This window comes from Microbacterium sp. USTB-Y (assembly GCF_023703415.1).
In the GTDB taxonomy this organism is placed as follows: domain Bacteria; phylum Actinomycetota; class Actinomycetes; order Actinomycetales; family Microbacteriaceae; genus Microbacterium.
Window position 1 is genome coordinate 619,234 of record NZ_JAGMTU010000002.1, and the last position, 56,153, is coordinate 675,386.

The 56,153-nt window shown below is 69.9% G+C and carries 55 protein-coding genes (2 of these 55 only partly in view); 13 read left to right on the forward strand and 42 right to left on the reverse strand.

Annotated features, from left to right (window positions below; genetic code table 11):
* A protein-coding gene (locus J8G10_RS06620; RefSeq protein ID WP_251441882.1) for a 5'-3' exonuclease crosses the window boundary here: on the forward strand, window positions 1–799 show its 3' portion. Its footprint begins 137 nt before the window's first position; only the last 799 of its 936 coding nucleotides appear in the window; its start codon lies off the left edge, out of view; its stop codon occupies window positions 797–799.
* A gap of 9 nt (window positions 800–808) precedes the next feature.
* Here the strand turns inward: J8G10_RS06620 and J8G10_RS06625 are convergent, their stop codons facing one another.
* Together J8G10_RS06625 and trpD are read right to left on the reverse strand one after the other, a co-directional pair.
* The gene (locus J8G10_RS06625; RefSeq protein WP_251441885.1) at window positions 809–1,795 is read right to left on the reverse strand and encodes a PHP domain-containing protein; all 987 of its coding nucleotides are present in this window, start codon (window positions 1,793–1,795) and stop codon (window positions 809–811) included.
* 15 nt (window positions 1,796–1,810) lie between these two features.
* Window positions 1,811–2,875: an anthranilate phosphoribosyltransferase gene (gene trpD / locus J8G10_RS06630; RefSeq protein ID WP_251441888.1), complete on the reverse strand. Its 1,065-nt coding sequence runs from the start codon at window positions 2,873–2,875 to the stop codon at window positions 1,811–1,813.
* A 180-nt stretch (window positions 2,876–3,055) separates the two neighbouring features.
* Between trpD and J8G10_RS06635 the strand changes: the two genes are divergently transcribed.
* The 5 genes from J8G10_RS06635 (at window position 3,056) to J8G10_RS06655 (ending at window position 7,923) form a co-directional block, all read left to right on the forward strand.
* Window positions 3,056–3,688 (forward strand): heme-copper oxidase subunit III, encoded by a 633-nt coding sequence (locus tag J8G10_RS06635; RefSeq protein ID WP_374208762.1) that lies wholly within the window; start codon window positions 3,056–3,058, stop codon window positions 3,686–3,688.
* Between the two features lie 21 nt (window positions 3,689–3,709).
* Entirely contained in the window at window positions 3,710–4,507 is a 798-nt protein-coding gene (locus J8G10_RS06640) for a cytochrome c (protein WP_251441891.1), read from the forward strand.
* Window positions 4,508–4,540: 33 nt separating this feature from the next.
* Window positions 4,541–5,614: a ubiquinol-cytochrome c reductase iron-sulfur subunit gene (locus J8G10_RS06645; protein WP_251441894.1), complete on the forward strand. Its 1,074-nt coding sequence runs from the start codon at window positions 4,541–4,543 to the stop codon at window positions 5,612–5,614.
* Window positions 5,611–7,422, forward strand: a complete 1,812-nt coding sequence (locus J8G10_RS06650; protein WP_251441904.1) for a cytochrome bc complex cytochrome b subunit — start codon at window positions 5,611–5,613, stop codon at window positions 7,420–7,422. Before J8G10_RS06645 ends, J8G10_RS06650 begins: the two co-directional genes overlap by 4 nt.
* A gap of 81 nt (window positions 7,423–7,503) precedes the next feature.
* Window positions 7,504–7,923 carry a rhodanese-like domain-containing protein gene (locus J8G10_RS06655; protein ID WP_251441906.1) on the forward strand — a complete coding sequence of 140 codons (420 nt, stop codon included), beginning with the start codon at window positions 7,504–7,506 and terminating at the stop codon, window positions 7,921–7,923.
* A gap of 67 nt (window positions 7,924–7,990) precedes the next feature.
* On the opposite strand, the gene J8G10_RS06660 is transcribed toward J8G10_RS06655, so the two are convergent.
* From J8G10_RS06660 to J8G10_RS06685, 6 genes are all read right to left on the reverse strand, one after another.
* Window positions 7,991–8,395, reverse strand: coding sequence for a VOC family protein (locus J8G10_RS06660; protein ID WP_251441909.1), 405 nt, complete (start codon window positions 8,393–8,395; stop codon window positions 7,991–7,993).
* A gap of 148 nt (window positions 8,396–8,543) precedes the next feature.
* On the reverse strand, window positions 8,544–8,978 hold the full coding sequence (locus J8G10_RS06665) for a cytochrome c oxidase subunit 4 (protein ID WP_251441911.1): 435 nt from the start codon (window positions 8,976–8,978) through the stop codon (window positions 8,544–8,546).
* A 3-nt stretch (window positions 8,979–8,981) separates the two neighbouring features.
* The gene (gene ctaD, locus J8G10_RS06670) at window positions 8,982–10,709 is read right to left on the reverse strand and encodes a cytochrome c oxidase subunit I (RefSeq protein ID WP_251441914.1); all 1,728 of its coding nucleotides are present in this window, start codon (window positions 10,707–10,709) and stop codon (window positions 8,982–8,984) included.
* A gap of 5 nt (window positions 10,710–10,714) precedes the next feature.
* Window positions 10,715–11,629 (reverse strand): cytochrome c oxidase subunit II, encoded by a 915-nt coding sequence (gene coxB, locus J8G10_RS06675; RefSeq protein ID WP_251441917.1) that lies wholly within the window; start codon window positions 11,627–11,629, stop codon window positions 10,715–10,717.
* 121 nt (window positions 11,630–11,750) lie between these two features.
* Window positions 11,751–12,113, reverse strand: a complete 363-nt coding sequence (gene erpA, locus J8G10_RS06680; RefSeq protein ID WP_045252341.1) for an iron-sulfur cluster insertion protein ErpA — start codon at window positions 12,111–12,113, stop codon at window positions 11,751–11,753.
* 117 nt (window positions 12,114–12,230) lie between these two features.
* Window positions 12,231–13,646 (reverse strand): dipeptidase, encoded by a 1,416-nt coding sequence (locus J8G10_RS06685; protein WP_251441919.1) that lies wholly within the window; start codon window positions 13,644–13,646, stop codon window positions 12,231–12,233.
* 55 nt (window positions 13,647–13,701) lie between these two features.
* Between J8G10_RS06685 and J8G10_RS06690 the strand changes: the two genes are divergently transcribed.
* Window positions 13,702–14,265 carry a DUF3043 domain-containing protein gene (locus J8G10_RS06690; protein ID WP_251441922.1) on the forward strand — a complete coding sequence of 188 codons (564 nt, stop codon included), beginning with the start codon at window positions 13,702–13,704 and terminating at the stop codon, window positions 14,263–14,265.
* Window positions 14,266–14,337: 72 nt separating this feature from the next.
* On the opposite strand, the gene J8G10_RS06695 is transcribed toward J8G10_RS06690, so the two are convergent.
* The 5 genes from J8G10_RS06695 to dnaE form a co-directional block, all read right to left on the reverse strand.
* Window positions 14,338–15,360, reverse strand: coding sequence for a quinone-dependent dihydroorotate dehydrogenase (locus tag J8G10_RS06695; protein ID WP_251441925.1), 1,023 nt, complete (start codon window positions 15,358–15,360; stop codon window positions 14,338–14,340).
* A gap of 54 nt (window positions 15,361–15,414) precedes the next feature.
* A complete protein-coding gene (gene nrdR, locus J8G10_RS06700; protein WP_251441930.1) occupies window positions 15,415–15,888 on the reverse strand; it encodes a transcriptional regulator NrdR in 474 nt (157 codons plus the stop codon).
* Window positions 15,889–15,898: 10 nt separating this feature from the next.
* Entirely contained in the window at window positions 15,899–17,221 is a 1,323-nt protein-coding gene (gene hisD, locus J8G10_RS06705; protein WP_251441933.1) for a histidinol dehydrogenase, read from the reverse strand.
* Window positions 17,222–17,227: 6 nt separating this feature from the next.
* Complete coding sequence (locus J8G10_RS06710) at window positions 17,228–18,709, reverse strand: hypothetical protein (protein ID WP_251441936.1); 1,482 nt, start codon at window positions 18,707–18,709, stop codon at window positions 17,228–17,230.
* A gap of 135 nt (window positions 18,710–18,844) precedes the next feature.
* On the reverse strand, window positions 18,845–22,363 hold the full coding sequence (gene dnaE / locus J8G10_RS06715) for a DNA polymerase III subunit alpha (RefSeq protein ID WP_251441939.1): 3,519 nt from the start codon (window positions 22,361–22,363) through the stop codon (window positions 18,845–18,847).
* A gap of 66 nt (window positions 22,364–22,429) precedes the next feature.
* Here dnaE and J8G10_RS06720 point away from each other — a divergent pair, with 66 nt between their 5' ends.
* Window positions 22,430–22,951 (forward strand): NUDIX domain-containing protein, encoded by a 522-nt coding sequence (locus J8G10_RS06720; protein ID WP_251441945.1) that lies wholly within the window; start codon window positions 22,430–22,432, stop codon window positions 22,949–22,951.
* On the opposite strand, the gene J8G10_RS06725 is transcribed toward J8G10_RS06720, so the two are convergent.
* From J8G10_RS06725 to J8G10_RS06750, 6 genes are all read right to left on the reverse strand, one after another.
* Window positions 22,915–23,979 carry a hypothetical protein gene (locus J8G10_RS06725; RefSeq protein ID WP_251441949.1) on the reverse strand — a complete coding sequence of 355 codons (1,065 nt, stop codon included), beginning with the start codon at window positions 23,977–23,979 and terminating at the stop codon, window positions 22,915–22,917. The genes J8G10_RS06720 and J8G10_RS06725 overlap by 37 nt on opposite strands.
* A gap of 70 nt (window positions 23,980–24,049) precedes the next feature.
* Window positions 24,050–24,640 (reverse strand): sigma-70 family RNA polymerase sigma factor, encoded by a 591-nt coding sequence (locus tag J8G10_RS06730; protein WP_251441952.1) that lies wholly within the window; start codon window positions 24,638–24,640, stop codon window positions 24,050–24,052.
* A gap of 52 nt (window positions 24,641–24,692) precedes the next feature.
* Window positions 24,693–25,265 carry a GNAT family N-acetyltransferase gene (locus J8G10_RS06735; RefSeq protein WP_251441958.1) on the reverse strand — a complete coding sequence of 191 codons (573 nt, stop codon included), beginning with the start codon at window positions 25,263–25,265 and terminating at the stop codon, window positions 24,693–24,695.
* A 28-nt stretch (window positions 25,266–25,293) separates the two neighbouring features.
* Window positions 25,294–26,022 carry a hypothetical protein gene (locus J8G10_RS06740; RefSeq protein WP_251441965.1) on the reverse strand — a complete coding sequence of 243 codons (729 nt, stop codon included), beginning with the start codon at window positions 26,020–26,022 and terminating at the stop codon, window positions 25,294–25,296.
* A complete protein-coding gene (locus tag J8G10_RS06745; RefSeq protein WP_251441971.1) occupies window positions 26,019–26,549 on the reverse strand; it encodes a DUF6114 domain-containing protein in 531 nt (176 codons plus the stop codon). The genes J8G10_RS06740 and J8G10_RS06745 overlap by 4 nt, the downstream gene beginning before the upstream one ends.
* Window positions 26,550–26,563: 14 nt before the next feature.
* Window positions 26,564–27,178, reverse strand: coding sequence for a DUF6230 family protein (locus tag J8G10_RS06750; protein ID WP_251441978.1), 615 nt, complete (start codon window positions 27,176–27,178; stop codon window positions 26,564–26,566).
* A gap of 118 nt (window positions 27,179–27,296) precedes the next feature.
* On the opposite strand from J8G10_RS06750, the gene J8G10_RS06755 reads away from it, so the two are divergent.
* The gene (locus J8G10_RS06755) at window positions 27,297–27,896 is read left to right on the forward strand and encodes a TetR/AcrR family transcriptional regulator (protein ID WP_251441980.1); all 600 of its coding nucleotides are present in this window, start codon (window positions 27,297–27,299) and stop codon (window positions 27,894–27,896) included.
* Window positions 27,897–27,923: 27 nt separating this feature from the next.
* On the opposite strand, the gene J8G10_RS06760 is transcribed toward J8G10_RS06755, so the two are convergent.
* From J8G10_RS06760 to J8G10_RS06850, 19 genes are all read right to left on the reverse strand, one after another.
* A complete protein-coding gene (locus tag J8G10_RS06760; RefSeq protein WP_251441982.1) occupies window positions 27,924–28,847 on the reverse strand; it encodes an RluA family pseudouridine synthase in 924 nt (307 codons plus the stop codon).
* 2 nt (window positions 28,848–28,849) lie between these two features.
* Entirely contained in the window at window positions 28,850–29,467 is a 618-nt protein-coding gene (gene lspA, locus J8G10_RS06765; RefSeq protein ID WP_251441984.1) for a signal peptidase II, read from the reverse strand.
* Between the two features lie 16 nt (window positions 29,468–29,483).
* Window positions 29,484–30,059 carry a DivIVA domain-containing protein gene (locus J8G10_RS06770; RefSeq protein ID WP_251441986.1) on the reverse strand — a complete coding sequence of 192 codons (576 nt, stop codon included), beginning with the start codon at window positions 30,057–30,059 and terminating at the stop codon, window positions 29,484–29,486.
* A gap of 142 nt (window positions 30,060–30,201) precedes the next feature.
* Window positions 30,202–30,483 carry a YggT family protein gene (locus tag J8G10_RS06775; protein WP_251442400.1) on the reverse strand — a complete coding sequence of 94 codons (282 nt, stop codon included), beginning with the start codon at window positions 30,481–30,483 and terminating at the stop codon, window positions 30,202–30,204.
* A gap of 27 nt (window positions 30,484–30,510) precedes the next feature.
* Entirely contained in the window at window positions 30,511–30,999 is a 489-nt protein-coding gene (locus tag J8G10_RS06780; protein ID WP_251441988.1) for a cell division protein SepF, read from the reverse strand.
* A gap of 39 nt (window positions 31,000–31,038) precedes the next feature.
* Window positions 31,039–31,722 (reverse strand): YggS family pyridoxal phosphate-dependent enzyme, encoded by a 684-nt coding sequence (locus J8G10_RS06785; RefSeq protein ID WP_251441990.1) that lies wholly within the window; start codon window positions 31,720–31,722, stop codon window positions 31,039–31,041.
* Entirely contained in the window at window positions 31,719–32,882 is a 1,164-nt protein-coding gene (ftsZ, locus tag J8G10_RS06790) for a cell division protein FtsZ (protein ID WP_251441994.1), read from the reverse strand. Before ftsZ ends, J8G10_RS06785 begins: the two co-directional genes overlap by 4 nt.
* Before the next feature lie 168 nt (window positions 32,883–33,050).
* Window positions 33,051–34,070, reverse strand: a complete 1,020-nt coding sequence (locus tag J8G10_RS19540; protein ID WP_251441996.1) for an FtsQ-type POTRA domain-containing protein — start codon at window positions 34,068–34,070, stop codon at window positions 33,051–33,053.
* A gap of 2 nt (window positions 34,071–34,072) precedes the next feature.
* On the reverse strand, window positions 34,073–35,473 hold the full coding sequence (murC, locus tag J8G10_RS06800) for a UDP-N-acetylmuramate--L-alanine ligase (protein WP_251442000.1): 1,401 nt from the start codon (window positions 35,471–35,473) through the stop codon (window positions 34,073–34,075).
* Window positions 35,474–35,575: 102 nt separating this feature from the next.
* Entirely contained in the window at window positions 35,576–36,649 is a 1,074-nt protein-coding gene (locus J8G10_RS06805) for a UDP-N-acetylglucosamine--N-acetylmuramyl-(pentapeptide) pyrophosphoryl-undecaprenol N-acetylglucosamine transferase (protein WP_251442003.1), read from the reverse strand.
* A 1-nt stretch (window position 36,650) separates the two neighbouring features.
* A complete protein-coding gene (locus tag J8G10_RS06810; RefSeq protein WP_251442005.1) occupies window positions 36,651–37,865 on the reverse strand; it encodes a putative peptidoglycan glycosyltransferase FtsW in 1,215 nt (404 codons plus the stop codon).
* On the reverse strand, window positions 37,828–39,366 hold the full coding sequence (gene murD / locus J8G10_RS06815) for a UDP-N-acetylmuramoyl-L-alanine--D-glutamate ligase (RefSeq protein ID WP_251442402.1): 1,539 nt from the start codon (window positions 39,364–39,366) through the stop codon (window positions 37,828–37,830). Before murD ends, J8G10_RS06810 begins: the two co-directional genes overlap by 38 nt.
* Window positions 39,363–40,478 carry a phospho-N-acetylmuramoyl-pentapeptide-transferase gene (gene mraY / locus J8G10_RS06820; RefSeq protein WP_251442007.1) on the reverse strand — a complete coding sequence of 372 codons (1,116 nt, stop codon included), beginning with the start codon at window positions 40,476–40,478 and terminating at the stop codon, window positions 39,363–39,365. The genes murD and mraY overlap by 4 nt, the downstream gene beginning before the upstream one ends.
* Window positions 40,475–41,905 (reverse strand): UDP-N-acetylmuramoyl-tripeptide--D-alanyl-D-alanine ligase, encoded by a 1,431-nt coding sequence (murF, locus tag J8G10_RS06825; protein WP_251442009.1) that lies wholly within the window; start codon window positions 41,903–41,905, stop codon window positions 40,475–40,477. The genes mraY and murF overlap by 4 nt, the downstream gene beginning before the upstream one ends.
* A gap of 49 nt (window positions 41,906–41,954) precedes the next feature.
* Complete coding sequence (locus J8G10_RS06830) at window positions 41,955–43,739, reverse strand: penicillin-binding protein 2 (protein ID WP_251442011.1); 1,785 nt, start codon at window positions 43,737–43,739, stop codon at window positions 41,955–41,957.
* A gap of 61 nt (window positions 43,740–43,800) precedes the next feature.
* Complete coding sequence (locus J8G10_RS06835; protein WP_251442013.1) at window positions 43,801–44,373, reverse strand: hypothetical protein; 573 nt, start codon at window positions 44,371–44,373, stop codon at window positions 43,801–43,803.
* On the reverse strand, window positions 44,370–45,323 hold the full coding sequence (rsmH, locus tag J8G10_RS06840) for a 16S rRNA (cytosine(1402)-N(4))-methyltransferase RsmH (RefSeq protein ID WP_251442015.1): 954 nt from the start codon (window positions 45,321–45,323) through the stop codon (window positions 44,370–44,372). The genes J8G10_RS06835 and rsmH overlap by 4 nt, the downstream gene beginning before the upstream one ends.
* Window positions 45,324–45,432: 109 nt before the next feature.
* Complete coding sequence (gene mraZ, locus J8G10_RS06845; protein WP_251442017.1) at window positions 45,433–45,864, reverse strand: division/cell wall cluster transcriptional repressor MraZ; 432 nt, start codon at window positions 45,862–45,864, stop codon at window positions 45,433–45,435.
* Window positions 45,865–46,126: 262 nt separating this feature from the next.
* Complete coding sequence (locus tag J8G10_RS06850; RefSeq protein WP_251442020.1) at window positions 46,127–46,498, reverse strand: DUF3040 domain-containing protein; 372 nt, start codon at window positions 46,496–46,498, stop codon at window positions 46,127–46,129.
* A gap of 198 nt (window positions 46,499–46,696) precedes the next feature.
* Here J8G10_RS06850 and J8G10_RS06855 point away from each other — a divergent pair, with 198 nt between their 5' ends.
* Window positions 46,697–47,719 (forward strand): polyprenyl synthetase family protein, encoded by a 1,023-nt coding sequence (locus J8G10_RS06855; protein ID WP_251442404.1) that lies wholly within the window; start codon window positions 46,697–46,699, stop codon window positions 47,717–47,719.
* 38 nt (window positions 47,720–47,757) lie between these two features.
* On the opposite strand, the gene J8G10_RS06860 is transcribed toward J8G10_RS06855, so the two are convergent.
* Entirely contained in the window at window positions 47,758–48,108 is a 351-nt protein-coding gene (locus J8G10_RS06860; RefSeq protein WP_251442022.1) for an Rv2175c family DNA-binding protein, read from the reverse strand.
* A 172-nt stretch (window positions 48,109–48,280) separates the two neighbouring features.
* On the opposite strand from J8G10_RS06860, the gene J8G10_RS06865 reads away from it, so the two are divergent.
* Together J8G10_RS06865 and pknB are read left to right on the forward strand one after the other, a co-directional pair.
* Entirely contained in the window at window positions 48,281–49,306 is a 1,026-nt protein-coding gene (locus J8G10_RS06865; RefSeq protein ID WP_251442025.1) for a LysM domain-containing protein, read from the forward strand.
* Between the two features lie 187 nt (window positions 49,307–49,493).
* A complete protein-coding gene (gene pknB, locus J8G10_RS06870; RefSeq protein WP_251442027.1) occupies window positions 49,494–51,428 on the forward strand; it encodes a Stk1 family PASTA domain-containing Ser/Thr kinase in 1,935 nt (644 codons plus the stop codon).
* 151 nt (window positions 51,429–51,579) lie between these two features.
* Here the strand turns inward: pknB and J8G10_RS06875 are convergent, their stop codons facing one another.
* Together J8G10_RS06875 and J8G10_RS06880 are read right to left on the reverse strand one after the other, a co-directional pair.
* On the reverse strand, window positions 51,580–52,914 hold the full coding sequence (locus tag J8G10_RS06875; protein ID WP_251442030.1) for a class II 3-deoxy-7-phosphoheptulonate synthase: 1,335 nt from the start codon (window positions 52,912–52,914) through the stop codon (window positions 51,580–51,582).
* A 38-nt stretch (window positions 52,915–52,952) separates the two neighbouring features.
* Window positions 52,953–53,642, reverse strand: a complete 690-nt coding sequence (locus tag J8G10_RS06880; protein WP_251442033.1) for a 1-acyl-sn-glycerol-3-phosphate acyltransferase — start codon at window positions 53,640–53,642, stop codon at window positions 52,953–52,955.
* Between the two features lie 169 nt (window positions 53,643–53,811).
* On the opposite strand from J8G10_RS06880, the gene J8G10_RS06885 reads away from it, so the two are divergent.
* Window positions 53,812–55,638, forward strand: a complete 1,827-nt coding sequence (locus J8G10_RS06885) for an AMP-dependent synthetase/ligase (protein ID WP_251442036.1) — start codon at window positions 53,812–53,814, stop codon at window positions 55,636–55,638.
* A 70-nt stretch (window positions 55,639–55,708) separates the two neighbouring features.
* Here J8G10_RS06885 and J8G10_RS06890 read toward each other — a convergent pair whose 3' ends face one another.
* Window positions 55,709–56,153, reverse strand: the 3' portion of a protein-coding gene (locus J8G10_RS06890) for an isocitrate lyase/phosphoenolpyruvate mutase family protein (RefSeq protein ID WP_251442039.1). It continues 371 nt past the right edge of the window; 445 of the gene's 816 nt are visible here — the last part of the coding sequence; the start codon falls outside the window, past its right edge — the gene reads right to left on this strand; it ends in the stop codon at window positions 55,709–55,711.

Consider the following 56,153-nt stretch of genomic DNA (forward strand, 5'->3'; position numbering starts at 1 on the left):
CGCCAAGCTCGTGTCGTCCTATCGGCCCACGCACCTCGTCGCCTGCTGGGACGACGACTGGCGTCCGCAGTGGCGGGTCGACCTCATCCCGAGCTACAAGGCGCACCGCGTGGTCGAGGTCGTGCCTGGCGGCGCGGACCTCGAAGAGGTGCCCGACCCGCTCGAAGCGCAGATCCCGATCATCCGCGAAGCGCTCGCGGCGCTGCGGATCCCGGTCGTCGGAGTGGCGGAGCACGAGGCCGACGACGTGATCGGGACCCTCGCGACCGTCGCGGACATGCCCGTCGACATCATCACGGGCGACCGGGACCTGTTCCAGCTCGTGGACGACGCCCGCGGAGTCAGGGTGGTCTACACCGGCCGCGGCATGAGCAACCTCGAGGACCTCACCGAGGAGGCGGTGGTGCGCAAGTACGGAGTGCTCCCGAGCCAGTACGCCGACTTCGCGACGATGCGCGGCGACGCGTCCGACGGGCTCCCCGGCGTGGCCGGGGTCGGCGAGAAGACGGCCGCGAACCTGCTCGCCGTGCACGGCGACCTCCCGGCGATCCGTGCCGCGGCCGAGGCTGCGGAGGGCATGTCGGCCGGCGTCGCGAAGAAGATCCTCGCCGCCTCCGACTACCTCGACGTCGCCCCGACCGTGGTGCGCGTCGCGACCGCGCTTCCCATCGCCGTCCCCGACGAGCCCCTGCGACCGCTCGACCCCGCGGAGACCGCGGCCGCGGTCGGCGTCGCGGAGCGCTGGAACCTGGGCACGTCGATGGCCCGCGCGCTGGAGGCGCTCAGCCGCACGGCCTGACCCGGCCCCTCAGCCGGCCCAGCGCAGCAGGCGCTCGAGCCCCCACGTCGTCACGATCCGCTCCGCGGGCACCCCGGCGCGCTCGGCGCGCTCGGCGCCGTGGTCCAGCAGCGACAGCTGGCCGGGGGCGTGCGCGTCGGAGTCGATCGAGAACAGGCAGCCGATCTCGAGCGCGAGCGCGAGCAGCGCGTCGGGCGGGTCGTGCCGCTCGGGACGGGAGTTGATCTCCACGGCGACGCCGTGCTCGGCGCACGCCTCGAAGACGGCACGGCCGTCGAATCGCGAGGGCGGCCGCGTGCCCCGATCCCCCTGCACGAGCTGGCCGGTGACGTGTCCGAGCACGCTGACGCGCGGGTTCGAGACCGCGGCGACCATGCGCCGGGTCATCGGCGCGGGTTCCATGGCCAGCTTGGAGTGCACCGAGGCGACCACGATGTCGAGCTCGCCGAGCAGCCGATCCCCCTGGTCCAGGCGCCCGTCGTCGAGGATGTCGACCTCGATGCCGGTGAGCATCGTGAGCCCGTCCCCGCTGAGCGCCCGCACCTGCGGCAGCTGGGTCCGCAGGCGCTCCGCGGTCAGGCCGCGCGCCACGCGCAGCCGCGGCGAGTGATCGGTGATCGCGAGGTACTCGTGCCCCAGCGCGCGCGCCGCGTCGGCCATCGCCGCGATCGGCGTCGTCCCGTCCGACCACTCGGTGTGCGCGTGCAGGTCGCCGCGCAGGCGCGTGCGCAGCTCCGAGACGATCTCCGGCTCGACCTCGCCGCGCAGCTCGACGAGATAGGACGGCGTCTCGCCCGCGAGCGCCTGGCGGATCACCTCGAACGTGGAGGATCCGATCCCCTTCGCCTGCTGGATCCGGCCCGGATCCCGTCGCGCGTCCTCCGGAAGGCCCGCGTAGGTCTCGGCCGCGGCGCGGAACGCCTTGGCGCGATACCGCGACGCCCGCTCCCGCTCGAGCAGCCGGGCGATCTCGAGCATCGCCTCCTGGGGATCCATGCCTGCCTCCTGCGCTCAGTCCGCCGCGAGCTCCCGCGACGCCGCGACCCAGGCGTCCAGCTTCGCGACGGCGCGGCCGTCGTCGACGGCCGCCTCGGCCCGGCCGTACGCGTCGCGCAGCCGCTGCACGATCGGCACCTGCGCCTGCGCCGCGTCGTGCGACAGCTCGTAGGCGACGATCCCGGCCGCGGCGTTCAGCAGCACGATGTCGCGCACCGCCCCCTTCTCTCCCTCGAGCGTGCGCCGCAGCACTCCGGCGTTGTGCTCCGGGGATCCCCCGATGAGGTCCGCGAGGTCGGCGAGCGGGATGCCCAGGTCCCGGGGATCCAGGTCGTGCTCGTGGATGTCGCCGCGGGTGACCTCCCAGATCCTGCTGTGACCGGTGGTCGTCAGCTCGTCCAGTCCGTCGTCGCCGCGGAACACGAGCGCCGTGGCGCCGCGCGTGCGGAACACGCCCGTGATGAGGGGCACGCGGTCCAGCTGGGCCACGCCGACGGCGTTCGCCTCGGCGCGTGCGGGGTTGCAGAGCGGGCCGAGCATGTTGAAGACCGTCGGCACCCCGAGCTCGGCGCGGACGGCGCCGGCGTTCTTGAAGCCGGGGTGGAACGCCCCCGCCCAGGCGAACGTGATGCCGGTGCGGTCCAGGATCTCGGCGACGGCCCGCGGGTCGAGGGTGAGCTGCAGACCCAGCGCGCCGAGGACGTCGGACGAACCCGACGACGAGCTCGCCGCGCGGTTGCCGTGCTTGACGACCGGCACCCCGGTGGCACCGATGATGATCGCGGCCGTCGTCGACACGTTCACGGTGCCGACGCGGTCGCCGCCCGTGCCGACGATGTCGAGGACGTCCGAGGAGACCGGGAGCGGCACGGCCGCCTCGAGGATCGCGTCGCGGAAGCCGACGACCTCGTCGATCGTCTCCCCCTTCGCGCGCAGGCCGACGAGGAACCCCGCGAGCTGCGCCTCGGTCGCCTGGCCGCGCATCACCTGGCGCATGGCCCAGGTGGACTCGTAGACGCTGAGATCGCGTCCGGCGAGGAGGGTGGAGAGGACATCGGGCCAGGTCAGAGCTTCCGCCATGCCAGCGATCCTATCGATGTGATGCAGTCGTGATCGCCGTCGCGGATCCGCGCCCTCCCGCGCAACGCCGCGGCTCTCAGGGGATTCGCGGCGGGTTCCGAGGTCGCACCGAGCCTGCGACGGGCTGAACCGCCGCGGCCGGTGCGACAATCGGCCTCCCGGATCGGCCATAATGGACAGGTGACGACCTCAGCGACGTATGCCCCGGCGGCGAGAACGATCAAGCGCCCCAACCCGGTGGCTGTGGGAACCATTGTCTGGCTCGGCAGTGAAGTGATGTTCTTCGCGGGACTCTTCGCGATCTACTTCACCCTGCGCAGCACCTCTCCGGAGCTCTGGGCCTCGCGCACCGAGCACCTGAACGTGCCGTTCGCCGCGATCAACACCCTGGTCCTGGTGGCGTCCTCGTTCACCTGCCAGATGGGCGTGTTCGCCGCGGAGCGCATGCAGCCGTACACGGCGATGAACGACAAGGGCCGCAAGCGCTGGGGCATGGTCCCCTGGTTCTGGGTGACCTTCATCATGGGCGCGTTCTTCGTGTCCGGCCAGGTGTGGGAGTACTCGCAGCTCGTCGCCGAGGGTATGCCGATCTCGGCCGACTCGTACGCGTCCGCGTTCTACATCACCACCGGCTTCCACGCCCTGCACGTCACGGGCGGTCTGGTCGCGTTCCTGCTGACCCTCGGCCGCGCCTTCGCCGTCAAGAACTTCACGCACAAGGAGGCGACGACCGCGATCGTGGTGTCCTACTACTGGCACTTCGTCGACGTCGTCTGGATCGTGCTGTTCTTCGTCATCTATTTCCTCAAGTAAGAAGCGGAGCGGATCCCCGACATGGCACGTGAGAAGAAGCGCCGTTCCGGCCGTCGCAGCCCCCTGGCAGCAGCGGCGCTGATCGGTGCAGGCCTGATGATCACCGGCGGCGTCTACGCCGGTGCGAGCGCGGCGTTCGCCGCCACCGAGCCGGCGTCCGTCACCGCCGCGGTGTCGACTGAGGACGGCCAGAAACTGTTCCAGGCGAACTGCGCGACCTGCCACGGCATGAACCTGCAGGGCACCGCGACCGGCCCGAGCCTCTACGGCGTCGGCGAGCTGGCCGTCGAGTTCCAGATGTCCACGGGCCGCATGCCGCTGCAGATGCAGGGACCGCAGGCCCCGCAGAAGCACCCGCAGTTCACCGAGGAGCAGATCAAGAACGTCGCGGCCTGGGTCCAGTCGGTCGCTCCCGGCCCGACCTACCCGGACGAGAAGATCATCGACGGCAAGGGCGACGTCGCCCACGGCGCCGAGCTGTTCCGGATCAACTGCGCGATGTGCCACAACGTCGCCGGCGCCGGTGGAGCCCTCACGGAGGGCAAGTACGCTCCCGGCCTCATGAAGACCAGCGCGCTGCACATGTACGCGGCGATGGTCACCGGCCCGCAGAACATGCCGGTCTTCGGCGACATGAACCTGACGCCCGAGGACAAGCGCGACATCATCTCCGCGCTGCTCTTCCAGCAGAAGGCGACCCAGGTCGGCGGCATGGATCTCGGATCCCTCGGCCCCGTCTCGGAGGGCCTGTTCATCTGGATCTTCGGAATCGGCGCACTCGTCGCCATCACCGTGTGGATCACGGCGAAGTCCAACTGACGCCGGCATATCGAAGAACGTACGAGGAGAACCATGGCACACGACGACCCGCACGCTCTTGACCGGACCTATCAGGCACCGGCCGGGCTGAGCGTCGACGTCAGCGATCCCGCGCAGAACCCGGGACTGCCCCCGCACCGCGAGCGCATCACCGACCAGGATCCGAAGGCGATGAAGACCGCCGTCCGCACGGTCTACACGCTCTTCTACCTCTCCCTCGCGGGCAGCATCTGGGCGGTCGCCGCCTACATGCTGTTCCCGATCGAGAGCGGCTCGCTCATCGACGTGCGCTACAACAACCTGTTCATCGGCCTCGGCATCGCCCTCGCCCTGCTGGCCCTCGGCATCGGCGCGATCCACTGGTCGAAGGCGATCATGGCCGACAAGGAGCACGTCGAGTACCGCCACCCGACGCGCGGTCGCGACTCGACCCGCGAGGCGGCCATCCAGGCGTTCGCCGACGCGAACGAGGAGTCCGGCTTCGGGCGTCGCGTCATGATCCGCAACTCCCTCATCGCCGCCGTCGTGGCGTCCGTCGTTCCCGGCCTGGCCCTGTTCCGCGGTCTCGCGCCCCAGGACACCCCGGAGAACCCGATCGCGGGCCAGCCGGTCAAGCTCCTGCAGCACACGATGTGGGAGAAGGGCATGCGCCTGGCGCACGACCCCGACGGCACCCCGATCCGCGCCGCGGACATCACGATCGGCTCGGCCGTGCACGTGATCCCCGAGCCGCTCGGGAAGATCGGCCACGAGGACGGCTACCTCGAGGAGAAGGCCAAGGCGATCGTGCTGCTCATGCGCCTGCTCCCCGAGCAGCTCATCGAGTCCGAGGAGCGCAAGAGCTGGTCGTACAACGGCATCGTCGCGTACTCCAAGGTCTGCACCCACGTCGGCTGCCCGGTCGCGCTCTACGAGCAGCAGACCCACCACCTGCTCTGCCCGTGCCACCAGTCGCAGTTCGACGTCACGGAGCACGCCAAGGTCATCTTCGGCCCGGCCGCGCGTCCGCTGCCGCAGCTGCCGATCACGGTCGATGACGAGGGCTACCTCGTCGCGCAGAGCGATTTCCACGAACCCGTCGGTCCGAGCTTCTGGGAGCGCCATTGAGCACCGCAACTGTTACCGAGCCGAAGTCCTCGGAGAAGCCCTCGGAGGCGCCTCTGGGCGGCCGATTCGTCGGCGGCCTCTCGAACTACATCGATGAGCGGACGAGCCTCTCCGGCTTCGTCAAGGAGCTCGGCCGCAAGATCTTCCCGGATCACTGGTCGTTCATGCTCGGCGAGATCGCGCTGTGGAGCTTCGTCGTCGTGCTGCTGTCCGGCACGTTCCTGACGTTCTTCTTCCAGGCCTCGATGGTGCCCACGCACTACTCCGGCGCCTACCCCCCGATGCGGGGCGTGGAGATGTCGGCCGCGCTCGACTCCACCCTGCGCATCTCGTTCGACATCCGCGGCGGCCTGCTGGTCCGTCAGATCCACCACTGGGCGGCGCTGACGTTCGTGGCCGGCATCGGCGTGCACATGCTCCGTGTCTTCTTCACCGGTGCGTTCCGCAAGCCGCGCGAGCTGAACTGGGTGATCGGCTTCGTGCTGTTCGTCCTCGCGATGGCCGAGGGCTTCACCGGCTACTCGCTCCCCGACGACCTGCTCTCGGGCAACGGTCTGCGCATCATCGACGGCATGATCAAGGGTCTCCCCCTGATCGGCACCTGGACCTCGTTCATGCTCTTCGGCGGCGAGTTCCCGGGCGATCAGATCGTCGGACGCCTGTACACGCTCCACATCCTGATCCTGCCGCTGCTGGTCATCGGCCTGGTCGTGCTGCACCTGATGCTCATGGTCATCAACAAGCACACCCAGTTCGCGGGCCCCGGTCGCTCCGAGGACAACGTCGTGGGCTACCCGATGATGCCGATCTACATGTCCAAGATGGGCGGCTTCCTGTTCATCACGTTCGGTGTGATCGTGCTGATCGCCTCGCTCTTCCAGATCAACCCGATCTGGAACTACGGCCCCTACGACCCCTCCCCGGTCTCGGCGGGTACGCAGCCCGACTGGTACATCGGCTTCGCCGACGGGGCGCTCCGCCTGGCGCCGTCGAACCTCGACGTGGTGTTCCTCGACCACACCTGGTCGTTCGGGATCATCATCCCCGTGCTCGTGCTCGGCCTGTTCATCGTGCTCGTCGCCGTCTACCCCTTCATCGAGGCGTGGCTCACCGGCGACAAGCGCGAGCACCACATCGCACAGCGTCCCCGTACCGCGGCGACCCGCACCGCGATCGGCGTCGCCGGCGTGGTCTTCTACGCCACCCTGTGGGCGGCGGCATCCTCCGACCTGATCGCGACGCACTTCTCGCTGACGATGGAGGGCGTGATCCACACGCTCCAGGCGCTGCTGTTCATCGGCCCGGTGCTCAGCTACTTCGTCACGAAGCGGATCTGCATCGCCCTGCAGAAGAAGGATCGTGAGATCGTCCTGCACGGCTACGAGTCCGGACGCATCGTCCGCCTCCCGGGTGGCGAGTTCATCGAGGTGCACAAGCCGGTCGACGTGTACGACCGCTGGAAGCTCATCGACACCGAGGTGTACGAGCCGCTCGTCGTCCGCCCCAACGCGAAGGGCCGCATCCCCTGGACGCAGAACCTGCGCTCGTCGATGTCGCGCTGGTTCTTCGAGGACCGCCTCTCCCCGCTCACGCAGGCCGAGGTCGCTGCGGCGGACGCCCACCAGCGCCACGCGCTGCATGACGTCAACGAGGGCGCGCACGACGAGATCGTGGCCTCCCACGCCCGCGCGGGTGTGAGCGAGGACCAGATCGCGCCGGTCGACACCACGCACGTCAGCGAGACGCCGAACACGCCGAGCTCCGCGCTCGCGCCGGAGTCGCTGCCCAAGAAGGAGCAGGGCGAGTAACCCTCCCCCGCACGACGAAGGCCCCGTCATCTGACGGGGCCTTCGTCGTTGCCATCGCGCCCCCCGCGGTAGCCTGGCGTCATGACTTCTGCCGCCGAACACTTCGCCGCCAAGCTCGCCTTCGAGACCGATGCGAGCGACCTGCACGCCGCCCGCACGTCCGGTGAGCGCATCGCCGTGGTGGACGTGCGCAGCGACGAGGCGTGGGCTCAGGGGCGTGTCGTCGACGCGATCCATATGCACTACAGCGAGATCGCCGCCCGGGCGCCCCAGGAGATCCCTCAGGGCACCCCCGTGGTGGTCTACTGCTGGAGCCCCGGGTGCAACGCCGGCGACAAGGGCGCGCTGGAGTTCGCCAAGCTCGGCTACGACGTGAAGCTCATGATCGGCGGCTTCGAGTACTGGGTGCGCGAGGGATACCCCGTCGAGAATGCGGACGGGATCCATCGTCGACCGGTGGACCCGCTCACCGGGATCCCGCGCGTCCGCACAACGGCCTGAGCGCCCGCGCTCCCCCGCGCCTCGGAGAGAGGTCACGTGGAGCGCCATCGCAGCGGCGTGCAGCGGCTCAGGACGCCGGCGCTGAGGAATCCACGGGTGCTGTCTGCGCCATCACCGCGAGGGTGCGCCCGTCGGGGTCGGCGAAGAACGCCATCCATTCCTCGACACCCGAGTCATGACGATGGATCAGGTGCGGAGCGTCGAGGAAGACCACCCCTTTCGCCGTCAGGGCCTCGTGGGCGGCGTGGATGTCCTCGACGCGGAAGTACAGCACCGACTCGCCGCTCTCGCCCGCACCGTCGTCCGCCGCGCTCAGGAACAGCCGCGTGCCGTTCAGGTCGAAGAATGCGAGGTCGCCGTAGGTGTACAGGTGCGGCAGGCCGAGGACATCGCGGTACCAGCTGACGGCGACATCGATGTCACGGACGCGGCGCGACACCTGTCCGAGCGACGCCAGATCGCCTCCGTCCATCGGTGGCCTCCCTCGATGCCTCACGGCGTCCGATCATGCCGTCCATCGGGATGATAGCCGTCTCCCACTGTGACCGTCACGCGATCCGCAGGCACAAGACGACGAGGCCCCCGGAGCCAGGAGCTCCAGGGGCCTCGTGCGGAAGGACTCAGCGGGCGAAGTGGCCGCGGTAGTACTCGTAGACCCAGCCGACGATCGCGACGACGAAGATCGCCAGCGCCACCGGGAAGAGGAACACCCCGACGGCCAGGGCGATCATGCCCACCGCAGCTGCGCCGGCGAGCACGATCGGCCACCAGGACCACGGGCTGAACTCGCCGAGCTCCGGGTCACCGTCATCGATGTCGCTGGTGAGGATGTCCTCGGGGAGCGTCCCGCCCTGCGCCTTGTGCGTGCGGTCCAGGTAGAAGGCGACCATCGCGCCCATGAAGGCCGCGAAGAACAGGGCGACGGTGCCGACCCACTCGATCGCCCGGACGGGCGGCTCGCCCGCGTGGGCGACGAGGTTCCAGACCGTGTAGGTCACGCCCATCAGGGCGAAGAACGCGGTGAGGATCCACCAGAGGACGATGTTGTCGCGCATGGGTCAGTGGCCCTTTCCGTCGGCGGCAGCAGCGACCGGGTGCTCGGCCGCCTCCGGGTGGTTCAGGTCGAACGCGGGACGCTCACTGCGGATGCGCGGGATCGAGGTGAAGTTGTGCCGCGGCGGCGGGCACGACGTCGCCCACTCGAGCGAAGCGCCATAGCCCCAGGGGTCGTTGACCGTGACCTTCGGAGCCTTGCGCGACGTGAGCCAGACGTTCAGGAAGAACGGCAGCATCGAGGCGCCCAGGATGATGGCGCCGATCGTCGAGACCTGGTTCTCCCACGTCCAGTTGTCGTAGGCCGAGTAGTCGGCGTAACGACGCGGCATGCCGTCGACGCCCAGCCAGTGCTGGATGAGGAAGGTCATGTGGAAGCCGATGAAGAGCATCCAGAAGTGCACGTAACCGAGGCGCTCGTTGAGCATGCGGCCCGTCCACTTCGGCCACCAGAAGTAGAACCCGGCGAACATCGCGAACACGACCGTGCCGAACACCACGTAGTGGAAGTGCGCCACCACGAAGTAGGAGTCCGAGAGGAAGAAGTCCAGCGGCGGGGAGGCCAGGATCACGCCGGTCAGCCCACCGAAGACGAAAGAGACCAGGAAGCCGAGCGAGAACACCATCGGCGTCTCGAAGGTCACGGATCCTCGCCACAGCGTGCCGATCCAGTTGAAGATCTTGACGCCGGTCGGGACCGCGATGAGCATCGTCATGAGCGCGAAGAACGGCAGCAGCACACCGCCGGTGACGTACATGTGGTGCGCCCACACCGCGACGGAGAGGGCCGCGATCGCGATCGTCGCGTAGACGAGGGTCTTGTATCCGAAGATCGGCTTCCGGCTGAACACCGGGAAGATCTCCGAGACGATGCCGAAGAACGGCAGCGCGATGATGTACACCTCGGGGTGGCCGAAGAACCAGAACAGGTGCTGCCAGAGCAGGACGCCGCCGTTGGCCGGGTCGTAGATGTGGGCGCCGAGGACGCGGTCCGCCGCGGCGGCCAGCATCGCGGCGGCCAGCACCGGGAACGCCATCAGGATCAGCAGGCTGGTGATCAGCGTGTTCCACGAGAAGATCGGCATGCGCCACATCGTCATGCCGGGGGCCCGCATCGTGATGATCGTGGTGATGAAGTTCACCGCACCCAGGATGGTACCGAAACCGGACATGCCGAGGCCGAGCATCCAGAGGTTGCCGCCCGCACCGGGCGTGAACGAGGCGCTCGCGAGGGGCTGGTAGGCGAACCAGCCGAACGAGGCCGCACCCTGCGGGGTGAGGAAGCCGGCGACCGCGATGGTCGAGCCGAAGAGGAACAGCCAGAAGGCGAAGGCGTTCAGACGCGGGAACGCGACATCCGGCGCACCGATCTGCAGCGGCAGGATCGCGTTCGCGAAACCGGCGAACAGCGGCGTCGCGAACATCAGCAGCATGATCGTGCCGTGCATCGTGAACAGCTGGTTGTACTGCTCCTTCGTCGGGATGATCTGCATGCCCGGCGAGAACAGCTCGGCGCGGATGATCAGGGCCATCACGCCGCCGAGGAGGAAGAACAGCACCGAGGCGATCAGATACATGTACCCGATCGTCTTGTGGTCCGTGGAGGTGATCCACTTGACGACGATGTTGCCCTTCTGCTCGACGCGGGTCGAGCTGAGCAGCGCCGCCTGGCGCGGCGGGATCGTCGTCGGACGCGCGCCGACCTCGGACGTGTCGGGAAGAGTGCTCGTCATTCTGCTTACTTCGCTTCCGAGTCGGTCGTGGGCTTCCCGGTGCCGGGGAAGTTGGTGAGGCGGTCGTAGGCGTCGGTGATGTCGCCCGTGTTGCCCTCGTTCTTCAGCTTGGTCAGGTAGGCCTGGTAATCGGCGTCGCTGACGACCTTCACGTTGAAGAGCATCATCGAGTGGTACTCGCCGCAGAGCTCCGCGCACTTGCCCTGATAGGTGCCCTCGCGCGTCGGCGTGAAGGACCAGGAGTTGTCCTTGCCGATGTACATGTCCTTCTTGTACAGGAAGTCGATGATCCAGAAGGAGTGGATCACGTCACGCGACTGCAGCGTGATGTGGACCTTCTTGTTCACCGGCAGGTACAGCGTCGGGAGGGCGGCCTGGTCGATGTTCCCGGCCTTGTCGGGCTGGGCCTGGACGCCCATGGTCCAGACTGCGTCGGAGTTGTCCTTCTCCTTGCCGTCGTACTGGAAGTCCCAGGCCCACTGCTTGCCGATCGCGGTGATCGACACGTCGGGCGCGGGCTGGCCCGGTGCGCCGTACTGGGTCTCGATGATCGTCTGGTCGCGAGCCGTGAAGGCGAACATGCCGAAGATCAGAATCAGCGGGACGATCGTGTAGAAGATCTCGATCGGCATGTTGTAGCGCAGCTGCACCGGCAGGCCGGTCTGGCCCTTGCGCCGGCGGTACGCGATGGCCGCCCAGCCCATGAGGCCCCAGGTGATGAGACCCACGACGAGCAGGACGATCCACGAATTGACCCAGAGCGCGGCGACGCGATCGGTCTGATTGGTGGCGGGTGTGCCGTCGGCGACGAAGCCCGGAAGGAATCCGTGGAGCTCTGTGGGAGAGCATCCCGCGAGGGCCACGGCTGCCGCTACTCCCAGGGGGAGTGCGGCCCAACGAAGGCGGCGTTTCGAGGGCACGATGCACCTTTCAGATCACGGACGTGGGCTACCTCAGTCTAGGGCAACCTCACACCCGATTCACGCCATCCACGCAGGTAGGGCGTGGATGGCGCAGGGTGGGGAGAGGGGATTCCGCGGGTCAGTGGAAGCTGTCGCCGCAGGCGCAGGAGCCCTGCGCGTTGGGGTTGTCGATCGTGAACCCCTGCTCCGAGATGGTGTCCTTGAAGTCGATCGACGCACCGTCCAGATACGGCACGCTCATGTTGTCGACGATGACCTCGACGCCGTCGAAGTCGACGGTCTCGTCGCCCTCGAGATAGCGCTCGTCGAAGTAGAGCTGGTAGATCAGGCCGGAGCAGCCGCCGGGCTGCACGGCGACGCGCAGGCGGAGGTCGTCGCGCCCCTCCTGCTCCAGCAGGCTCTTCACCTTCGCCGCGGCGGCGTCGGTGAGCTTCACGCCGTGCGCGGTGGTGGTCTCGGGGGTGAGGGTGATGTCGCTCATGTCGCTCCTTGGATCGGCCGTGCACCGGCACGGTTCCCGTCCTCCGAGTCTACCGCCGCAGGGACGGGCGGCAGCGAGCCGGCCCTCACGACCGGGTCTCGATGCCGCCCTGGCGCGTCAGAGCGTGATCTCGTTCATCCGGGTGAGCAGCAGCGCCTCGGTCGCCACCGCGTGCCGGAACGTGTCCAGGTGCAGAGACTCGTTGGGGCTGTGCGCCCGCGCGTGCGGGTCCTCGACTCCGGTCACGAGGATCTCGGCGCCGGGGAAGCGCTCGACCAGATCGGCGATGAAGGGGATGGATCCCCCGATGCCGAGGTCGACTGGGTCCTTGCCGTATCCGTCGGCCATCGCCCCGCGCACCAGGCCGACCGCCCAGCCGCTCGTGTCGACGAGGAACGGGTTGCCCAGGTCGAGGTCCGAGAAGGCGAGCTCGGCGCCGAACGGCGCGTGCGCCCGCAGGTGCGCCTCGAGCGCGGCGTAGGCGTCGTCGGCGCTCTGCCCCGGTGCGATCCGGCAGCTCAGCACGACCGTCGCCTCAGGGGCGAGCGTGTTCGACGCCGCGGCCACCGAGGTCGCATCGACGCCGATGACCGTGACGGACGGCTTGTTCCAGATGCGGCTGAGGATCGTGCCGTCGCCGATCGGCGTGACGCCGGGGAGGAGCCCGGTCTCGTCGCGGAGGGTCGCCTCGCTGTACTCCGGCGTCTCCGCCTCGCGCACGGCGAGTCCCTCGACGGCCACGGATCCGTTCTCGTCCCAGAGCGTGTTCAGCAGTCGGATCGTCGCGAGCATCGCGTCGGGCACCGCTCCCCCGAACATGCCCGAGTGCGACGCGTGGTCGAGCGTGCGCACCGTGAGGGTGAAGCGCACCGCGCCGCGCAGCGAGACGGTCAGACCCGGCGTGGACGAATCCCAGTTGCCGGAGTCGGCGACGACGATCGCGTCTGCGCGGAGGGCGTCCTCGTTGTCGGTGAGGAACTGGGCGAAGGAGCGGGAGCCGTACTCCTCCTCCCCCTCGATGAACATCGCGATGCCCAGATCGAGGTCGTCTCCGAGCGCCTCCGCCACGGCGCGGATCGACGCGATGTGCGCCATGATCCCGGCCTTGTCGTCGGCGGCGCCACGACCGTACAGGCGGCCGTCGCGGACGGTCGGCTCGAACGGCGGGGTCTCCCAGAGCTCGTCGGCCCCCGGCGGCTGCACGTCATGGTGGGCGTACAGCAGGATCGTCGGCTTGCCGTTGCGGGCGGCGCGGCGGGCGAGGATCGCGGGCTGGCCGACCTCGTCCGTCCCCGGGATCGCGGCCCGCAGCACCCGCACGCTGTCGAATACGCCGGTGCCCTCCGCCAGCTCGGCGACGGCGGCGGCGCTGCGGACGAGCTGGGTCTGATCGAACGCCGGCCACGCGATTCCCGGAATGCGCACCAGGGCGCCGAGATCGCTCAGCGCGGCCGGGATCCCGGTGGCGACGGCGGCGGCGACGGCGGCTTCGACGTCACCGGAAGCGGTGACCGAGGAGGAGGGAGAAGTCATGCAGGTAATCTTAGAGAACACCCGTTTCCTCCTCTCTCGACTTCCAGGAGCCTTCGTGCCCAGCACTCCCACCCCCGCACCCGACGACGCCTCCGACGAGGCGACGAGCGGCAAGGGACGCCGCACGCCGACCCGCGCGGAGCAGGAGGCCGCCCGGCGCCGCCCGCTGGTGCCCGACACCAAGGAGGCGAAGGCCCAGGCCCGCGCCGACCTGCGCCAGCGCCAGGAGCGTCAGCGCATCGGCATGGCGAACGGCGAGGAGAAGTACCTCCCGGTGCGCGACCGCGGCCCGCAGCGCCGCTGGGTGCGCGACTACGTCGACGCGGGATGGCACGTCAGCGAGTGGATCATGGCCCTCATGGTCGTGGTGATCGTCGTGTCGCTCATCCCGAACACCCTCGTGGCCTACTGGGCCTTCATCGGCCTCTGGGGCTTCATCGCGATCGCGATCATCGACATGGTCTTCCTCGGCATCCGCGTGAACCGCCGGATCGCCGAGAAGTTCGGCAAGGACAAGCGCGAGCGCGGTCTCGCGTGGTACGCGGCCATGCGGTCGCTGCAGATGCGCTTCATGCGGCTGCCGAAGCCCCAGGTCAAGCGCGGTCAGTACCCGGACTGATCCGGATCCCCCGACAGACGAGAAGGTCCCGGTGCGCTGCGAGCGCCCGGGACCTTCTGCGTCGTACGCGGATCAGCGCGCGTGCAGCCCCGCGCGGATCTGCCGCGCCCAGAACGGCCCGCGGTAGAGGAACGCCGTGTATCCCTGGACCAGGGTCGCACCGGCGTCGAGACGCTCGCGCACCTCGGCACCGGTCTCGACGCCTCCCACGGAGATGACGCAGAAATCGGCGGGGACGGCGGCCCGCACGATCCGGAGGACCGCGAGCGAGCGCTCCTTGAGCGGGGCGCCGGACAGGCCCCCCTCGCCTGCCGCGGCGACCTTCGCGGGATCCGTGATCAGCCCCTCGCGCGAGATCGTCGTGTTCGTCGCGATCAGGCCGTCCAGTCCCTCCTCGACGGCGAGCTCCGCGATCGCGGCGACCTCGTCGTCCGGAAGATCGGGTGCAATCTTCACCAGCAGCGGTGTGGCGCCGGCGGCCGCCTTCACGGCTCGCAGCAGCGGAGCGAGCGTCTCCACGGCCTGCAGGCCGCGCAGTCCCGGCGTGTTCGGGGACGAGACGTTGATCGCGAGATAGTCGGCGAGGGGCGCGAGACGCACCGCCGAAGCGACGTAGTCGGCGGTCGCGTCCTCGACCGCGACCACTCGGCTCTTGCCGATGTTGACGCCGATCACGGCCGCGGGACGGCGGCGGCGGAGCTTCCACAGCCGCTTCTCCGCGGCCTCCGCACCGGCGTTGTTGAAGCCCATGCGGTTCACCACGGCGCGATCCGGGATGAGCCGGAACAGCCGCGGCTTGGGGTTGCCCGGTTGCGGGATCGCGGTGATGGTGCCCACCTCGACGTGCCCGAATCCGAGCGCGGACAGGCCGCGCACCCCGACCGCGTTCTTGTCGAAGCCCGCGGCGATGCCGAACGGCGAGGGGAAGACGAGCCCGAGGGCGCGCACCTCGTCCCGCGGCTCGGGACGCGTCAGTGGACGGGCGATCCAGGAGAACGGGGGCGCGCCGAGCACCCGCACCACGGCCATGCCGGCGTGGTGGGCGAACTCGGGATCGAAACGCGCGAGGACGAGACGGAAGAGCAGCGCATACATCCCTGCCAGGCTACCGGTCGGCGGATGCGGATCCGACCGACGTCGAGGCCGGGCTCAGAGAGCGGTCTGCTCCGCCGCCGCGTGATGGTCGGCGCGGAGCTCGGCGATCGAGGTCTCGAAGTCCTCGAGGGAGTCGAACGCCTGATAGACGCTCGCGAAGCGCAGGTAGGCGACCTCGTCCAGATCCCGCAGGGGCCCCAGGATCGCCAGCCCGATCTCGTTGGTGTCCAGCTGCGAGACGCCCGTCTGACGCACCGCCTCCTCGACGCGCTGCGCGAGGATCGCGAGATCCGCCTCGGTCACCGGGCGCCCCTGACAGGCCTTGCGGACGCCGGAGATCACCTTCTCGCGACTGAACGGCTCCATCACGCCGCTTCTCTTGATCACGTTGAGGCTCGCGGTCTCGGTCGTCGAGAACCGCCCCCCGCACTCGGGGCACTGGCGGCGGCGCCGGATCGACAAACCGTCGTCGCTCGTGCGGGAGTCGATGACGCGGGAGTCCGGATGACGGCAGAACGGGCAGTGCATTCGTGAAAGCCTACGCCCCGGAGTCCTGCTCGGCCGCGAATCGGGCCTCGACTGCTTCGCCGTGCGCCGGCAGCAGCTCGGCCGCCGCAAGGGCGGCGACGCCCGCGCGCGCCTCGGTGAGCGCCGCGTGGTCGTAGGAGACGACCTGCTGCGGGCGCAGGAAGGTGTAGGCGCCGAGCCCCGACGCGTAGCGCGCCTGACCCCCGGTCGGGAGCACGTGGTTGCTGCCCGCCATGTAGTCCCCGAGGCTGACCGGCGTCTGGTCGCCGACGAAGACCGCCCCGGCGCTCGTGAACGACGGGGCCGCGGCCTCCGCATCCGCCAGGTGCAGTTCGAGGTGCTCCGGCGCATAGGCGTTGCTGAACGCGACCGCCGCGGCCCGGTCGTCGACGAGGACGATCGCCGACTGCGGTCCGTTCAGCGCCGCCTGCACGCGCTCGCTGTGCCGGGTGCGCGCCGCCTGGGTCGCGACCTCGGCGGCGACGCGCTCGGCGAGCTCTGCCGCATCGGTCACGAACACCGCCGAGGCCTGCTCGTCGTGCTCCGCCTGGCTGATGAGATCGGCCGCGATCAGGCGGGGGTCGGCGTCGCCGTCGGCGACGATGAGGATCTCGGTGGCACCGGCCTCGGAATCGGTGCCGACCACCCCGGCGACGGCGCGCTTCGCGGAGGCGACGAAGTTGTTGCCCGGCCCGGAGATCACGTCGACGGGGTCGAGTCCGACCCCCGGCACGCCGTAGGCGAAGGCGCCGACGGCTCCGGCGCCGCCGATCGCGTACACCTCCTCCACGCCCAGCAGTGCCGCCGCGGCGAGGATGGTCGGGTGGATGCGCCCGTCCTCGCCCTGCTGCGGCGGCGAGGCGAGCGCGATGCTGCGGACTCCGGCGACCTGCGCGGGCACGACGTTCATCACGACGCTCGAGGCGAGCGGCGCCTTGCCGCCCGGGATGTAGACGCCGACCCGGCCCACGGGCTGCCAGCGCTGCACGATGCGCGCGCCGGACCCGATCCGGGTCTCGCGGTCCTCCGGCACCTGGGCGGCGGAGCCGCGGCGCACCCGGTCGATCGCCGCCTCCAGCGCCGTGCGCACGTCGGGGGCGGCCGACGCGAGGGCCTCGTCGAGGTGCTCGCGGGGAACCCGGATCGCGTGCCCGCTGACCCGGTCGAAGCGATCGGCCTGCTCGCGCAGTGCCTCCTCGCCGCGCACGCGCACGTCCTCCACGATCGCGGTCGCGGTGGCCAGCGCCTCGGCGCGTGCGGCGGTGGCGCGCGGTACGGCCGCGAGCATCTCGGCGGTGGAGAGGGTGCGTCCCCTCAGGTCGATCGTCTGCATGCGTCCTCAGCCTCGGGTCATGTTGTCGGTGTCGTGCAGGTAGCCCACGCGGCCGTCGTCGTGCCGCACGACGAACGCGCCGCCGCGGTCCTCGAGAACAAGGATCCACGCATCGGGCCCGATCGTGAAAATCTCGTCACCCCGCGCGTCATGAACCGGCCGGGTCTCCGGCGCCAGCGCCCAGAAGGGCTGGGCCGGCTCGGATCCCCGCCGCTCCTCCGCCACCACGTCGACCGCGTGCGTGGCGACCTCGTCCTCGGGCGAAGGCACCAGCAGGTCGCCGAGCACTTCGGTCATGGTGTCGGACAGGTCGTGCGAGACCGGCGACCGGTCACCGGCGTCCGCAGGGTCGTCCTCCGACGGGGCGGAAGGGCTCGGCTCCGCCTCGGACGACTCCGTCGGAGCGGACGCCTGCGTCGTCTCGGACGCCTCCGCATCGCGCCGGGAATCCGCCCCCGTGGTCCGGTCGTCCTCGCGGAGCTCCTGCCGCGTCGTCCCCGGGTCGGCGCCGACGGGTGCCGGCTCCTCCGCCTCGGGGATCGCCTCCGTCAGGGCCTCGGCCGCAGCCGCGCCCGCGGTGGGGGCCTCCCCCGCGTCCTCGCCTGCGGCTGATTCGGCAACGCCGCTCTCGGCGGTGCGCGCGGCCGACTCGTCCGCTCGGACTGCCGTGTCCTCCGCCCCCGCCTCGGAGGCGACGAACGACTCGCGGTGGTGGTCGGGCACGTAGCCGGCTCCGCCGAGGATCGCCGCGCCCGTGGCGCCGGCGGAGAGGTGCGCGCCAGCGTCGACCTCGTTCTCGTGCAGCAGCCCGGGATCGACGTCGTCCTCGTTCTGAGGATCGGACACGCTCCCCCGCGCACGCACCGGCCGCGGTCGGGTGAACACCGGGCGCACCGGGTTCGCATTGCGGTGCGCCAGGGTGTCGGTGCGCCCCTCGAAGTCCTCGCGCAGCCCCGGGATGAGGACCGCGAACACCGAGACCACCACGAGGCCCAGCAGGGAGGCGACCTCCAGCCAGAGCGGCCAGGTGGCGAGCGCGCTGCGGCGCATCGCGGCGACCAGGTCGAGCTGCTGCCACAGCAGCACGGCCCAGCTGACCAGGGCGACGCTGAACGCCACCGAGGCGAACTGATCGATGCCGAGAGAGCCGACGCGGCGGATCCCCTCCGGCGACAGGCGCCGCAGCACCACGAGGAAGACGGCCGCCGTGGGCACGCCGATCGTGAGCAGCCAGGCGCCGTTCATCGTCCACACGGTCGCCGAGCTGTCGAGCACGCTGCCCGCTGCGGGGACGAACGAGAGCACGAAGGCGATCAGCCACAGACCTGCCATGATCAGCTCACGCAGGGTGAACCCCACATAGCCGTGCTGAGGCGCCGCCGCAGGGAAGGAGTCCTCCGGGACGGCCTCGTCGGGGCGGGCCTCCGGGGTCGATGTCGGGCTCTCTTCGCCCTGCGACATCGCAGCGAAAGGGACGTCGCCGGTCATCAGTGCTTCCTTTCGTCGTGCGGCCGTCTGGGGGGCGGCCGTCGGACGGGACCCGATACTACCGGGCAGGTTTGGAGACCTCCTGAGCGGGCTCCGGCGACGGATGCCCCCGTGGGTCGAGCCGGCGGGGAACGGTCAGCCCAGGCATTGCGGGCCGAGCAGCGACTTCAGATCGCCGAACAGATCCGCGGTGACGGTGACGGGCATGGGCACCTCGAAGACCTTCGCGCGTCCGCCGCGGTGCATCTTCAGCATCACCTCGGTCTCCCCCGCGTGGCGTCGCAGCACCTCGGCGAGATCCTCGATGACGCGCTCGGTGGCGCGCTGCTCCGGCACGATCAGCGACAGCGGCCCTGCCGCATCGAAGGCGCCGACGTCGGGCGTGAACGCCGACTGCGCATGCAGGTTCATGCCGTCGTCGCGACGCGAGATCCGTCCGCGCACGGCGAGGATCGCATCCTGCTGCAGCGTGCTCTGGAACTCGAGGTAGGTCTTGCCCATGAACATGATCGTGATCTCGCCGTGGAAGTCCTCGATCGTGATCATGCCGTACGGGTTCCCGCTCGCCTTCGCGACGCGATGCTGCACGCTCGTCACGAGTCCCGCCACCGTCACCTGGTCGCCGTCCTGCAGGTCCTCCGACTCGAGGAGCGCGTTGATCGCGATGGACGCGTGCTTGGCGAGCGGCACCTCCAGCCCTGCCAGCGGATGGTCGGACACGTACAGGCCCAGCATGTCGCGCTCGAACGCGAGCTTGTCCTTCTTGGTCCACTCGGGCCGGTTCGGCACCTTGGGCGGGGCGACCTCCTCGACCTCGTCGTAGAGGCTGTCGAAGTCGAAGCCGATGGCGCCCTGGGCCTCGTTGCGCTTCTGGTCGACCGAGGCCTCGACGGCGTCCTCGTGGATCTCGACGAGCGCACGGCGGGTGTCGCCCATGGAGTCGAAGGCGCCGGCCTTGATCAGCGACTCCACCGTGCGCTTGTTGGCGACGTGCAGCGGGACCTTCTTGAGGAAGTCGTGGAACGAGGTGAAGTTCTCCTCCTGGCGCGACTTCACGATGCCGTCGACGACATTGGATCCGACGTTGCGGACGGCTCCGAGCCCGAAGCGGATGTCCTCGCCGACGGCCGCGAAGAAGTTGATCGACTCGCGCACATCCGGCGGAAGCACCTTGATGCCCATGCGGCGGCACTCGTTGAGGTACAGCGCCATCTTGTCCTTGGAGTCGCCGACGCTGGTCAGCAGCGCCGCCATGTACTCGGCGGGGTAATGCGCCTTCAGGTACGCGGTCCAGTAGGAGATCACGCCGTAGGCGGCCGAGTGGGCTTTGTTGAACGCGTAGTCGGAGAACGGCAGCAGGATCTCCCAGAGCGCGTTCACCGCACCGTCGGAGTAGCCGTTGGCGTGCATGCCCGCCTGGAAGCCCTCGAACTGCTTGTCCAGCTCGGACTTCTTCTTCTTGCCCATCGCACGGCGGAGGATGTCGGCCTGACCGAGCGAGAACCCGGCCACGCGCTGGGCGATCGCCATCACCTGCTCCTGGTAGATGATGAGGCCGTAGCTCTCCTCCAGGATGTCCTTGAGCGATTCCGCGAACTCCGGGTGGATCGGCGTGATCTCTTGGAGCCCGTTCTTGCGGAGCGCGTAGTTCGTGTGCGAGTTCGCGCCCATCGGGCCCGGCCGGTACAGCGCGATGAGCGCCGAGATGTCGCCGAAGTTGTCCGGCTTCATGAGGCGCATGAGCGCACGCATCGGCCCCCCGTCGAGCTGGAACACGCCGAGCGAGTCGCCGCGGGTGAGCAGGTCGTACGACGGACGGTCGTCGAGCGCCAGATCCTCCAGGACGAGCTCCTCGCCCCGGTTCATCCGGATGTTGGCGAGGGCGTCCGAGATGATCGTGAGGTTGCGCAGCCCCAGGAAGTCCATCTTGATGAGACCGAGCGACTCGCAGGACGGATAGTCGAACTGCGTGACGATCTGGCCGTCCTGCTCGCGCTTCATGATCGGGATGATGTCGATCAGCGGATGCGAGGACATGATGACGCCGGCCGCGTGCACGCCCCACTGGCGCTTCAGGTTCTCCAGACCCAGCGCCGTGTCGAACACGGTCTTCGCCTCGGGATCCGACTCGATCACGACGCGGAACTCGCTGGCCTCCTTGTACCGCGGGTGCTCTGGATCGAACATGCCGTCCAGCGGCATGTCCTTGCCCATCACCGCGGGCGGCATCGCCTTGGTGAGCTTCTCCCCCATGCTGAAGGGGAAGCCGAGCACGCGTCCGGCGTCCTTCAGCGCCTGCTTGGCCTTGATCGTGCCGTAGGTGACGATCTGCGCGACACGCTCGTCGCCGTACTTCTCCGTGACGTACTGGATCACCTCGCCACGACGGCGGTCGTCGAAGTCGACGTCGAAGTCGGGCATAGAGACGCGGTCGGGGTTGAGGAAGCGCTCGAAGATGAGGCCGTGCTCGAGAGGATCCAGATCCGTGATCTTCATGGCGTAGGCCGCCATGGATCCGGCGCCGGAACCGCGGCCGGGGCCGACCCGCACGCCGTTGTCCTTGGCCCAGTTGATGAAGTCGGCGACGACGAGGAAGTAGCCGGGGAACCCCATGGACGAGATGACCTCGACCTCGTAGTTCGCCTGCTTGCGCACCGCATCGGAGATCCCGCCCGGGTAGCGGAGCTGCAGGCCCTTCTCGACCTCCTTGATGAACCAGCTCTCCTCCGTCTCGCCCGGCGGGACGGGGAAGCGCGGCATGAAGTTGGCACTCGTGTTGAAGGAGACGTCACAGCGCTCGGCGATGAGCAGCGTGTTGTCGCACGCTTCGGGGTGCTCTCGGAACACCTGGCGCATCTCCGCAGCCGATTTCACGTAGTAGCCGTCGCCGTCGAACTTGAACCGGTTCGGGTCGTCGAGGGTCGAGCCGGACTGCACGCAGAGCAGCGCCGCGTGGCTGGTCGCGTCGTGCTGGTGCGTGTAGTGCAGATCGTTCGTGCCGACGAGCGGGATCCCGAGGTCCTTCGCGATCTTCAGCAGGTCGCCGGTGACGCGCCGCTCGATCTCCAGACCGTGATCCATGATCTCGGCAAAGTAGTTCTCCTTGCCGAAGATGTCCTGGAACTCCGCCGCCGCCGCGCGGGCGGCGTCGTACTGCCCCAGGCGCAGCCGGGTCTGGATCTCTCCGGAGGGGCATCCGGTGGTGGCGATCAGGCCCTTGGAGTACTTCTGCAGGATCTCGCGGTCCATGCGGGGCTTGAAGTAGTAGCCCTCCAGGCTCGAGGTCGAGGAGAGCCGGAACAGGTTGTGCATGCCCTCGGTCGTCTCGGACAGCAGCGTCATGTGCGTGTAGGCGCCGGATCCGGACACGTCGTCGCGGCGCTGCTCGGGGGATCCCCACTGCACGCGCGACTTGTCGCTGCGGTGCGTTCCGGGTGTGACGTAGGCCTCGATGCCGATGATCGGCTTGACGCCCGCGGCGGTCGCCGCCTTGTAGAACTCGAAGGCCGCGAACGTGTTGCCGTGGTCGGTCACGGCCACCGCCGGCATGCCCTGTGCGACCGCCTCCTGCACCAGCGGCTGGATGCGCGCGGCCCCGTCCAGCATCGAGTACTCGCTGTGCACGTGCAGGTGGACGAAGGAGTCTGAGGCCATGCATCGAGTCTACGTTTCAGGGTGGGACACGGAGGCCTCGCGATCCGCCGCCGATACCCTGGGACCATGACCACCCCGGGCTTCGTCGTCGCCTTCCGCGAGCACATCGGCCACGCTCCGCTGAACCTGGTGGGTGTGACGGCGATCGTGTTCCGCGAGGAGAAGGTGCTGCTCGGCAGACGCGCCGACAACGGCGTGTGGCAGGCGATCTCCGGCATCGTCGAGCCCCGCGAGGAACCCGCCGACACCGCGGTGCGCGAGTGCCTCGAGGAGGCCGGCGTGACCGTCAAGGTCGAGCGGCTCGCGCTCGTGCAGCAGCTCCCCCGCGTGACATACGCCAACGGGGACGAGGTGGACTACCTCGACCTCGTGTTCCGCTGCTCGTGGGTCTCCGGCGAGCCTCACCCCGCGGACGGAGAGCTCACCGAGGTCGGCTTCTACGACCTGGCCGCCATGGGCGACGTCGACGACGCCCATGTGCGCAAGATCGCCCTCGCCGTAGCCGAGGACGATCCCGCGCACTTCCGGGGCGGACGCCCGCCGCGGGCGCCTCAGCCCGGGAGCCCGTCCACGAGATCGACGACGTAGCTCCGCTGCTCATCGGCGACGCCTGCGGGGACGACACCGGTTCCCGGATCGGTGCTGTCCGAGATCCCCGTCACCCGACCGGTCGAGACGTCGACCGTGATCGTCTGATGGCGTTGGACATCTCCGGACTCGTCCGGCGCCTCCCCGTACGTCGAGTCGAACGCGATCGTGCGCACCGAGCCGTGGCTGTCGATGATCGACGATCCGGGGAGCTGCCCCAGCGCCTGCAGCATGGCCGCGCGCACGTCGCCGCCTCCTGCGTTGGAGGCGAGCAGGGTCATCAGCTTCCAGCCGGCCATCGCTCGGAGGTGGTAGTCGGAGCTGCCGTTCTGCGTGGCGAGGAGCTGCCCGAGGATCCCGTCAGCGTCACCGGGCAGGGATGTCAGGTAGTCGCCGTAGCGGGTTCCGTCCCCCTCGGGCAGGGAGCCCCCGCCCTCGCGGAAACCACCGGCTTCCCCCGCGGATGCCCAACGGTCGAGGAACGCCCGCATGAGCGCGTCGGCAGCCTCATCCGGACCATAGGCGGCCGCCAGCGTCGGGGCGGCGGCAGGGGCGAAGTACCAGTCAGCGGTCGGATCCGCGGGGACGTAGAAGACCCCGCTGCTCCGGACTACCCAGGCGCGTGTCGCCATCGACGCGGACAGCCCCTGATTCGGCGAAGCGATGGTGGTGCCGTCGCTGAGGAACACGACGTCCGCGGTCCACGCGATGCGCAGATACTGATCGGACCGAGGGGCGAGCCCTCCGTGGATCGCCGACGCTGCGGCTGCCCGGAGCACCGACGAGGCCGTCTCCGGCACCGCCGGGGCCGTCGGATCCGGCGCCGGCACCGGGCGCGCGGTCTGAGTCGGGAGTGAGGTCGGATGCGCCACCGCCGTCGGCTCCGGCCCGGGCGCCGTCAGGTTCCCGATGAGGATCGCCGTGGCGGCGGCCGCCGCCACGGCGCCGACGCCTCCCGCGACGAAGTACCACGGCGACCTCGTCGACGGGACGCGCTTCGGCGCCTTCGCGCCGCTGATCTCCGCCATCAGGCGAAGCCGGGCGGTCGCGAGATTCGCCTCTGCGCCCTCGATCTCGGGTCTGATCTCTGCGACCTTCTCACACACGTCCAACGCTCTCTCCCTTCTGCTGCTTCTTCTCGAAAGCCTCGATGCGGCGGTCCGGATCCAGACGTCGGCGCACGCGATGGAGCCGCGATCTCACCGTTCCCACCGGCACGCCGAGAGCTTCTGCCACCTCGTCATAACTGAGTCCGTGCCAGGCGTAGAGCAGGAGCGTCTCCCTGTCCTTCGGCCCGAGCGCCGCGATCCGCATCCTCAGCGCGGCCACCTCGCGTTCCGCATCGACGCGCGCAAGCGCCTCGTCCACGCCCCCGGCCGACGAGATCTCCTCACTGCCCATCGACGCGACGAAGGATCGCCAATGCCTCGCCTCCACCGCCCGATGCCTGCGGATGAGCCTCGCCGCGATGCCGAGCAGCCAGGGCGCGCTCGACTCCGCGGCGAGGTCGAAGTCGGCGCGACGACGGAACGCCGTGAGGAACGTCTCGCTCAGGATGTCCTCGGCTGCGGCGCGACCGACCCGGTAGGTGGCGAAGGCGTTCACGCTCCGGGCGTGCCGATCGAAGAGCTCGGCGAACGCGGCCGGCTGGTCGAGAGACCTCTGGATGATCTCGCTGTCTGTGCTCACGCTGTGTATTGTCCAAGCGCGTCCGCCCGGTTCACGGTATTTTCGGCAGCGCTCAGCGCAGGTCCAATCGCATCAGCACCCGGGGGAAACCGTTGATCACGGATCCGGTGTCCGAGGCCTTCGTGAAGCCGGCGGACTCGAACAGTCCGCGCGTGCCGACGTACGCCATCGTCAGGTCCACCTTCGCGCCGCGGTTGTCCACAGGGTACGCCTCGATCGCCGGGGCCCCGCGCTCACGTGCGAAGGCGACGGCGCCGTCGACGAGCGTGTGCGTGATGCCCTGCTTGCGGAATCCCGGGCGCACGCGGAGACACCACAGCGACCAGACGTCGAGGTCGTCGACATGCGGGATCAGCCGATTGCGGGCGAAGGACGTGTCGCCGCGACGATGGACCGCCGCCCAGCCGACGGGTTCGCCATCGAGATACGCGATCACGCCGGGAGGCGGATCCTCCGCGCAGAGCCCGCGCACGCGCTCCGCCCTGGCCTCGCCGCGCAGCGCCTGGCTCTCCTTGCTCGGGATCCGGTAACTCAGGCAGAAGCAGGACTGCGCCGTGGGGTTCTTGGGCCCCACGAGCGTCGCGACGTCGTCGAAGACGCTCGCCGGCCGCACCTCGATGCTCATGCGTCCAGTCTGCCCCCGGGCGCCGACATCACGGCTCGACGATGCGCTGATCCGTGTTCGTGTAGCTGATCGAGTCGGCGATCGTGCCGACGAGCCCCATCGTGACGCGCAGCAGGCCCGGCTTGACGTCGTCCAGGGGCGGGGGCGTGTCCGTCCCCAGCGTCAATGCACGACCGTCCTGCGTGGTGGCGGTGACCGAGCCGAGGTACACGCTCACATGCCCGGTGAGCGTCATGGTGTCGGCGTTGGTCACGAGACCCGCCTTGTCCGGCGGGCGGACGGTGAGCGAGAACCCCGAGATCGTGATGGAGTCGGCCGAGATCTTCAGGGCGCGGACGGTGCCGCCGTCGATGGTCGGCACGTCGACGATCGAGATCCCGCTCAATCCGGTGAAGGACAGCCCCTGCGACCCCATCGAGGCGGGGGTCTTCGTGAAGACGGGCGCGCTCTCGTCCCTCGTCGCGGCGACCGGGGCCGGCGCGGGCGTCGGCGCGGGATCTCCTGGAGCGGGCGGCGCCGTGGTGGCCGGCGTCGACGGCGTGCCGGGCAGCGCGGGCAGTCCCGGCGTCGAGGGTCCGGGCGTGCCCGACGTCGGCGGGGGCGTCGTCGGGGTCGGAGTCGGTGCGGGGCACCAGATCAACGGGATGCACAGCCCGGTCGGCTGCGACGCCGGGGCGAGCGCCGCTCCGAGGGTCAGCGGTGCCACGAGCGCGAGCGCGGCCAGAAGGCCAGCGCCGGGGCGCCGCTGCGACTTCACGCTGCCGCCTCCTCGACTCCGCCGACAGGCGATGCGGGGCGCGGTCCCATCCAGGCCACGACGAGCACGGCTCCGGTGCCGGCGAGCAGCATCCCCACGATGAATCCGCCGAGGTTCACCCCGATCAGCGAATAGATCGCCACGACCAGGGCGATGATCCCGTAGAACACATGGTGCGCGGGCATGGCGACGGCGAGGATTCCGAGCAGCAGCAGCGCGATCGGGATGACCGTCGCCTGCAGCCCCTCGATCCCGAGCTGCACATGCAGATGCCCGATGTCGAGCTGTCCCGAGAAGAACATCTCCACGCCGCCGAGGGCGACCAACAGGCCGCCGACGAACGGGCGCTGACGGCGCCAGTGCCGGAATCCGCGGGCGGACCCCGGGACGGAGGCGCTCTCTGCGCCGGTCTCCGGGACCGACATGGCGGAGGGATCGGAGTCGTCACGCACGGGTGACAGCGGATCCGCCCCGCCGGGCCGGTGCTGGCGTCGCGCGGTTCCCCGCTCCCCCGTCTCGTCGGTCATCGCGGTGTCGTCCCTCAGAAGCATCCCTGCGAACCGTCCGTCAGCTCCAGCGTCATGCCCGTCAGGGTGAACACGGAGGCCTGGGTGCTCCAAGCCGTCTGCTGCAGGTTCTTGATCGACACCGTGTCGGCGTCCTGGGCGAAGTCGCCCGCGCTGCCCTTCGCATCGGTGTTGACCGTCGAGGCGTCCACACCGATGCGGATCGCGCCGAACGAAGCATCGCCCTTGAGGCCCGTCATGCCGATCTGCAGGTCGCTCGCGGACGCGGGGTTGCCGTTGCCGCCCGCTTTGATGAGCACGCCCACCTTGCCGAGCGGCGTGTCGGTGATGACGGACTGGCAGAGATCTGCGAGGGTCGCGCTTTTGATGTTCGCGATCGCGACGGTGTGCTCCTTGCCCTCGGTGTCCTTGGCGACCCCGGCGTACTGCGAGAACCCGGTCCCTTCGAGCTGGGACGCGCTGATCTGGAACTGGCTCCCCGACACCGCGAACGACACCGGGACGGCTCCCTGAGCGACACCGCCCATGAGGGCCGCGGCCACCACTCCGGCGGGAATCGCGACCAGGGCGATGCGGCCTGCGTGAGACGAGCCGAGCTTGCGGACACGGTCGGACTTCGGGAACTTCATCGATCCTCCTCCAGGGCGCCGGCTGCGATGGCGGCGCTCCCTGGTCGAGTATATTGCCCGTTGACTCAGAGTCAATACCATGCGGGATCCTGCACCCCCGCCCCGCTAGGCTCGGGGCATGCCCGACGTGCGACGCGCCAGACTGACCCCCGAGGAGCGACGGGCGCAGCTCGTGGCCACCGGGGTCAACTTCCTTGCGGAGCATTCCCTCGACGAACTCACCATGGACGTCCTGGCCCAGCGCGCCGGGGTGTCGCGCCCCCTGCTGTTCCATTACTTCGACACCCGGCAGGGCATGCACCTCGCCGTGGTGACCATGGCGAGGGACAGCCTCCTGCTCGCCTCCGAGCCGCGCGACGATCTGGAGCCGCGGGCCCGCATCCGCGACACGCTGCTGCGCATCACGGAGTTCGTGCGCCAGCATCAGAGCACTTTCCACTCGCTCGTGCGCGGCATCGCGAGCGGCGACCCCGCCGTGCGCCGGGTCGTGGACGAGTCCCGCGATCTCAACGCTCAGCGGCTCATCGACGCCTTCGGCGAGCTCGGCGTCGCCGACACGCCCGCCCTGCGCGTCGCGCTGCGCTCCTGGGTCTCCTTCACCGAGGAGAGCCTGATCAGTCTGGTCATCGAACGCGACGAGGATCCGGAGCGCGTCGTGCGCTTCCTCGAGACGACTCTGGACGGCGTCATCGCCGCGACCGGCGAGCTGCGCCTCTGAGCGCCGCCCTCCCGCAGGGTCTGCCGCTCAGGCTTCGCCGCGGAGCACGTCCAGCGCATGCTGGAAGTCGGCGGGGTAGGGCGACTCCGTCTGCACCCATTCCCCGGTCACCGGATGCGCGAACCCCAGCTTGTGGGCGTGCAGCCACTGCCGGGTGAGCCCGAGCCGCGCGGACAGCGTGGGGTCGGCGCCGTACAGCGGGTCTCCGACGCACGGGTGCCGATGCGCGGCCATGTGCACGCGGATCTGGTGGGTACGGCCCGTCTCCAGGTGGATCTCCAGCAGGGAGGCGCCGCGGAAGGCCTCGAGCGTCTCGTAGTGGGTGACGGACGGCTTTCCGTCCGGCGTCACCGCGAACTTCCACGAGTGGTTCGGATGGCGCCCGATGGGCGCGTCGATCGTGCCCGCGAGCGGATCCGGATGCCCCTGCACGACGGCGTGGTAGATCTTCTCCACTGTGCGCTCCTTGAAGGCGCGCTTGAGGGCGGAGTACGCGGCCTCCGTCTTCGCGACCACCATGAGGCCGCTGGTTCCCACGTCGAGCCGGTGCACCACGCCCTGCCGTTCCGGAGCCCCGCTCGTCGCGATGCGGAATCCCGCCGCCGCGAGGGCGCCGACGACGGTGGGACCCTCCCATCCGAGCGAGGGGTGGGCCGCGACGCCGGTGGGCTTGTCGACCACGACGATGTCGTCGTCGTCGTACACGATGCCGAGCTCCGGCACGGCGATCGGTTCGATGCGGGGCTCCTGCTTGGGCGCCCACTCGACGTCGAGCCATCCGCCGGCACGCAGCTTGTCCGACTTGCCGAGCGTGACGCCGTCGAGCGTAACTCCCCCGGCCTCGGCGATCTCTGCGGCGAACGTGCGCGAGAAGCCGAGCATCTTGGCCAGCGCCGCGTCGACGCGCACGCCGTCCAGGCCGTCCGGCACGGGCAGCGCACGGGACTGCACCGTCAGCTCCCTGTCCCGGTCGGGTGCCGGTGGTCAGCGTCGGCGTCGGCCGGCTCCGACCCCTCTGCGGATCCGGAGTCGTCGCCCGCGGCCTCGGTCTCCTTGTGGTCGCGCTCGCGCGAACCGTCCAGTCGCAGACCGGCGATGATCAGCAGGGCGATCGAGATCATCCCGGTGACGATGAAGATGTCCGCGACGTTGAAGATCGCCGGAAGCATCCACGGCATCGAGATCATGTCGACGACGTGGCCGACGCCGAACCCCGGCGCGCGGAACAGGCGGTCCGACAGGTTGCCGAGGACTCCCCCGAGCAGCGCGCCGAGCACGACCGCCCACAGGCGCGAGCGCACGGAGACGGACTTCCAGACGATCACGCACGCGACGACGGCGAGGGCGATCGTGAAGATCCAGGTGTATCCCGCACCGATCGAGAACGCCGCTCCGGAGTTGCGGATGGAGAACAGCTGCAGGAACTCCCCGATGACCGGGACGACCTTCTGCTCGGGGAGGTACGTGATGGTGAGGTACTTCACAAACTGGTCGGCGGCCAGCACGAGCACTGCGAGGATCGCAATGATCGTGCCGGCCGCCGAACCAGGAAGCGGTTGACGCCGGGTCAACGGGGCTCCTTACTGCTTACTGCGCGGAGGCGTCCCCCGTGGGGCCGCCCTTCTCGTCGAGGTCGCGGAGCTGACCCTCGATGTAGCTGCGCAGCTGCGTGCGGTACGAGCGCTCGAAGTCGTGCAGCTCGGTGATCTTGCCCTCGAGCACCGTGCGCTCGCGCTCGAGACGGGCGGTCTCCTCGCGCTGCTTCTGCTCGGCGTCGGCGAGGATCTTCGAGGCCTGGGCCTTGGCGTCGGCGATGAGCTGGTCGCGCTGCGACTTGCCCTCCGCGACGTGCTCGTCGTGCAGACGCTGTGCGAGCTCGATGATGCCTGCGGTCGCGGCGGCCGGAGCCCCGCCCTCGGCTGCCGGTGCGGGTGCGGCGACGGGCGCCGGCGCGGCCGGGGCCTCGGCGACCGGAGCGGCGGCCTTCTCCCCCGACTCGTAGGCGGCCAGCTTGGCCTTCAGCTCGGCGTTCTCTTCGAGCGCCTTGCGCCACTCGAGCACGACCTCGTCGAGGAAGTCGTCGACCTCGTCCGGGTCGAAGCCGTCCTTGAAACGGACGTGCTGGAACTGCTTGGTGACGACGTCATCCGGGGTCAGTGCCATTGGTGGCTCCTCTTTCGATGAGTTCTCGGTGGCCGGTGGACACACGGTGCCGACCTCGCGGTCAGCACCTTCAGAAAAGCATAGCCGTCCGATCCCGGCGCCGCGAAGACGGCGCGGAACGGACGGTGAGACGCGGGGACGATCAGATGAAGGATCGGGCGATCGACATCAGGATCAGCACGACGATCATCGTCAGGGTGAGGCCCATGTCCAATGCGACGGGTCCGATCCTCAACGGAGGAATGAGGCGTCGGAACATCCTGATCGGCGGATCCGTGATCGTGTAGACGATCTCGGCGGCGATCAGCCCCGCACCGCGCGGGCGCCACGATCGGTTGAAGATCGGGATCCATTCCAGGATCACGCGGGCGAACAGCGTCAGCAGATAGAGCAGAAGCAGGATGTTGAGGATCGCTGCGATCATCGAGACCGCGGACGCGACCGTCACGTGTCAGGAGTGCGCGAGCGCGGGTTCGTCGCCCCCGGCGATCCCGCCCTGCCCCGACACCGCGATGCTCTCCGGCGACAGCAGGAAGACCTTGCTGGTCACGCGCTCGATGCGGCCGTAGAGGCCGAGGGAGAGGCCGCTCGCGAAGTCGATCAGCCGACGCGCGTCGGCGTCGCTCATCTGAGACAGGTTGATGATCACGGGGATGCCGTCCCGGAAGCTCTCGGCGATGACCTGCGCGTCGCGGTACTGCTTGGGGTGCACCGTGAGGATCTCGTTCACCGCTCCCGCCGAAGGCTGACGGACCGCGGTGGGACGCCGCAGCGGCGTCACCGGAGCGGCCTTGACCTCTTCGCGCTCGCGACGGATCTCCTCGCGCCGGCTCGGCTCGTGCTCCTGACGCGTGGCGTGCGCGGCGGGGACCTCGTCGTAGGTCTCCTCCTCATCGGCGAGGCCGAGGTACACCATGGTCTTCTTCAGCGGGTTCCCCATCGTGTCCTCCGAACGTGTAGGGGTGGTTCTGCTTCGAGGCTAACCCTGGGCGGGTCGCGGTCCCGTGATTGCGGAGCCGATGCGAAGGTGTGTCGCGCCTGCGGCGATCGCCTCGGCGAAGTCGCCGGTCATCCCGGCCGAGATCCAGTCCGCCTCCGGCGCGATCGCGCGCAGACGGGCGGCGTACTCGTGCACGCGCGCGAAGGCGGCGGCCGGCTCCTCATCGAGAGGGGCGACCGCCATGACTCCGCGCAGTCTCAGCGTGGGCAGGGCGAGCACGTGCTCGGCGAGCCCTTCGAGGTCCGCGGGAGCGACGCCCCCGCGACCCGGATCGTCGGTGAGGTTGATCTGCAGCAGCACGTCCAGCGGCGGCGCGTCCGCCCCGGCACGGTCGAGGGCGTCGGCGATGCGCGGCCGGTCGACCGAGTGGACGGCCTGAGCTGCACGCCGGATCAGGCCCGCCTTGTTCGTCTGCGCCTGACCGATGAAGTGCCAGCGCAGCTCCCCCAGATCGGCGAGCTCCTGGGACTTCGAGGAGAGCTCCTGCTGACGGTTCTCGCCGACCTCGCGGACTCCGAGGCTGTAGAGCTCCCGCACGAGGGAGGCGGGATGGAACTTCGTGACCACGATGCGGGTGATCCCCGCGGGGTCGCGTCCCGCGCGCCGCGCGGCGTCCGCGATCGCTGCATCGATCGCGGACAGCCGCTCGGCGACCGAGGTCACTTGAGGAACTCGGGGATGTCGAGGTCGCTCTCGTCGAAGCCCGGCTCGATGCTGGTGTGCACCGGCGGGATCGACGGCACCGTGACGGGGGCGGTCTCCCGCGGCGCCGCCTCGTCGGAGGACGCCTCGGGGTCCTCTTCGGCGGCGGGCTTCTCGGCGACGGCCGGAGCCGACGTGCGCGAGAAGATCTGCGGGTCCAGGCGCAGCGTGGGCTCTCCGCTGTCGAAGCCCGCAGCGATCACCGTGACGCGCACCTCGTCGCCGAGCGTGTCGTCGATCACCGTTCCGAAGATGATGTTCGCCTCGGGGTGCGCGGCCTCCTTGACGAGGTCGGCCGCGTCGTGGATCTCGAAGATGCCGAGGTTCGATCCACCCTGGATCGAGAGGAGCACGCCGTGCGCGCCCTCGATCGAGGCCTCGAGCAGCGGCGACTCGACGGCGAGCTCGGCCGCCTTGATCGCGCGATCCGCGCCACGCGCGGATCCGATGCCCATGAGCGCGGATCCTGCGCCCTGCATGACGGACTTGACGTCGTTGAAGTCGAGGTTGATCAGACCGGGCGTGGTGATCAGGTCGGTGATGCCCTGCACACCGGCGAGGAGCACCTGGTCCGCCGTGGCGAACGCCTCGATCATGGAGATGCCGCGGTCGCTGATCTCGAGCAGACGGTCGTTGGGCACCACGATGAGGGTGTCGACCTCTTCCTTCAGCTTCGCCACGCCGGCGTCGGCCTGGCTCTGCCTGCGGCGGCCCTCGAACGAGAACGGCCGGGTGACGACGCCGATGGTCAGGGCGCCGATCGACTTGGCGATCCGCGCCACGATCGGCGCTCCGCCGGTGCCGGTCCCACCGCCCTCGCCCGCGGTCACGAAGACCATGTCTGCGCCCGTCAGCGCCTGCTCGATCTCCTCCGCGTGATCCTCGGCGGCACGCCGGCCGACCTCGGGGTCCGCACCCGCGCCGAGCCCGCGGGTGAGGTCGCGACCGACGTCGAGCTTGACGTCGGCGTCGCTCATGAGCAGCGCCTGCGCATCAGTGTTGATGGCGATGAACTCGACGCCGCGCAGGCCGAGCTCGATCATGCGGTTGACAGCATTGACGCCACCACCGCCGACACCGACGACCTTGATCACGGCGAGGTAGTTCTGGTTCTGGCTCATCCCGTCCTCCGATGTATTTCGAGCCTCTAGCCGAGGGCAACCTTAAACCTCAAGCAGAAGGTTAAAGTATTTCCCGGTATTGCTTTCTCTGGATCGAAGGTAAGCGGCGCATGCCGCGCAGAAGCCAAGCGACACGCGCCTGAGCGCGATAGCCTCGGATATTCGTGCTCAGCCGGCGATGCCGACGCCCGGCGAGGAGACGTCGAAGCTCGTCGCGCCCGGATTGGCGCCCATCAGCCTTTGAAGCACGAGTGCCTTCTGCGCCGACTGGTCCGCACTCCCCCAGGTCACCGTGGTGCCGCTCGTCAGCGTGAGCACGATGTCATCCGGCGTGGACGCCGTCACGCTGCCGACCTGCGCGCGCAGCTCGGTGGGGAGGGTGCGCAGAGCCGTGCCCGCCGCGGCGAAGGCCGCGGTGCCGGTCCCTCCGGCGACCTCGATCAGGGCGTACCCGGGAGGCTGGGCCTCGGCGGTGGAGAGGACGACACCGGCGGCATCGACGACCGTGAAGCGTCCGTCGCTCTGCTGGATGACCCCGACAGGCGTGCGCTCGACGAGACGCACCACGAGGTCGTGCGGCGGATGGGCCTCGAGCCGGTAGGTCTCGATCAAGGGGAAGCGCACGAGCGCGGCCTTGACGGCGCTGGCATCCACGAGCGCAAGCGGGCGCCCGAGCTGATCGGCGAGCGCCTTCTGCACCTCGGCGGGCTTGATCGCGCTCGCCCCCTCGACCGTGATGGTCTGCACCGCGAACAGCGGACTGTACGCGGCGCCGACGCTGCCGCCGACGACGAGGACGGTGAGGGCGGCGCCGACGATCCAGGCGATCCTGCGGCGACGGGACCGCTGCGTGAAGCGGCGGATCTCGCTGCGCAGGGCCCGGCGGCGCGCCCTCGTCGCCTGCCACAGGTCGCGCGCCGTGAGGGCGGAGCCGGCCGGGGCCCTGTCGTCGTCCTCGACGATCGCGGAGGAGTCCAGGGGCCGTCGACTCTCGAACGCGATCGGCGCTCCGCTCCCCTCCGGGCCGGAAACCGCGGGATCCGTCCCGGCAGGGCCGGAGCCCGCAGCGTCCGCCTCGGGCGCGGGGTTCCGCCGGCGTCCGAGGCGCCCCGTCTCCCCCTCGCCAGCGGTCGAGCCATCGTGCTCGACCGCTGGCGCGGAGACGGGGATCGCGGACGGCCGGCGCACGATCAGCCCTCGGCGGTGGTGCGCAGCGCGTCCAGCACCTGCGGGATGATCTGGTAGACGTTGCCGCAGCCGAGCGTGATCACGTAGTCGCCGTCGCGTGCCACCGTCGCCGTGTAGTCCGCGGCCTGCTGCCAGTCCGCGACGTAATGCACGTGGCTCGGATCCGCGAATGCGCCGCTGACCAGCTCGCCCGTCACACCGGGCACCGGGTCCTCGCGGGCGCCGTAGACGTCGAGCATCACGGTGTGGTCGGCGTAGGTCTCCAGCACCTCGGCGAACTCGCGGTACATGTGCTGGGTCCGCGAGTAGGTGTGCGGCTGCTGGATCGCGATGATGCGTCCGCCGCCGACGATCGTGCGCATCGCCTCGAGCGCCGCGCGCACCTCGGTCGGGTGGTGCGAGTAGTCGTCGTAGACGCTCACGCCCCGCTCGACGCCGTGCAGCTCGAGACGCCGCACGGTACCGGCGAAGCCCTGCACCGCGCGGGTCGCGTCCGCCAGGGGATGACCGAGCGCGGTCAGGACGGCCACCGCGCCCGCGGCGTTGATCGCATTGTGCACGCCGGGCACCGACAGCTGCATGCGCGCGGACTCGCCGTGCATCGTCAGCGTCGCGGCGACCGCGCCGTCGGTGACGACGTCGGTGATCCGCAGGTCCGCGTCGTCCGCGAAGCCGAAGGAGATCACGTTCGGATGGGTGATGCCGGCGCGTACGCGCAGCGCGCCCGGGTCGTCGCTGGAGATCACGACGGCCTCGCTCGCCCCGTTCGCGAACGTGACGAACGCGTCGTGGAAGGCCTCGTCGGATCCGTAGTGATCCAGATGATCGGGGTCCACGTTCGTGATCAGCGCGACGGAGGTGTCGTAGAGCAGGAACGTGCCGTCCGATTCGTCGGCCTCGATCACGAAGAGGTCATCGGCCCCGGAGGAGCTCGACGTGCCGAGCTGCTCGATCACGCCTCCGTTGACGAAGTTGGGGTCGGCGCCGAGCTCGCGCAGGGCGGTGACGATCATGCCCGTCGAGCTCGTCTTGCCGTGGGCTCCCGCCACCGACACGAGGCGACGACCGCCGATCAGCCAGTGCAGGGCCTGGGACCGGTGGATCACGTGCAGTCCGCGCTCCTTGGCGAGCACGAACTCGGGGTTCTCCGGCCAGATCGCGCCGGTGTGCACGACGGTGTCGGCGTCGCCGAGGTGCGCGGCGTCGTGTCCGACGTGCACCTCGGCGCCGAGCGCGGCGAGCGCCCGCAGGTTGTCGCTGTCGGCGCGATCGCTTCCGGAGACGCGGATGCCCGCGTCGAGGAACATGCGCGCGAGCCCCGACATGCCGGAGCCGCCGATGCCGATGAAGTGCGCGGCGGAGATGTCGTCGGGGATCGGCAGGGAGAGGTCGGGTCTGATCATTGCTCTTTCGTCCTTAAGGGCTGAATCATCCTAAGTCGGGGCGCACCCGCCGAGGGCCTGGCTCGCCGGTCGGGCGTTCCGCCCCGGCGCGCGTGCCGGCGCTCAGCCCGCGAGCGCGCGGTCGGCGAGGGCGATGAGGTCCTCGGTCCCGGTGCGGGATCCGACCTGCTCCGCCGCGCGCTGCATCGCGGCCCGCCGGGATGCGTCGCGGAGCAGGGGCACCACCTCGTCGCGCACCTGTTCGGGGGTGAGTCGCGCATCGTCGATGAGGAGCGCGGCCCCGGCATCGATGGCGGCAGCGGCGTTGAGGCGCTGCTCGCCGTTGCCCACCGCATAGGGCACGTAGATCGCGGGGATGCCGAGCGCGCTGATCTCGCTGACGGTGGCCGAGCCCGAGCGCGAGAGCACCAGATCCGCCAGCGCGAAGGCGAGGTCCATCCGGTCCAGGTAGCGGCGCACCGCATACCCGGCGGCCCCGGGGTCGGGCATCTCGGAGCGGTCGCCCGTCGCATGCAGGATCTGCCATCCTGCGTCGAGGATGCTCCGCCAGGATCCGGCGATCGCCTCGTTCAAGCGCTGCGCGCCGAGAGAGCCCCCGAACACGAGCAGCACGGGGCGGTCCGGATCCAGGCCGAACTCGGCCGCCGCGTCCGCACGCAGAGCCGCGCGGTCGAGATCGACGATCTCGCGGCGCAGCGGCATGCCGACGACCTCGCCGCCGCGCAACGGGGTGCCGGGGAACGCGACGCCCACGGCCGCCGCCGATCGGGCTCCCAGCACGTTCGCCATTCCCGGGCGCGCGTTGGCCTCGTGGACGACGAAGGGAACGCCCTCGCGGCGGGCGGCGATGTACGCCGGCGCTGCCGCGTAGCCCCCGAAGCCGATGACCTCGTCCACGCCGTGCTCGCGGATGTAGGCGCGCACCTGCTTCACGGCACGGGAGAACCGTGCGGGGAAGGCGAGGGCGGCCCCGTTCGGGCGCCGGGGGAACGGCACCTTGTCGACGGTGAGGAGCTCGTAGCCGCGCTGCGGGACGAGCCTCGACTCGAGCCCCTCCCGGGTGCCGAGGACGAGCACGCCCGTCTCGGGATCGCGGGCGCGCAGGCCGTCGGCGACGGCGAGCAGGGGGTTGACGTGGCCTGCGGTTCCCCCGCCGGCCAGAAGGTACGTGGTCACTTCAGGAGCGTACCGGAACCGCCGGGGAGGGTGCCGGGAGCGTGCGCGCGAACGACAGCAGCACCCCGCAGGCGAGCAGCACCGACAGCAGCGAGGTGCCGCCCTGCGACATGAACGGCAACGGCACGCCGAGCACGGGGACGACCCGGAGGACGACGCCGATGTTGATGAGCGCCTGGGCGAGGATCCATACGACGATGCCGCCGGAGGTGACGCGCACGAACAGATCGTCCGTGCGGCGGATCATCCGGAACACGGCGACCGCGAACAGCGCGAAGAGCGCGAGCACCAGGGCGCAGCCGATCAGGCCGAGCTCCTCTCCCACGATCGCGAAGATGTAGTCGTTGGACGCCGCGGGCAGCCACCCGTACTTCTGCCGCGAGTTGCCCAGGCCGAGCCCGAAGATGCCGCCGTTGGCCATGCCCCAGATCGCGTGCACCTGCTGATAGCAGCTGTCGAGGTAGCAGCTCGTGTCGTTCGAGTGGTCGAGCGCGCCGAGGATCAGGGCGCGCCGGCGCTCGTCGGCGAACGCGAAGCCGAGCACGGCGACGAGCGAGATGAGCAGCGGCAGGACGAAGATCCGAAGCCGCACGCCGGAGAAGAACAGCGCCCCCAGGATGATGAGGAAGAGGATCATCGAGGTCCCGAGGTCCTTGCCCCCGAGCACCGCGGCGATCGCCAGGAAGCCGACCGGGATCAAGGGGATGAAGACGTGCTTCCAGCGCCCGAGCAGGTCCTGCTTCCGCCACAGGATGAACCCCGCCCACACTGCCAGGGCGAGCTTGATGAACTCGGAGGGCTGCACCACCTGACCCGCGATCCGCAGCCAGTTCGTGTTCCCGTCGTTCTCGTATCCGAGGGGCGTGTAGACGAGCATCTGCAGGCCGACCGCGCCGATGAGGACGAACCAGGCCGTGCGCTTCCAGAACTTGACGGGGAACCGGCTCATCAGGAACATGGCCGGGATGCCGATGGCGGCGACGAGCGCCTGGGTCATGACGATCGCGAACGGATCCTGTCCGTTCTCGACCGCGTTCGCGCTGGATGCGGAGAGGATCATCACGAGGCCGAACACCGTCAGCAGGAGCGACGTCGAGGCGATCAGCGTGAACTCCGTCGACACCGGGCGGAACACGCGGCCCAGTCGGACCCGGGCGGCGAGTCCGTCGACGCGGGGCTCAGGCGTCGGCGTCGGGCGTGCTCCCACCTGCGTCACCGGCGCTCCCCTGGTCGATCCACTGCCGCACCGCCTCGGCGAAGCGATGGCCCCGATCCGCGTAGCTGGCGAACTGGTCGAAGGACGCCGCCGCCGGAGCGAGGAGCACGGTGTCTCCGTCCTGGGCGATGCCCGCCGCCAGTTCGACGACGCGGGTCATGACCTCTTCAGTGTCGCCGGGGACGACCTCCACCACCTGCACCTCGGGCGCGTGTCGTGCGAACGCCTCGAGAAGGTGCCCGCGATCGACGCCGATCACGACGGCCGCACGGGCGGTCGCGCCCGCCCCGGCGACGAGCTCGGACAGATCCACGCCCTTCAGGTCTCCGCCGACGATCCAGATCGCCCCGGGATACGCCTGCAGCGACGACTGCGCGGCGTGCGGGTTGGTCGCCTTGGAGTCGTCCACCCAGGTGATGCCGCCGGCGCGGGCGACGACCTCGATGCGGTGCGCGTCCAGGCGGAAGCCGTCGAGCGCGGCCGCGATGGCGGCGGGCTCCACACCGAGCGAGCGGGACAGGGCCGACGCCGCGAGGATGTTCTGCACGATGTGGGGCGCGTCGAGGCCGCGGGCGGCGAGATCCGCCACCGTCGTGATCTCGAGGGCCGTGTTGCGACGATCGTCGAGGAACGCCCGGTCGGCGAGGATGCCCTCGACGATGCCGACATCGCTCGGACCGGGGATCCCGAGCCCGAATCCGATCGCCCTCGCCCCCTCGATCACGTCCGCGTCCTCGACCATGCGCTGCGTCGCCCCGTCGGCCTTGTTGTACACGCACGCCACGCGCGTGTTGCGATAGACGAGGGCCTTGGCGTCGCGGTAGGCCTGCGCACTGCCGTGCCAGATCAGGTGGTCGTCGGCGAGATTGAGGCACGTGGTCGCCCACGGCACGGGCTGCCCCGCAGCCGTGGAGAGGCCGAGGTACCAGAGCTGATGGCTGGACAGCTCCACCACGAGGACGTCGAAGCCGCCGGGATCGCGCACCGCGTCGAGCACCGGGACGCCGATGTTGCCGCACGGCGCCGCGCGCAGCCCGCCGGCGACCAGCATGGTCGCGGTGAGCTGCGTCGTGGTCGTCTTGCCGTTCGTGCCGGTGATCAGCACCCACTCCGCGGGGCTGCCGTCCTCACGGACGACCTTGTCCCGCACCCGCCACGCCAGCTCGATGTCACCCCAGAGAGCGATCCGCTGCGCGCGGATCCACGCGATCACCGGGTGGGCCGGGGCGAACCCGGGCGACGCGATGACCACCTCCGGGGCGAACTCCACGAGCCGATCCGGCACGGATCCGAGATCGCCGATCCACAGCTGCGCGCCGATCAGCGGCACCAGCCGCTCGTACTCCTCGGTGGCGCTCTCGGACAGCACCAGCACCTCGGCGCCGAGCTCGGCGAGGGTGTCGGCGACCGAGAACCCGGTGACGGACAGGCCGAGCACGGCGACCCGCAGCCCCCGCCAGTCCGCGTGCCAGCTGGTCAGGGCGTCCAGATCGCGGCTCATGAGCTGGTCTGCCGCAGCCACTCGACGTAGAACAGCCCGAACGCCGAGACCGAGAGCAGGCCCGCGATGATCCACATCCGCACCACGATCGTCGCCTCGGGCCAGCCGCGCATCTCGAGATGATGGTGGAACGGGCTCTGCAGGAACAGGCGCTTGCCGCGGGTGAGCTTGAAGTACGCGAGCTGCACGATCACCGAGCCGGAGGCGATGATGAACACGCCCGCGAGAAGGACCAGCAGCAGCTCGGTGCGGGTGAGGATCGCGAGGGCGGTGATCACGCCGCCGATCGACATGGATCCCACATCCCCCATGAAGACCTTCGCCTTGGGGGCGTTCCACCAGAGGAAGCCGATCAGCGCGCCGACGAACGATGCCGAGATCACCGCGAGGTCGAAGGGGTGCGCCACGTCGTAGCAGCCCTTGAGCGACGACGGGGAGAGCGACTCCACCGCGCAGGACTGCTTGAACTGCCAGAACGAGATGAGGCTGTAGGCGCCGATCACGAAGACGGCGCAGCCCGCAGCGAGGCCGTCGAGCCCGTCCGTGAGGTTGACGCTGTTGGAGGTCGCGATGCCGATCACCGAGATCCACAGCAGGTACAGCAGCCAGCCGACGATGGGCCCGAGGGCGAACAGCCACAGCACCGGGATGTCGCGGAAGAGGGAGATGAAGCCGCTCGCCGGCGTCGTGCCGGCGGGGCTGCGCACCAGGAGCGCCACCACGCCGAAGGGGACCATGACCAGCACCTGGCCGATGATCTTGCGCCAGCCCGACAGGCCCGCGCTCTGCTGCTGGCGCAGTTTCATGTGGTCGTCGATGAAGCCGACCGCTCCGAAGCCGACCATCAGCCAGATCACCAGCAGACCGGACGCCGTCGGGTAGCTGCCGCCGGTGAAGGTGCCGATGCCGTATCCGACGATGGTGCCCAGGATGAAGATGACACCGCCCATCGTGGGGGTGCCGCGCTTGGCCTGGTGGCTCGGGTTCGCGATCGACTCGGGCGTGCGGATGACCTGTCCCCAGCCCCATTTCCGGAACAGCCGGAGGAAGACCGGCGTGAGCAGGAGGGTGAACGCGAGGGAGATCGCGGCGGCGGTCAGCAGAGATCTCACGAGAACGATTCTCCCAGACGATCGCCGAGGAATCGGAGCCCGGCGGAGTTGGACGACTTCACGAGCACCCGGTCGCCGGGACGCAGTTCGCCCTGGAGGTATTCGAAGGCGGCGTCGGCGTCGGGCAGGTGCACGGCCTCGCCGTCCCACGACCCTTCGCCCACGGCGGCGAGGAAGAGGCGACGGGCATCGGCGCCCACGACGACGATCCTCTGGATGTTGAGGCGCACGGCGAGCAGGCCGATGCGGTCGTGCTCATCCCCCGCCGTCTCGCCGAGCTCGCTCATGGCGCCCAGCACGGCCACGGTCCGCTCGCCGGGGCCGGTGATCTGAGCCAGCGTGCGCAGCGCCGCGGCCATCGAGTCGGGACTGGCGTTGTAGGCGTCGTTGATGATGCGCACCTCGTCGCCGCCCATCGGCTGCATCCGCCACCGCTCGGCGATCCGGACCGTCTCCAGGCGCGCGATCGCGTCGGCCGGGTCCACGCCGAGGGCGCGCGTCGCGGCGACCGCGGCGAGGGCGTTGTTCACGTGGTGCGCGCCGAGCACCTGCAGGCGCAGCGGCAGCGCGCGCTCCTCCGCGGGCGCTTCCCCGGCGATCACGATCGTGCACGACGTGCCAGAGGCCGTCACGTCGATGTCGCGGGCACGGACCTCGGCCGCGGGCGTCTGCCCGAATCCGACGATCCGCAGGTCTCGCGCCTCGGCTCGCGGGGTCATGCCGACGACGCGCGCATCGTCCAGGTTCAGCACTGCCGTGCCCCCGATCCGCGCGGCGTCGAGCAGCTCGGCCTTGGCGTGGGCGGTCTCCTCGATGCCGCCGAAGCCGCCGGCGTGCGCGAGACCGACCATGAGCTCGATGACCACATCAGGGTTCACCAGACCCGCCAGGCGCGCGATCTCCCCCGGCGCGCTCGCGCCGAACTCGCACACCAGGAAGCGGGTCGTGTCGGAGATCCGCAGCATGGTGAGCGGGGCGCCCACCTCGTTGTTGTAGGAGGCGATCGGCGCGACCGTCTCCCCCTCGTCCTGCAGGATCCGCGCGAGGAAGTTCTTGGTGGTCGTCTTGCCGTTGGATCCGGTGACCCCGACGATGCGCAGATCGCCGGCCGCGCGGACGCGTGCCACCACGGCGCGGGCGAGCTCGGCGATCGCATCGATGACGTCGGCCACCACGATCTGCGAGATCACGTCGTCGACGGGATGCTCGACGAGCGCCAGGACCGCGCCGTTCTCGAGCGCCGCGCCGACGAACCGGTGCCCGTCGGTGTGCTCTCCGGGCTTGGCGACGAAGATTCCGCCGGCCGACATCTGCCGCGAGTCGGTGTCGACGACACCGGAGACGATCGATGCGGGATCGTGACCCGCAGCAGGACGAAGTTCTCCGCCGACGATCTCGGCGATCTCCGCGAGGGACAGAGCGATCATGGGAAAAGGATCCTCCGGGCGGTACCGCCGGGTCGGATGACGGCGGTCATCACTGGTACTTGGGCAGCAGCGGTTCCATAGGGGTGGTGGACGGCTGCACGCGATAGGTCTTCAGCACCTGCGTCATGGCCTTCTGGAAGGCGGGCGCGGTGGCCGCAGACGACGTTACCCTAGTGGGCTCGTCCAGGGTGACCACGACGACGTACTCGGGATGGTCGGCCGGGGCGTACCCGACCATGCTGGTGAAGTAGATCCCCTCCTTGTACGCACCCGTGGTGGGATCCGGCTTCTGCGCCGTTCCGGTCTTCGCCGCGATGCGGTAGCCGGGCACCTTGATCTGGTCGGACACGCTGCCCTGCACGGCCACGTTCTCGATCATCCGGCTCAGCTCGGCGTCCTTGGTCGCGTCGAACACGCGCTGCGGCTTCGCCGCAGGCGCATCGGTGACCTTGCCGTCGGCGCTCGTGCACGACTCCACCAGGGACAGCGGGATCTTCACGCCGCCGTTCGCGATGGCCTGATAGGCGCTGGCCACCTGCGGCGCGGTCACGGTGTAGTACTGGCCGAACGTGGTCGTGTAGTGCGACTGGTAGTCCCAGTCCTTCACCGGGTGGATGATCCCGGACGCCTCGCCGGGGAAGTCGATCGCGGTCTTGCTCCCGACGCCGAACTTGACCAGCTCGTCGTAGCGCTGCTGGTCGCTCACCATGTCGCCGAACTTGGAGAGCGCGACGTTCGAGGAGTCGATGAGGGCACCCGCGAGCGTGTAGTCGTAGGCGGGGTGGTCGAACGCGTCGTTGATGACGGCTCCGTTCGGGAACTCCTCGTGGCTGGATGCGCCGGTCACCACCGTCGACGCGTTCGCGTTCGCGTACTCCATCACCGACGCCGCCGTGATGGCCTTGAACGTGGAGCCCGGCTCGAAGCTCGTGCTGAAGATGCGCGATCCGCGGTCCTGCGGATCGGCGGCTCCCGGGTCGTTGGGGTCGACGGTGGGGTACTCGGCCGCGGCCCGGATCTTGCCGGTGCCGACCTCGACGACGGTGACCGTGCCCGCCTTCGCGCCCTGCGCCTTGACCTCCTCGGAGATCATCTGCTGCAGGTACCACTGCAGCTCCGTGTTGATGGTCAGCGTCACGGTGCCGCCGTCCACGGCGGGCTGCTCGCTCTGGCTCCCCGGGATCACGACGCCGTCCTTGCCGACGAGGTAGCTCTCCTTGCCCTTGGTCGCGCTCAGGCAGGAGTTCTGCATCTCCTCGAGCCCTTCCTTGTCGCCGTTGCCGGCGATGAAGCCGATGAGGTTGCCGGCGACGGCGCCGTTCGGGTAGACCCGGACCGACCGCGGCAGCGGCCACAGATAGGCGAGGCCGAGCGCACGGATCTTCAGGAACTGATCGGTGCTCAGACCCGTCTTGATCATCGCGTAGTGCGAGCCGGGATCCTCCGCCAGCGCGTCCGAGGCGATCTTGCGCACCTCGTCACCGGTCAGCCCCGTGATCGCGGCGATCTCGTTCGAGGCCTTCGCCCACGGGAGCTTCGGCTTGTTGTTCTTGTCGTCCTCGAGGCCCTTCATCACCGCGGGGTCCATCTGCAGGTCGTAGACCAGCTGGCTCTCGGCGAGCACGGTTCCGCTGGAGTCCACGATCTTGCCCCGCGCACCGTCGATGTCCTTCGCGTACCCGAGGCTCAGCTTCTCGGACTGCTTGACGTTGGCCGAGGCGCTGACGACCTGCACGTCGACGAGGCGCACCACGAAGCCGCCCATGACGACGAGGATCGCCGCGGTCGCCAGGACGGTCCGCCGGCGCGAGGTCCGGCTGGCTCGGGGTGTCATCGGATCTCCATCCGGGGCTCGCGGTCGGTCATCTTCTCGGCTGTCGTGTCGGAGGCCCGCGTCAGCGGATGGTCGGCGTCGGCAATCCCTCGGCCGTCGGCGGGACGACCGTCTCCGGCGCCTGCTCCTGTGTCTTCGGTTCTACGCCCGCGGCACCGGTGTGGGCCGCGGCCGGCGGCGGCGTGTCGCGGACCAGCGCGTTCGGCACGCCGTCGGCGCCGGTCGGGTTGACCGTCGACGTCGTCGGCGCGGCGCCCTGGGCTCCGATCACGCTGCCGTCGCTGAGGCGCAGGTAGCTCGCGCTGCCGCCGACGACCAGGCCCAGCTTCGAGGCGGCCGTCGCGAGCGCCTGCGGGGAGCTGATGCCGTCCAGATCCTGGGCAGCCGCCTGCGCCTGCCAGGTCAGCTGCCTGTTCTGCTGGCTGAGCTTCGCGACGACGAAGGAGTCCTGCGTGGTCGCGATCGTCAGGGCGATCTGGGCTCCGCCGATGAGTGCGGCGCCCGCCAGCGCGACGACGGCGTAGGCCATCCGCGGACGGCGACGCCGCGCGGACCGCTCGACGGCGTGCAGGTGGCGCTCGGGCGCGGCCTCGACCGTGCGGGGCCGCTGCAGGGCGTTCTGTGCCAGGCTCATCGCGCGGCGCTCCTCTGATCTTCTCTCACGCGTTCGGCGGCACGCAGGCGCACCGGGATGGCCCGCGGGTTGGCGGCGCGCTCCGCCTCGTCCGCGAGCTCCGCCCCCTTGGTCAGCGTCCGGAATCGCGGCGCGTGCTCCGGCAGCTCGACGGGCAGTCCCGCCGGTGCGGTGGATGCGGATGCCGCCGCGAAGGCCTGCTTGACGAGCCGATCCTCCAGCGACTGGTACGACATCACGACGATGCGTCCGCCGACCGTGAGCGCCCCCATCGCGGCGGGGATCGCGTCCGCGAGCACGTTGAGCTCGCGGTTGACCTCGATCCGCAGCGCCTGGAACACCCGCTTGGCGGGATGCCCGGCACGGGCCACGGCGGCGGGAGTCGCCTCCTGCAGCACCTCCACGAGACGGCCGGAGCGCTCCAGCGGCTCCTCCGCCCTGGCCTGCACGATCGCGCGGGCGTAGCGCCCGGCGAGCTTCTCCTCGCCGTAGCGCTCGAAGATGCGGCGCAGCTGGCCCTCGCTGTAGGTGGCGAGCACCTCCGCGGCGGTGACGCCGCTGGACTGGTCCATGCGCATGTCGAGCGGCGCGTCCTTGGCGTACGCGAAGCCACGCTCGGCCTCATCCAGCTGCAGCGAGGAGACGCCCAGGTCGAACAGGATCCCGGACGCTCCCCTGGCGTGCTCGCCGATCGCGTCGTAGACGGTGTGCACGAGCGTCACGCGGTCGCCGAAGCGGGCGAGCCGCTCCCCCGCGATCCGCAGCGCATCGGTGTCGCGGTCGAGGCCGACCAGGCGGATGTTCGGGAGTCGCTCGAGGAACGCCTCGGAGTGCCCGCCCATGCCGAGCGTGGCGTCGACGAGGATCGCGCCGTCGTGCTGCAGCGCAGGGGCCAGCAGCTCGACGCAGCGCTCGAGCATCACGGGGGTGTGTATGCGACGGATGTCCATGATTTCCTTCGGCCTTACGGTCCCTGACCCTGATCCCCATCCGCTCGACCCGGCACCGGGGAAGGTGCGCCGGGGTGGGAGCGGCTGGGAGTCACAGTCAGGGGCCGTCTCAGAACAGGCCGGGGATCACCTCCTCCTCGAGCTCGGCGAAGGCGTCTTCGTGTCCTTCGGCGTACGCGTTCCACGCCGCCGCATCCCAGATCTCGGCGTGGGCGCCGACGCCGGTGACGATGAGTTCCTTGCCCAGTCCCGCGTAGGCGCGGAGGTGGGCGGGGATCGTGATCCGGTTCTGGCTGTCGGGCATCTCGGCGCTCGCCCCGGAGAGGAACATGCGCAGGAACGCCCGCGCCTCCTTGTTCGCCAGCGGGGCCTGGCGGATGCGCTCGTGCACGCTCTCGAACTCGGCGGTGCTGAACACGTACAGGCAGCGGTCCTGTCCGCGGGTGACGACGATGCCGCCGGCGAGATCCTCGCGGAACTTGGCGGGGAGGATGACGCGGCCCTTGTCGTCGAGCTTGGGGGAATGCGTGCCGAGCAACATGCGCCTCTCCCCCTTTCGCCGCCGTTTCCTCCACTTTACTCCACTTCCCTCCAAATCGATACCTTCTTGTGTCCCCAGGGCGACCCGAGCGGGCATGACGAAGGCCCCCGTTCCGCGGAATCACGCGGAACGGGGGCCGGTGGAGGAAGGTGGAGGGGCTGAGGGAGGAAAAGGGAGAATCCCGGCGGCGCGGGCCCGCGGAACAGACCGAGGGCCCGGTCGCCGAAGCGTCCCGGGCCCTCAGAAGGTCGGAGTGCGGAGGTCAGTGCTCCTCGTGGCGCCGATCCCAGCGATCGTTCATCCGGTCCATGAAGGACGGGGATGACTCCTTCGAGGTCGAGCCGGCAGCGGCATCGCGGTCGCCCGAGCGTCGGACGGGAGTGAGGGCGAGCATCAGTCCGCCGAGCATCGCCGCGAACGCGACGACCCCGATGATGATCCCGCCGATGTTGCCCACCACGACGCCCACGATCAGGCCACCGACGCCGGCCAGCAGCAGCAGGGCTCCGTAGATCAGATTGCGATAGCTGAGCGCGCGGTCTCCGGCGTGCGCGGAAACGACGTCGGCGTCGTTCTGCATGAGATGGCGTTCCATCTCATCGAGCAGGCGCTGCTCCTGTTCGGAGAGTGGCATTTCGTCCCCCTCGGGTGGTCTTCCGCTCAGTCTACGCGTGTGTGGATGCACCAGGGTAGGGATTCCGCTGGGAGTTGGTCATCACCTCGCCGCACGGGCGGCCCACCCGGCGCGCACGCCGCTCGGTAGGCTGATCCCGTGGCTTCCTCCTCCGTGATCGACCAGGTCTCCACCCGTCTCGACGCCTGGCTCGTCCGGATGCGCGAGGAGACCGCATCCTACGGGCCGGACGCCTCGGCGTTCGTCTCCGCGGCGGAGGCCACGCTGCGCGGCGGCAAGCGCCTGCGCGCCCGGTTCTGTCACGCCGGATGGGCCTCGGTCGCCGGCCTCCAGGGGATCGACCAGGAGCCGGCCGCGCTCTGGGACGCCTGCGCCGCGCTCGAGGTCTTCCAGTCCGCGGCGCTCGTGCACGACGACCTGATCGACAACTCCGACACCCGCCGGGGCCGCCCCTCGGCCCACCGCGCCTTCGAGGCCTCGCACGGCGGGCAGGGCTGGAGCGGCAGTGCCGGCGAATTCGGCCGTGCGGCCGCCGTCCTCCTCGGCGACCTGCTCGTGGCCTGGAGCGATGATCTGCTCGAAGCCGGCATCGCGGCCAGCGCGCACGCCGCGGCCGTCCGCGCCGAGTACGCCCGGATGCGACGGGACGTGACCATCGGGCAGTTCCTCGACATCGCCGAGGAGTCCGCCTGGAGCGTCAACGACGACGACGGCCATGCCGAACGCGCGCTGCGAGTCGTCTCCCTCAAGGCCGCCCGGTACAGCGTCGAGCAGCCCCTCCTCATCGGTGCGGCGATCGCGGGCGCCGACGAGGCTCAGCAGGAGGCGCTGCGCGCCTTCGGGCACCCGCTCGGCATGGCGTTCCAGCTCAGGGACGATGTGCTCGGCGTCTTCGGCGACGAGCGGCTCACGGGCAAGCCCGCCGGCGACGACCTGCGCGAGGGCAAGCGCACCCTGCTCATCGCCTGGACGCGCCAGGCGCTGGCGCCGCAGGGACGCCGCGTCGTCGACGAGCTTCTGGGCGACCCGCAACTGACCCCCGACCAGATCGCGAGCCTGCAGGCGATCATCTCGGAATCCGGGGCGCTGCACCGGATGGAGCAGCTCATCTCCGAGTACGCGTCCGCCGGCGAGGAGGCGCTCCGGGGCGCCCCCCTCGACGCCGGCGCGCTCGAGCTGCTGAGGGGACTCGCCCGGGACGCGACCCAGCGCACGGCCTGACCGGCCGCGGAGCCCGCCCCGGGACCGTCGAGGACGGCTCAGGCGAGGGTCCGGGCGACCCGGCGCACCTCGCTCTTGTGCCCATCCCGCAGTGCGGCGATCGGCGACCGGCCGATGGACTCCTCGTCGGCGAGGAGCCAGTCGATGACCTCGTCATCGCTGAAACCGGCGTCCTTCAGGGCGATGATCGTGCCGCGCAGGGAACCGAGCGGCTGACCGTCCTTGAGGAAGAGCGCGGGGACGGCCAGCGCCCCGTTGCGCCGCGACCCGACGAGGTGCTGCTCGTCGAAGAGGCGATGCACGCGACCGAGCGACTCGCCCAGGAGCTCGACGAGGTCGGGAAGGGTCAGCCATTCGACCTCGGAGGTCGGGATCTCTGATTCAGACACCCTGCAATGCTCTCATCCCGGCGGCCCGGCACGGTCGTCGGCGGGCTCCTCGCCGGACGATCACTCCTTTCACATCTGTCACTTGTGTTGACTTGCGATGACTTCCGTGCCAGCGTCGAGGGGCCGATGCGCACCGCTGCGCCTCTGCGAGAACGTCAGAATCGGGGGATCCATGACGACCACAACGACCCAGCGACGCGCTCTCGGCGTCGCCGCTCCGACGGTGCTGCTGACGGCCGTGGCGAGTGCGCTCGTGTCCACACCCGCACAGGCGCAGACGTTCTCCGCACTGCCGCCGCTGACCGCTCTGCCGACCGGAGCGGCGCTGGCCGCACTCGCGTCGCGCAGCGTGCCCGCCGAGGTCGCCCCGGCCACCGAGTACACGGTGCAGGACGGCGACACCCTCTGGGACATCGCCCGGGCGCACGGCACCACGGTCGCCGCCCTCTACCAGGCCAACGGCCTGGGGGCCGACTCGATCATCCATCCGGGGCAGACCCTCTCCCTCGTCGAGGCCGCGCCCGCTCCGGCCCCGGCTCCGGCAGCTCCCGTCGCCGATGCGCCGGCCTCGGAGTGCACGGTCGCCGCCGGCGACACTCTGTGGTCGATCGCGGAACGGCACGGGATTGCCCTGGCCGACCTCTTCGCGGCGAACGGCCTGTCCCCCGACTCGATCATCTATCCCGGGCAGACGCTGCGGCTGTCCGCACCGGCTCCCGCGTCCGCCCCGGCTCCCGCCTCCGCGTCCGCCGCGCCCGATGCCCCGACGCCCACCGCGCTCGACACCTACTCCGCTCCCCCGGTCGTGCTCGACGACGAGCAGACGGCGAACGCGCTGCTCATCATCCGGACCGGACGCGAGCTCGGCGTGCCCGCACGCGGCATCGCGATCGCCCTGGCGACCGCCATGGTCGAGTCCGGCCTCACGAACGCCCCCGGCGGCGACCGCGACTCGATCGGGCTGTTCCAGCAGCGTCCGAGCACGGGGTGGGGCACGCCGGAGCAGATCGCCGACCCGTCGTACGCCGCCCGCACCTTCTTCACCGGCGCCGCGCACACGAACGGCCTCCTCGACATCCCGGGGTGGGAGGATCTGGGCTTCGGCGCCGCCGCGCAGGAGGTGCAGGTCTCGGCGTTCCCCGGACGCTACGACCTGTGGCAGCCGCAGGCCGAGGCCTGGCTCGCGGCTCTCGGCTGATCCTCAGGACCGCACGTCCAGGGCCTGCGCACCCCGTGATCGGTCGTCGACCGCCCCGGGAATCCGGGGTCCGCGCCTGCTCGGGGCACCACCGGCGACCGGACGGATTCCGGATCCGCATGATGGAAACGAGCCTGCACGCGAGCCGCTCCCGGGGCTCTCAGCGAGTTCTCCCTAGAATCTTGTCGTGACGACCAGCCAACAAGCCGACCCCCTCATCGGGCGGCTCGTCGACGGTCGCTACCGCGTCCGCGCGCGGATCGCGCGCGGCGGCATGGCCACCGTCTACGTCGCGACAGACCTGCGCCTGGAGCGCCGGATCGCGCTCAAGGTCATGCACGGCCACCTCAGCGACGACTCGGTGTTCCAGAGCCGGTTCATCCAGGAGGCCAGGGCGGCCGCACGACTGGCCGATCCGCACGTCGTCAACGTGTTCGACCAGGGTCAGGACGGCGAGCTCGCCTACCTCGTCATGGAGTACCTGCCCGGGATCACCCTGCGTGAGCTGATGCGGGAGCAGCGCCGCCTCACCGTCGCGCAGACGGTCACGATCATGGACGCCGTGCTGTCGGGTCTCGCCGCCGCGCATCGCGCCGGCATCGTGCACCGCGACGTCAAGCCGGAGAACGTGCTCCTCGCCGAGGACGGGCGGATCAAGATCGGCGACTTCGGCCTCGCCCGCGCGACCACGGCGAACACCGCCTCGGGCGCGCAGCTCATGGGGACGATCGCCTACCTCGCGCCCGAGCTCGTCACCCGCGGCACGGCGGACGCCCGCAGCGACATCTACGCCCTCGGCATCATGCTGTACGAGATGCTCACCGGAGAGCAGCCCTACAAGGGCGAGCAGCCGATGCAGATCGCCTTCCAGCACGCGACCGACTCCGTGCCGCGCCCGAGCGTCCGCAATCCCGGCGTCCCCGAGCAGCTCGACGAGCTCGTGCTCTGGGCCACCGAGAAGACCCCCGACGAGCGTCCCGCCGACGCGCAGGAGATGCTCGACCGGCTGCGCGTCATCGAACGCGAGCTCGGTGTCACCCCCACGCCGACGGCGACGACGGCGAAGACCACGGCCCTGCCGCTGCGCGACACCGCGGATCAGACCCTCGTGCTGCCCGGACCCGCGTCCGCGACGGCGGCCGCGCCCGTCGCGGAGACCCCGCTGGACAATGCGACGCTGCTGCGCCGTCGCACCGCGCATCGACGATCGCGCGGGGCGCTGCTGCTCGTGCTCGTGCTGCTGCTCGCCGTGGCGGCCGGCGGCACCGGCTGGTGGTTCGGATCCGGTCCCGGGTCCAAGCTGTCCGTCCCCGACGTCGCGGGCAAGACCTGGGAGGTCGCGGCCGCCGCGATCACGAAGGACGGGATGACGCCCGTCCAGGGCAACGAGAACTCGATCACGGTCCCCGCGGGTCAGGCGATCCGGACCGATCCCGGCGCGGGCGCCCGCGTCGACCGGAAGGCCAGGATCACCGTGATGATCTCGGCCGGCCCCGCGAAGCACGATCTCCCCCGGCTCGACGCGATGACCGAGGACCAGGCGAAGAAGGCGCTGGCGCCCTTCCACTTGGAGATGCAGGACTCCGTGGCCCTGTTCTCGGGCGCCGACAGCGGGATCGTGATCAACGCCGAGGTCACCCCGCGCTCCGGGGCCGCCGGATACGAGTGCGGCGAGGGGTGCAGCGTCTTCGAGGGAGACCAGATCCGTCTCCTGGTGTCGCTGGGTGCGGTGCCGGACGTCTCGGGCATGACGGTCGGCGACGCGACGAGCAAGCTCACCGCCGTGCGCCTCAAGGTGAACCCCGACTCCAATTACTCGTACAGCGACTCCGTGCCCAAGGATCGCGTGATCGGCTACGGCGACCGCGAGGGCGGCGGGAACTGGCGTCCCGACGACACCATCACGCTGAACGTCTCCAAGGGACCGGAGCCGATCACGGTGCCGAACGTGGTCGGCGCGAACCTCGCGGATGCGATGAAGACGCTGAGCGACGCCGGGCTCAACCCGCAGACGAGCGTTCCCGAGATCGCGTGGAGCCTGTTCCAGGTCACGTCCACGGATCCGAAGGCCGGCGACAGCGTGGACAAGAACTCCACGATCCGCGTCAAGGTCAGCGGCTGACCCGGAGCGCTCCCGCCCCGTTCCCGGGGGCGTCGAGCGCGCGCTGCCGAAGGCAGAGCGACACGAAACGCGGCACTCTCGCAAGAGCACCGCGTTTCGTCTCGGTCGCGCTCCCCGCGTCCTCGCTCGACGACCCGGGGGGATCCGCGCGTCAGCGCTTCTCGAGCTCCTCGGCGACGAGGAAGGCGAGTTCGAGCGACTGCATGTGGTTCAGTCGCGGGTCGCACAGCGACTCGTACCGGGTCGCGAGCGCCGCCTCGTCGATCTGCTCGGATCCGCCCAGGCACTCGGTGACGTCGTCGCCGGTGAGCTCCACGTGGATGCCGCCCGGGAAGGTGCCGACGGCGCGGTGCGCCTCGAAGAAGCCGCGCACCTCCTCGACGACGTCGTCGAACCGGCGGGTCTTGTACCCGGTGGGCGTCGTGATGCCGTTGCCGTGCATGGGGTCGGTGACCCACAGCGGCTGCGCCCCGGAGTCCTTCACGGCCTGCAGCAGCGGCGGCAGCGCGTCGCGGATCTTCCCGGCGCCCATGCGGGTGATGAAGGTGAGGCGCCCCGGCTCGCGGTTCGGGTCGAGCTTGTCGATGAGCGCGAGCGCCGTCTCGGGGCTCGTGGTCGGACCGAGCTTCACACCGATCGGGTTGCGGATCTTCGCGAAGTAGTCGACGTGCGCGCCGTCGAGCTCGCGGGTGCGCTCGCCGATCCAGAGGAAGTGCGCGGACGTGTTGTACGGCGTGAGCGTCCGCGAGTCGATGCGGGTCATCGGACGCTCGTAGTCCATCAGCAGGCCCTCGTGCCCGGTGAAGAACTCCACGCGCTTGAGCTCGTCGAAGTCCGCACCGGCGGCCTCCATGAACTTGATGGCGCGGTCGATCTCGGCGGCCATGCGCTCGTAGCGCTGGTTGGCCGGGTTCTGCGCGAAGCCCTTGTTCCAGGAGTGCACCTCGCGGAGATCCGCGAAGCCGCCCTGGGTGAAGGCGCGGATGAGGTTCAGCGTCGACGCGGCGGTGTGGTACCCCTGCAGCAGACGACCGGGGTTCGCCTCGCGGGATCCCTCGGTGAAGTCGTAGCCGTTGACGATGTCGCCGCGGTAGGCCGGCAGCGTCACGTCGCCGCGGGTCTCCGTGTCGCTCGAGCGCGGCTTGGCGAACTGCCCGGCCATGCGCCCCATCTTCACCACGGGCATGGACGCGCCGTACGTGAGCACGACCGCCATCTGCAGCACCGTCTTGATCCGGTTGCGGATCTGGTCGGCCGTGGCTCCGGCGAAGGTCTCGGCGCAGTCGCCTCCCTGGAGCAGGAAGGCGTTCCCGCTCGCAGCGCGCGCGAGGCGCTCGCGGAGGTTGTCCACCTCACCGGCGAAGACGAGGGGAGGCAGCGCGGCGATCTGCGAGGAGACCTCGGCGACGCGCTCGGCGTCGGGCCACTGCGGCTGCTGCTTGATCGGGAGGGCGCGCCACGAGTCGAGATCGAGAGGCTGAGGCATCCCCCCATCCTAGGGTGCCGGAAAGGGTGCGGATCGCTCTATGAAGCCTGCGCGGCCAGGCGCTCCTTGACCGTGGAGGCGTAGACGTCCTCGTAGTGCTGCTCCCCCAGACGCTGCAGCGCGACCATGATCTCGTCGGTCACGGAGCGCAGGATGTAGCGGTCGTTCTCCATGCCCGCATAACGGGAGAAGTCGAGCGGCTCGCCGATCACCATCCCGACCCGCATGATGCGCGGGATGCGCTGCCCGGTGGGCATCGCGATGTCGGTGTCGACCATCACGACGGGGATGACGGGGACCTTCGCCTCCAGGGCCATCCGCGCGATGCCGGTGCGGCCCCGGTACAGCTTGCCGTCGGGGCTGCGCGTGCCCTCGGGGTAGATGCCGAGCAGGTCGCCCCGCCCGAGCACGCCGAGACCGGTGTTCAGGGAGGCCTCGGAGGCCTTCCCGCCCGAGCGGTCGATGGGCAGCTGCCCGGTGCCCTTCATGAACATCCGCGTGGCCCAGCCCTTGATGCCCCGGCCGGTGAAGTAGTCGCTCTTGGCGAGGAAGGACATCTTCCGGTCCAGCATGAGCGGCAGGAAGATCGAGTCCGAGAAGGACAGATGGTTGCTCGCCATGATCGCGGCGCCCGTGACGGGCACGTGCTGACGGCCCACGATCCACGGGCGGAAGATCGCCTTCACCAGCGGGCCGATGGCGATGTACTTCATGAACCAGTAGATCATCGCCCGCAGTCTATCCCGCCGCCGCGACGAGGACGAGAGGCGGTTCGGATCCTGCGACGCAGTTTCACCGATCATGCGACTCAATCTCATCCTGGTCGCCCTCTCCCCAGGCGTCCCATGGCATAGACTCCTGGGAAGCATGTACCCGTCCGGCCCCGAAGGAGTTGCCGTGGTCCAGTTCGAAGTCCCCGCGATCGTCAAAGCCGCCCCCGAGGACAACATCACCGACCTCCTCGAGCAGCGGGTGCAGAAGACCCCCCATCTCGCGCTGTTCTCGGTGCCAGACGGCGCCGGGTGGCGCGACATCAGCGCCGCGGACTTCCGTGCCGCGGTGATCGCGCTCGCGAAGGGCTTCGCCGCCGCGGGGATCCAGCCCGGCGAGAAGGTCGGCTTCCTGGCCCGCACGACCTACGAGTGGACCCTGGTCGACTTCGCGCTGTTCTATGCGGGCGCGGTCATGGTTCCGATCTACGAGACCAGCTCCCCCACGCAGATCCAGTGGATCCTGGAGGACTCGGGAGCGATCGCGCTCATGGTCGAGTCCCCGGAGCACTTCACGCGCTTCGACGAGGTGCGCGGCGACCTCCCGCTCGTCCGCGACGTCTGGCAGATGCACCTCGGCGCGATCGCCCAGCTCACCGCCCAGGGGGCGGAGGTGGCCGACGAGGAGATCGAGCGCCGGCGCACGATCGCGAACGCGGCGGACATCGCCACCCTCATCTACACCTCCGGGTCCACGGGCCGCCCCAAGGGCTGCGTGCTCACGCACAGCAACTTCGTGGAGCTCTCCCGCAACGCCGCGAAGTCGCTCGACGACGTCGTGTCCATCCAGGGCGCGTCCACCGTGCTGTTCATCACCACGGCGCACGTCTTCGCGCGGTTCATCTCGATCCTCGACATCCACGCGGGCGTGCGCACCGGCCACCAGCCCGACACGAAGCAGCTGCTCCCCGCGCTCGGATCCTTCAAGCCGACCTTCCTCCTCGCCGTGCCCCGCGTGTTCGAGAAGGTCTACAATTCCGCCGAGCAGAAGGCCGAGGCCAGCGGCAAGGGCAAGATCTTCCGCGCCGCCGCCGCGACCGCGACCGAGCACTCGCGCCTGGTCGAGGAAGGGGCGAGGATCCCGCTCGGCATGAGGATCAAGTTCGCCCTGTTCGACCGGCTCGTCTACGCGAAGCTGCGCGAGGCGATGGGCGGGAACGTGCAGTACGCGATCTCCGGATCCGCGCCGCTGGGCGCCCGGCTCGGCCACTTCTTCCACAGCCTCGGGATCACGATCCTGGAGGGCTACGGCCTCACCGAGACCACCGCTCCGGCCACCGTGAACACGGCGCACAAGTCGAAGATCGGCACCGTCGGCCCTGCCCTCCCCGGCGTGGGCATCCGCCTGGCCGAGGACGGCGAGATCGAGGTGCGCGGCATCAACGTGTTCAAGGAGTACTGGAACAACCCGGAGGCGACCGAGGCCGCGTTCGACGAGGGCTGGTTCCGCACCGGCGACCTCGGCTCCTTCGACGACGAGGGCTTCCTCACGATCACCGGCCGCAAGAAGGAGATCATCGTCACCGCCGGCGGCAAGAACGTCTCCCCCGCGGCGCTCGAGGACCCGATCCGGGCGAACCCGATCGTCGGCCAGGTGGTCGTCGTCGGCGACCAGAAGCCCTTCATCGCGGCGCTCGTGACGCTCGACCCGGAGATGCTGCCGACCTGGCTGGCGAACAACGGCCTTCCCGCCGACATGTCCCTCGCCGACGCGGCGAAGAACGACGCCGTGCGCGCCGAGGTGCAGCGGGCGATCGACGTCGCCAACACCCGGGTCTCGCGCGCCGAATCGATCCGCAAGTTCACCATCCTGCCGTCGGAGTGGACCGAGGCGAGCGGGCACCTCACGCCCAAGCTCTCGATCAAGCGCAACGTGATCATGAAGGACTTCGCGCCGCAGGTCGCCGAGATCTACAACGAGACCACCGCCACCACCACGGTGCCGCTCGGCTGATCGCGCGAGCAGGAGGAAGGGCCCCGGGGATTCCCCGGGGCCCTTTCTTCTGCCCGAATCCGCGGCTGCGTCAGAACAGGTCGTTGAGCCTGCTCCACGACAGCCGCTGCGCCGTCTCGGTCGCGACGCCCGCGTTCACGACCTCCTGCGCCATGCGGAGAGTCGCCGCATGAACGGCCTCCGCGACCGCGGATCCCACGCTGATCCGCGCGGCGCCCGCCTCGGCGAGTTCTGCGACCGGGAGCGTGGTCGCGTCGAGAGCCACGTTCACGGGTACCTCCACCGCACCGACCAGCGCTCGCAGCGCCGTCGCGGACACCGCGCCGAGCACGAGGATCCCGTCGGCGCCCGCCTCGGCGTACGCGCGAGCGCGAAGCACGGTCTCGCTCATCCACCGCTCGGCGTCGCCGAGCAGGGAATGCGTGTCGATCCGCGCGTTGATGAAGGGGTTGCACCCCGACGCGTCCGCTGCGGCGCGTGCCGCGGCGAGTCGCTCCGCCTGCTCGCCCGGCGCA

What these genes read in the sequence shown, in the direction of transcription:
- J8G10_RS06625 (WP_251441885.1), bottom strand. Translation starts at nt 1,795, where the DNA reads ATGGATCCCCAGGAGGCGATGCTCGAGATCGCCCGGCTGCTCGAGCGG.
- trpD (WP_251441888.1), bottom strand. Translation starts at nt 2,875, where the DNA reads ATGGCGGAAGCTCTGACCTGGCCCGATGTCCTCTCCACCCTCCTCGCC.
- J8G10_RS06640 (WP_251441891.1), top strand. Translation starts at nt 3,710, where the DNA reads ATGGCACGTGAGAAGAAGCGCCGTTCCGGCCGTCGCAGCCCCCTGGCA.
- J8G10_RS06645 (WP_251441894.1), top strand. Translation starts at nt 4,541, where the DNA reads ATGGCACACGACGACCCGCACGCTCTTGACCGGACCTATCAGGCACCG.
- J8G10_RS06655 (WP_251441906.1), top strand. Translation starts at nt 7,504, where the DNA reads ATGACTTCTGCCGCCGAACACTTCGCCGCCAAGCTCGCCTTCGAGACC.
- J8G10_RS06660 (WP_251441909.1), bottom strand. Translation starts at nt 8,395, where the DNA reads ATGGACGGAGGCGATCTGGCGTCGCTCGGACAGGTGTCGCGCCGCGTC.
- J8G10_RS06665 (WP_251441911.1), bottom strand. Translation starts at nt 8,978, where the DNA reads ATGCGCGACAACATCGTCCTCTGGTGGATCCTCACCGCGTTCTTCGCC.
- ctaD (WP_251441914.1), bottom strand. Translation starts at nt 10,709, where the DNA reads ATGACGAGCACTCTTCCCGACACGTCCGAGGTCGGCGCGCGTCCGACG.
- erpA (WP_045252341.1), bottom strand. Translation starts at nt 12,113, where the DNA reads ATGAGCGACATCACCCTCACCCCCGAGACCACCACCGCGCACGGCGTG.
- J8G10_RS06685 (WP_251441919.1), bottom strand. Translation starts at nt 13,646, where the DNA reads ATGACTTCTCCCTCCTCCTCGGTCACCGCTTCCGGTGACGTCGAAGCC.
- J8G10_RS06695 (WP_251441925.1), bottom strand. Translation starts at nt 15,360, where the DNA reads ATGTATGCGCTGCTCTTCCGTCTCGTCCTCGCGCGTTTCGATCCCGAG.
- nrdR (WP_251441930.1), bottom strand. Translation starts at nt 15,888, where the DNA reads ATGCACTGCCCGTTCTGCCGTCATCCGGACTCCCGCGTCATCGACTCC.
- hisD (WP_251441933.1), bottom strand. Translation starts at nt 17,221, where the DNA reads ATGCAGACGATCGACCTGAGGGGACGCACCCTCTCCACCGCCGAGATG.
- J8G10_RS06710 (WP_251441936.1), bottom strand. Translation starts at nt 18,709, where the DNA reads ATGACCGGCGACGTCCCTTTCGCTGCGATGTCGCAGGGCGAAGAGAGC.
- dnaE (WP_251441939.1), bottom strand. Translation starts at nt 22,363, where the DNA reads ATGGCCTCAGACTCCTTCGTCCACCTGCACGTGCACAGCGAGTACTCG.
- J8G10_RS06720 (WP_251441945.1), top strand. Translation starts at nt 22,430, where the DNA reads ATGACCACCCCGGGCTTCGTCGTCGCCTTCCGCGAGCACATCGGCCAC.
- J8G10_RS06725 (WP_251441949.1), bottom strand. Translation starts at nt 23,979, where the DNA reads ATGGCGGAGATCAGCGGCGCGAAGGCGCCGAAGCGCGTCCCGTCGACG.
- J8G10_RS06735 (WP_251441958.1), bottom strand. Translation starts at nt 25,265, where the DNA reads ATGAGCATCGAGGTGCGGCCGGCGAGCGTCTTCGACGACGTCGCGACG.
- J8G10_RS06745 (WP_251441971.1), bottom strand. Translation starts at nt 26,549, where the DNA reads ATGACCGACGAGACGGGGGAGCGGGGAACCGCGCGACGCCAGCACCGG.
- J8G10_RS06750 (WP_251441978.1), bottom strand. Translation starts at nt 27,178, where the DNA reads ATGAAGTTCCCGAAGTCCGACCGTGTCCGCAAGCTCGGCTCGTCTCAC.
- J8G10_RS06755 (WP_251441980.1), top strand. Translation starts at nt 27,297, where the DNA reads ATGCCCGACGTGCGACGCGCCAGACTGACCCCCGAGGAGCGACGGGCG.
- J8G10_RS06770 (WP_251441986.1), bottom strand. Translation starts at nt 30,059, where the DNA reads ATGGCACTGACCCCGGATGACGTCGTCACCAAGCAGTTCCAGCACGTC.
- J8G10_RS06775 (WP_251442400.1), bottom strand. Translation starts at nt 30,483, where the DNA reads ATGATCGCAGCGATCCTCAACATCCTGCTTCTGCTCTATCTGCTGACG.
- J8G10_RS06780 (WP_251441988.1), bottom strand. Translation starts at nt 30,999, where the DNA reads ATGGGGAACCCGCTGAAGAAGACCATGGTGTACCTCGGCCTCGCCGAT.
- ftsZ (WP_251441994.1), bottom strand. Translation starts at nt 32,882, where the DNA reads ATGAGCCAGAACCAGAACTACCTCGCCGTGATCAAGGTCGTCGGTGTC.
- murC (WP_251442000.1), bottom strand. Translation starts at nt 35,473, where the DNA reads ATGATCAGACCCGACCTCTCCCTGCCGATCCCCGACGACATCTCCGCC.
- murD (WP_251442402.1), bottom strand. Translation starts at nt 39,366, where the DNA reads ATGAGCCGCGATCTGGACGCCCTGACCAGCTGGCACGCGGACTGGCGG.
- murF (WP_251442009.1), bottom strand. Translation starts at nt 41,905, where the DNA reads ATGATCGCTCTGTCCCTCGCGGAGATCGCCGAGATCGTCGGCGGAGAA.
- J8G10_RS06830 (WP_251442011.1), bottom strand. Translation starts at nt 43,739, where the DNA reads ATGACACCCCGAGCCAGCCGGACCTCGCGCCGGCGGACCGTCCTGGCG.
- J8G10_RS06835 (WP_251442013.1), bottom strand. Translation starts at nt 44,373, where the DNA reads ATGAGCCTGGCACAGAACGCCCTGCAGCGGCCCCGCACGGTCGAGGCC.
- rsmH (WP_251442015.1), bottom strand. Translation starts at nt 45,323, where the DNA reads ATGGACATCCGTCGCATACACACCCCCGTGATGCTCGAGCGCTGCGTC.
- mraZ (WP_251442017.1), bottom strand. Translation starts at nt 45,864, where the DNA reads ATGTTGCTCGGCACGCATTCCCCCAAGCTCGACGACAAGGGCCGCGTC.
- J8G10_RS06850 (WP_251442020.1), bottom strand. Translation starts at nt 46,498, where the DNA reads ATGCCACTCTCCGAACAGGAGCAGCGCCTGCTCGATGAGATGGAACGC.
- J8G10_RS06855 (WP_251442404.1), top strand. Translation starts at nt 46,697, where the DNA reads ATGCGCGAGGAGACCGCATCCTACGGGCCGGACGCCTCGGCGTTCGTC.
- J8G10_RS06865 (WP_251442025.1), top strand. Translation starts at nt 48,281, where the DNA reads ATGACGACCACAACGACCCAGCGACGCGCTCTCGGCGTCGCCGCTCCG.
- J8G10_RS06875 (WP_251442030.1), bottom strand. Translation starts at nt 52,914, where the DNA reads ATGCCTCAGCCTCTCGATCTCGACTCGTGGCGCGCCCTCCCGATCAAG.
- J8G10_RS06880 (WP_251442033.1), bottom strand. Translation starts at nt 53,642, where the DNA reads ATGATCTACTGGTTCATGAAGTACATCGCCATCGGCCCGCTGGTGAAG.